49 protein-coding genes and 1 pseudogene are annotated in these 53,659 nt (G+C 59.5%); 16 read left to right on the top strand and 34 right to left on the bottom strand.

Annotated elements, in window-relative coordinates:
* The first annotated feature begins 157 nt into the window (after nucleotides 1-157).
* Together MHY08_RS08350 and MHY08_RS08345 are read left to right on the top strand one after the other, a co-directional pair.
* Complete coding sequence (locus MHY08_RS08350) at nucleotides 158-1,522, top strand: hypothetical protein (RefSeq protein ID WP_367398059.1); 1,365 nt, start codon at nucleotides 158-160, stop codon at nucleotides 1,520-1,522.
* Between the two features lie 21 nt (nucleotides 1,523-1,543).
* Nucleotides 1,544-2,167 (top strand): hypothetical protein, encoded by a 624-nt coding sequence (locus MHY08_RS08345; RefSeq protein ID WP_239230361.1) that lies wholly within the window; start codon nucleotides 1,544-1,546, stop codon nucleotides 2,165-2,167.
* A gap of 309 nt (nucleotides 2,168-2,476) precedes the next feature.
* Here the strand turns inward: MHY08_RS08345 and MHY08_RS08340 are convergent.
* Nucleotides 2,477-3,711 (bottom strand): IS3 family transposase gene (locus MHY08_RS08340; RefSeq protein WP_239230352.1). Its coding sequence is split into 2 segments (ribosomal slippage): nucleotides 2,477-3,423 and nucleotides 3,423-3,711, totalling 1,236 coding nucleotides; the frame shifts between segments, so codons are not numbered across the junction.
* A 1,098-nt stretch (nucleotides 3,712-4,809) separates the two neighbouring features.
* Between MHY08_RS08340 and MHY08_RS08335 the strand changes: the two genes are divergently transcribed.
* Both MHY08_RS08335 and MHY08_RS08330 read left to right on the top strand, forming a co-directional pair.
* Nucleotides 4,810-5,337, top strand: coding sequence for a hypothetical protein (locus MHY08_RS08335; protein ID WP_239230350.1), 528 nt, complete (start codon nucleotides 4,810-4,812; stop codon nucleotides 5,335-5,337).
* 173 nt (nucleotides 5,338-5,510) lie between these two features.
* A pseudogene (locus MHY08_RS08330) lies at nucleotides 5,511-6,191 on the top strand (HNH endonuclease signature motif containing protein); the annotation flags it as partial.
* A 92-nt stretch (nucleotides 6,192-6,283) separates the two neighbouring features.
* On the opposite strand, the gene lepA reads toward MHY08_RS08330, so the two are convergent.
* Entirely contained in the window at nucleotides 6,284-8,134 is a 1,851-nt protein-coding gene (gene lepA / locus MHY08_RS08325) for a translation elongation factor 4 (protein WP_239230348.1), read from the bottom strand.
* 18 nt (nucleotides 8,135-8,152) lie between these two features.
* On the opposite strand from lepA, the gene MHY08_RS08320 reads away from it, so the two are divergent.
* Both MHY08_RS08320 and rpsT read left to right on the top strand, forming a co-directional pair.
* The gene (locus tag MHY08_RS08320; RefSeq protein ID WP_204611198.1) at nucleotides 8,153-8,689 is read left to right on the top strand and encodes a type II toxin-antitoxin system PemK/MazF family toxin; all 537 of its coding nucleotides are present in this window, start codon (nucleotides 8,153-8,155) and stop codon (nucleotides 8,687-8,689) included.
* 271 nt (nucleotides 8,690-8,960) lie between these two features.
* On the top strand, nucleotides 8,961-9,224 hold the full coding sequence (rpsT, locus tag MHY08_RS08315; RefSeq protein WP_005324114.1) for a 30S ribosomal protein S20: 264 nt from the start codon (nucleotides 8,961-8,963) through the stop codon (nucleotides 9,222-9,224).
* Nucleotides 9,225-9,341: 117 nt separating this feature from the next.
* On the opposite strand, the gene MHY08_RS08310 is transcribed toward rpsT, so the two are convergent.
* Nucleotides 9,342-9,920 carry a TetR/AcrR family transcriptional regulator gene (locus tag MHY08_RS08310; protein WP_204611196.1) on the bottom strand — a complete coding sequence of 193 codons (579 nt, stop codon included), beginning with the start codon at nucleotides 9,918-9,920 and terminating at the stop codon, nucleotides 9,342-9,344.
* 333 nt (nucleotides 9,921-10,253) lie between these two features.
* Here MHY08_RS08310 and MHY08_RS08305 point away from each other — a divergent pair, with 333 nt between their 5' ends.
* Together MHY08_RS08305 and MHY08_RS08300 are read left to right on the top strand one after the other, a co-directional pair.
* On the top strand, nucleotides 10,254-11,096 hold the full coding sequence (locus tag MHY08_RS08305) for a DNA adenine methylase (RefSeq protein ID WP_239192421.1): 843 nt from the start codon (nucleotides 10,254-10,256) through the stop codon (nucleotides 11,094-11,096).
* On the top strand, nucleotides 11,089-12,420 hold the full coding sequence (locus MHY08_RS08300) for a hypothetical protein (protein ID WP_239230337.1): 1,332 nt from the start codon (nucleotides 11,089-11,091) through the stop codon (nucleotides 12,418-12,420). The genes MHY08_RS08305 and MHY08_RS08300 overlap by 8 nt, the downstream gene beginning before the upstream one ends.
* On the opposite strand, the gene MHY08_RS08295 is transcribed toward MHY08_RS08300, so the two are convergent.
* From MHY08_RS08295 to MHY08_RS08215, 17 genes are all read right to left on the bottom strand, one after another.
* A complete protein-coding gene (locus MHY08_RS08295) occupies nucleotides 12,417-13,064 on the bottom strand; it encodes a LysE family translocator (RefSeq protein WP_239230335.1) in 648 nt (215 codons plus the stop codon). The genes MHY08_RS08300 and MHY08_RS08295 overlap by 4 nt on opposite strands.
* A complete protein-coding gene (locus MHY08_RS08290) occupies nucleotides 13,061-13,450 on the bottom strand; it encodes an ankyrin repeat domain-containing protein (RefSeq protein WP_239230333.1) in 390 nt (129 codons plus the stop codon). Before MHY08_RS08290 ends, MHY08_RS08295 begins: the two co-directional genes overlap by 4 nt.
* 10 nt (nucleotides 13,451-13,460) lie before the next feature.
* Complete coding sequence (holA, locus tag MHY08_RS08285; protein ID WP_204611191.1) at nucleotides 13,461-14,438, bottom strand: DNA polymerase III subunit delta; 978 nt, start codon at nucleotides 14,436-14,438, stop codon at nucleotides 13,461-13,463.
* 1 nt (nucleotide 14,439) lies between these two features.
* Complete coding sequence (locus MHY08_RS08280) at nucleotides 14,440-15,852, bottom strand: ComEC/Rec2 family competence protein (RefSeq protein WP_239236239.1); 1,413 nt, start codon at nucleotides 15,850-15,852, stop codon at nucleotides 14,440-14,442.
* A gap of 18 nt (nucleotides 15,853-15,870) precedes the next feature.
* On the bottom strand, nucleotides 15,871-16,563 hold the full coding sequence (locus MHY08_RS08275) for a helix-hairpin-helix domain-containing protein (protein ID WP_239192389.1): 693 nt from the start codon (nucleotides 16,561-16,563) through the stop codon (nucleotides 15,871-15,873).
* Between the two features lie 99 nt (nucleotides 16,564-16,662).
* Nucleotides 16,663-17,538, bottom strand: coding sequence for a DegV family protein (locus MHY08_RS08270; protein WP_204611185.1), 876 nt, complete (start codon nucleotides 17,536-17,538; stop codon nucleotides 16,663-16,665).
* Nucleotides 17,538-18,236, bottom strand: coding sequence for a histidine phosphatase family protein (locus MHY08_RS08265; RefSeq protein WP_204611184.1), 699 nt, complete (start codon nucleotides 18,234-18,236; stop codon nucleotides 17,538-17,540). Before MHY08_RS08265 ends, MHY08_RS08270 begins: the two co-directional genes overlap by 1 nt.
* A gap of 6 nt (nucleotides 18,237-18,242) precedes the next feature.
* Complete coding sequence (rsfS, locus tag MHY08_RS08260) at nucleotides 18,243-18,686, bottom strand: ribosome silencing factor (RefSeq protein ID WP_179387589.1); 444 nt, start codon at nucleotides 18,684-18,686, stop codon at nucleotides 18,243-18,245.
* A gap of 146 nt (nucleotides 18,687-18,832) precedes the next feature.
* On the bottom strand, nucleotides 18,833-19,450 hold the full coding sequence (gene nadD / locus MHY08_RS08255; RefSeq protein WP_204611183.1) for a nicotinate-nucleotide adenylyltransferase: 618 nt from the start codon (nucleotides 19,448-19,450) through the stop codon (nucleotides 18,833-18,835).
* Nucleotides 19,451-19,473: 23 nt separating this feature from the next.
* Complete coding sequence (locus MHY08_RS08250; protein WP_239230327.1) at nucleotides 19,474-20,742, bottom strand: glutamate-5-semialdehyde dehydrogenase; 1,269 nt, start codon at nucleotides 20,740-20,742, stop codon at nucleotides 19,474-19,476.
* Between the two features lie 97 nt (nucleotides 20,743-20,839).
* A complete protein-coding gene (locus tag MHY08_RS08245) occupies nucleotides 20,840-21,745 on the bottom strand; it encodes a D-isomer specific 2-hydroxyacid dehydrogenase family protein (RefSeq protein ID WP_239230325.1) in 906 nt (301 codons plus the stop codon).
* Nucleotides 21,745-22,674, bottom strand: a complete 930-nt coding sequence (locus MHY08_RS08240) for a D-isomer specific 2-hydroxyacid dehydrogenase family protein (protein ID WP_239230323.1) — start codon at nucleotides 22,672-22,674, stop codon at nucleotides 21,745-21,747. Before MHY08_RS08240 ends, MHY08_RS08245 begins: the two co-directional genes overlap by 1 nt.
* Before the next feature lie 33 nt (nucleotides 22,675-22,707).
* Nucleotides 22,708-23,940: a glutamate 5-kinase gene (gene proB, locus MHY08_RS08235; protein ID WP_239230321.1), complete on the bottom strand. Its 1,233-nt coding sequence runs from the start codon at nucleotides 23,938-23,940 to the stop codon at nucleotides 22,708-22,710.
* A gap of 60 nt (nucleotides 23,941-24,000) precedes the next feature.
* Nucleotides 24,001-25,533 (bottom strand): GTPase ObgE, encoded by a 1,533-nt coding sequence (obgE, locus tag MHY08_RS08230; RefSeq protein ID WP_239236237.1) that lies wholly within the window; start codon nucleotides 25,531-25,533, stop codon nucleotides 24,001-24,003.
* A 237-nt stretch (nucleotides 25,534-25,770) separates the two neighbouring features.
* Nucleotides 25,771-26,049 (bottom strand): 50S ribosomal protein L27, encoded by a 279-nt coding sequence (rpmA, locus tag MHY08_RS08225; RefSeq protein WP_005324079.1) that lies wholly within the window; start codon nucleotides 26,047-26,049, stop codon nucleotides 25,771-25,773.
* Between the two features lie 42 nt (nucleotides 26,050-26,091).
* Nucleotides 26,092-26,397 carry a 50S ribosomal protein L21 gene (rplU, locus tag MHY08_RS08220; protein ID WP_005324077.1) on the bottom strand — a complete coding sequence of 102 codons (306 nt, stop codon included), beginning with the start codon at nucleotides 26,395-26,397 and terminating at the stop codon, nucleotides 26,092-26,094.
* Nucleotides 26,398-26,623: 226 nt separating this feature from the next.
* Nucleotides 26,624-30,490 carry a translation initiation factor IF-2 N-terminal domain-containing protein gene (locus MHY08_RS08215; RefSeq protein WP_239236235.1) on the bottom strand — a complete coding sequence of 1,289 codons (3,867 nt, stop codon included), beginning with the start codon at nucleotides 30,488-30,490 and terminating at the stop codon, nucleotides 26,624-26,626.
* A gap of 203 nt (nucleotides 30,491-30,693) precedes the next feature.
* Between MHY08_RS08215 and MHY08_RS08210 the strand changes: the two genes are divergently transcribed.
* Nucleotides 30,694-31,461, top strand: coding sequence for a hypothetical protein (locus tag MHY08_RS08210; RefSeq protein WP_239230315.1), 768 nt, complete (start codon nucleotides 30,694-30,696; stop codon nucleotides 31,459-31,461).
* Here the strand turns inward: MHY08_RS08210 and arsB are convergent.
* Nucleotides 31,458-32,522: an ACR3 family arsenite efflux transporter gene (arsB, locus tag MHY08_RS08205; protein WP_239230313.1), complete on the bottom strand. Its 1,065-nt coding sequence runs from the start codon at nucleotides 32,520-32,522 to the stop codon at nucleotides 31,458-31,460. The genes MHY08_RS08210 and arsB overlap by 4 nt on opposite strands.
* Before the next feature lie 108 nt (nucleotides 32,523-32,630).
* On the opposite strand from arsB, the gene MHY08_RS08200 reads away from it, so the two are divergent.
* Nucleotides 32,631-32,981, top strand: a complete 351-nt coding sequence (locus MHY08_RS08200; protein WP_239192360.1) for a metalloregulator ArsR/SmtB family transcription factor — start codon at nucleotides 32,631-32,633, stop codon at nucleotides 32,979-32,981.
* A gap of 269 nt (nucleotides 32,982-33,250) precedes the next feature.
* Here MHY08_RS08200 and ndk read toward each other — a convergent pair whose 3' ends face one another.
* From ndk to MHY08_RS08170, 6 genes are all read right to left on the bottom strand, one after another.
* The gene (gene ndk, locus MHY08_RS08195; protein ID WP_005324068.1) at nucleotides 33,251-33,661 is read right to left on the bottom strand and encodes a nucleoside-diphosphate kinase; all 411 of its coding nucleotides are present in this window, start codon (nucleotides 33,659-33,661) and stop codon (nucleotides 33,251-33,253) included.
* Between the two features lie 79 nt (nucleotides 33,662-33,740).
* Nucleotides 33,741-34,052 (bottom strand): hypothetical protein, encoded by a 312-nt coding sequence (locus MHY08_RS08190; protein WP_239230311.1) that lies wholly within the window; start codon nucleotides 34,050-34,052, stop codon nucleotides 33,741-33,743.
* A gap of 46 nt (nucleotides 34,053-34,098) precedes the next feature.
* Nucleotides 34,099-34,611, bottom strand: coding sequence for a DUF4233 domain-containing protein (locus MHY08_RS08185; protein ID WP_005324066.1), 513 nt, complete (start codon nucleotides 34,609-34,611; stop codon nucleotides 34,099-34,101).
* On the bottom strand, nucleotides 34,608-36,143 hold the full coding sequence (locus MHY08_RS08180; protein WP_239230309.1) for a folylpolyglutamate synthase/dihydrofolate synthase family protein: 1,536 nt from the start codon (nucleotides 36,141-36,143) through the stop codon (nucleotides 34,608-34,610). The genes MHY08_RS08185 and MHY08_RS08180 overlap by 4 nt, the downstream gene beginning before the upstream one ends.
* The gene (locus tag MHY08_RS08175; protein ID WP_239230307.1) at nucleotides 36,143-38,863 is read right to left on the bottom strand and encodes a valine--tRNA ligase; all 2,721 of its coding nucleotides are present in this window, start codon (nucleotides 38,861-38,863) and stop codon (nucleotides 36,143-36,145) included. The genes MHY08_RS08180 and MHY08_RS08175 overlap by 1 nt, the downstream gene beginning before the upstream one ends.
* An 80-nt stretch (nucleotides 38,864-38,943) precedes the next feature.
* Nucleotides 38,944-39,894, bottom strand: coding sequence for a malate dehydrogenase (locus tag MHY08_RS08170; RefSeq protein WP_239230297.1), 951 nt, complete (start codon nucleotides 39,892-39,894; stop codon nucleotides 38,944-38,946).
* A gap of 333 nt (nucleotides 39,895-40,227) precedes the next feature.
* On the opposite strand from MHY08_RS08170, the gene MHY08_RS08165 reads away from it, so the two are divergent.
* Entirely contained in the window at nucleotides 40,228-40,992 is a 765-nt protein-coding gene (locus MHY08_RS08165; protein ID WP_204611162.1) for a TetR/AcrR family transcriptional regulator, read from the top strand.
* Between the two features lie 10 nt (nucleotides 40,993-41,002).
* On the opposite strand, the gene clpX is transcribed toward MHY08_RS08165, so the two are convergent.
* A complete protein-coding gene (gene clpX / locus MHY08_RS08160) occupies nucleotides 41,003-42,298 on the bottom strand; it encodes an ATP-dependent Clp protease ATP-binding subunit ClpX (protein ID WP_204611160.1) in 1,296 nt (431 codons plus the stop codon).
* 227 nt (nucleotides 42,299-42,525) lie between these two features.
* Between clpX and fabG the strand changes: the two genes are divergently transcribed.
* Nucleotides 42,526-43,293, top strand: coding sequence for a 3-oxoacyl-ACP reductase FabG (gene fabG / locus MHY08_RS08155; protein WP_239192330.1), 768 nt, complete (start codon nucleotides 42,526-42,528; stop codon nucleotides 43,291-43,293).
* A 99-nt stretch (nucleotides 43,294-43,392) separates the two neighbouring features.
* Here the strand turns inward: fabG and MHY08_RS08150 are convergent, their stop codons facing one another.
* The 6 genes from MHY08_RS08150 to MHY08_RS08125 form a co-directional block, all read right to left on the bottom strand.
* The gene (locus MHY08_RS08150) at nucleotides 43,393-43,647 is read right to left on the bottom strand and encodes a hypothetical protein (protein ID WP_005324057.1); all 255 of its coding nucleotides are present in this window, start codon (nucleotides 43,645-43,647) and stop codon (nucleotides 43,393-43,395) included.
* Nucleotides 43,648-43,810: 163 nt separating this feature from the next.
* Nucleotides 43,811-44,101 (bottom strand): hypothetical protein, encoded by a 291-nt coding sequence (locus MHY08_RS08145; RefSeq protein WP_005324056.1) that lies wholly within the window; start codon nucleotides 44,099-44,101, stop codon nucleotides 43,811-43,813.
* A gap of 3 nt (nucleotides 44,102-44,104) precedes the next feature.
* Entirely contained in the window at nucleotides 44,105-45,403 is a 1,299-nt protein-coding gene (locus MHY08_RS08140; protein WP_239192327.1) for an inorganic phosphate transporter, read from the bottom strand.
* A 319-nt stretch (nucleotides 45,404-45,722) separates the two neighbouring features.
* Nucleotides 45,723-47,225 carry a peptide MFS transporter gene (locus MHY08_RS08135; protein ID WP_239236233.1) on the bottom strand — a complete coding sequence of 501 codons (1,503 nt, stop codon included), beginning with the start codon at nucleotides 47,223-47,225 and terminating at the stop codon, nucleotides 45,723-45,725.
* Nucleotides 47,226-47,461: 236 nt separating this feature from the next.
* The gene (locus tag MHY08_RS08130; RefSeq protein ID WP_005324052.1) at nucleotides 47,462-48,085 is read right to left on the bottom strand and encodes an ATP-dependent Clp protease proteolytic subunit; all 624 of its coding nucleotides are present in this window, start codon (nucleotides 48,083-48,085) and stop codon (nucleotides 47,462-47,464) included.
* A 20-nt stretch (nucleotides 48,086-48,105) separates the two neighbouring features.
* Entirely contained in the window at nucleotides 48,106-48,705 is a 600-nt protein-coding gene (locus MHY08_RS08125; RefSeq protein WP_005324051.1) for an ATP-dependent Clp protease proteolytic subunit, read from the bottom strand.
* Nucleotides 48,706-48,843: 138 nt separating this feature from the next.
* Here MHY08_RS08125 and MHY08_RS11705 point away from each other — a divergent pair, with 138 nt between their 5' ends.
* The 4 genes from MHY08_RS11705 (at nucleotide 48,844) to nrdF (ending at nucleotide 53,431) form a co-directional block, all read left to right on the top strand.
* Entirely contained in the window at nucleotides 48,844-49,524 is a 681-nt protein-coding gene (locus tag MHY08_RS11705; RefSeq protein WP_284596656.1) for a metal-dependent transcriptional regulator, read from the top strand.
* A 115-nt stretch (nucleotides 49,525-49,639) separates the two neighbouring features.
* Nucleotides 49,640-50,107, top strand: a complete 468-nt coding sequence (gene nrdI / locus MHY08_RS08105) for a class Ib ribonucleoside-diphosphate reductase assembly flavoprotein NrdI (RefSeq protein ID WP_239236232.1) — start codon at nucleotides 49,640-49,642, stop codon at nucleotides 50,105-50,107.
* Between the two features lie 50 nt (nucleotides 50,108-50,157).
* Entirely contained in the window at nucleotides 50,158-52,353 is a 2,196-nt protein-coding gene (gene nrdE, locus MHY08_RS08100) for a class 1b ribonucleoside-diphosphate reductase subunit alpha (protein WP_005324048.1), read from the top strand.
* A gap of 52 nt (nucleotides 52,354-52,405) precedes the next feature.
* On the top strand, nucleotides 52,406-53,431 hold the full coding sequence (gene nrdF, locus MHY08_RS08095; protein ID WP_023020918.1) for a class 1b ribonucleoside-diphosphate reductase subunit beta: 1,026 nt from the start codon (nucleotides 52,406-52,408) through the stop codon (nucleotides 53,429-53,431).
* The last annotated feature ends 228 nt before the right edge of the window (nucleotides 53,432-53,659 follow it).

Raw genomic sequence — 53,659 nt, 5'->3', positions numbered from 1 at the left:
AAACGAGTCTCAAGAACAGCCGGCAGACTCATGGAAGGAGCCCGAGTATCCGGCTGGAAACAAGCCATCAACCAAATGGCCGTGGCCTACCCCGACCGCTTCGACAAATACCTATAAACCCCGCCCCACACACAAACAACTTGACACGCTCAGCTCTATCCGCGCCGAGGCCCCCACCCGCCGAGTGGATACTACTCAAGATATTGCGCCTTTTGCTAACGGTGTCTACAACTACGACACCGGGGAGTTTAAGCCCTATATCCCAGACCAGACCCACCTGTTTAAGTTCGCTACTAAGTGGACCCCCGATGCCCCATTACCTGTCATTGACCAGGCAGACGACACTCAGTGGCGACCAGATGAGTGGCTTGGTTCCTTATTCAAGGATGATGCAGAGCTAGTGCTATCCATGTGGCAGGTTATAGGAGCACACATTCGCCCTTATAACAGCTTTGACCAATGGCCCACATTCTACAAGAATGAGACCATCCAAGAGCTTGGTACTACACGCCGCTGGTCCATCTCCACTAAGGACAAAATGCCCATTGATGTACCACACCTTATTACTACCGGTACGGTGCGCGGCGCGGCTATCCGGCAGGGCTACAACCAAGCATGTGTGGATTTAAACACATTAGTAGATAGCATCCCGCAGGCCGCTAACCACGCGTACTACCTCAACTCTATTGCTGACCGGGCCATCATTGTAGACATTGAAAAGACGTGCCCTAAAGATGTGGCCCCATCTCTGTTAGGCATGTTGCCGGACGCACTGTACTCGGAAACTTCTATGAGCGGCAAAGGCTACCACCTAGTTATGCCGCTACCAGAGACCTTTCATCAGTGGCCGGACGCGACAACCAGACCGGTACTCAAGCACCCTAAAGGCTGGTTCGCGCTTCTGCAGCGTCATTGGGTGACATTTACCCGCAACCCCATACCAGATGACATTGTCGCCGAATCTCGCGAGGCCGTGCGTGTGGACTGGGACACACTTTGGGCGTCATTAGCCGAAAAAGCACCCGCCCCAACTGTTGTTAACAGCTTCGATATCACCGAAGAGGACCTGTTGCCGGAGGACTACAGCGACGAAGACGCTGAAGTAGAAGACCAGATAACAGAGGTAGTCACCGCAAGTATGGAGTGGCTGGAAGAAGAGAGCCGACTACCGGACCGAGAGAACTACGGCGGAGACTGGAGTCGCTACGAGTTCGGGCGTATTGCCATCATTGTTCAGAAAGTTTTCAAAGATATTTTGTACCGCGTCATCGCGGAGAAGGGAGCTGACTATGTACAACGGGAAGACCACGGTGGGGTTCACCCAGGGACCGTCATCAGGATATCTACCCGGGTGGCCCGGGAGGTACTTGACCATCGTGACAAGCACGAGCAAGAGCGCGACGGAATGGACTTCATCGTGTGGCGCGTAACACAAAATCTAGAGTTGCAGGACCTAGACGAGCTGATAGATAAAGCACTCGCCATAGGAGATGCGACTACTACCCAAAGTGAGAACTACTAATCGAAAGGATATTCATACATCATGCCCATCCTTAACCAAAAGACCAAAGAGGCGAAAGTTACCTACCGTGAAGTTGATGGTGTCAAGGTAGATACCGAATCTAGTAACCCAGAATACAACGAGTTTATAAAAGACCTCGCTAAAACCACGCCGGACATTTTCCCGCACATTGTGGGGTGCAAAATGACTGCCCGTTATATTGCCCACCGTGTAGAAAATTTGGGAATTGTCGTAGCCACCGGCATCGAGTACGTCCATCCCTTTACGACGAACATAAACGTAGTCATGGCCCCCGTAGAAGATAACAGGGTATCTATCATCATCGCCCGAGGCTTGAACTGGGGCAACGAACTAGATGCTGAAACCGGTGAGTTATCCACCTACGACCACGCAGCTACCGTCACTATCAAAACATGGGATTGCACAGACCACTCAGCCGGCAAGACCTACTCGTCGGTTGTTCGCGAGGTGGGACACCAGCTTAACGAGGCGGTACGGACATCTAATCCGATAAGACTAAACGCGTACGGTCAGAGTGGTAGCGCCGACGTAAGAGCGGTCACCCTTGAACTGGACAATATTATCGCCAAGCTGGGTAACCGACTGCACAAGTTCTACGGCCACAAGCTAGAGCCCAAGAAGTAGCCACCAACCACCGAGGGGCGATTCCACCACCGTCGCCCTTTTATAAATCATAAATATTCATTTAGAAGTCGACCACCAAAACACTGGATTAGTCTACTCTGCAGAGTAGTTACCACAACACCGAAGACATGTAAGCGCAAGAAGAATACGAAGTCGGTATGGCAGGATACTTATACCGAGCTTGTCTTCGGGCTGCAGGGATTCACGTTCGAAGACTGGAAGGATATCTAGAGCTTTATGGCCAATATCGTATCAGTACGATAGTCCATAACCGTAGCGTCAGGAGTTGAAGTGCCCCGGGTTTTGTTCCTAGGCGTTTGCCTTGATTTCTATTATTGCTTGCGGCGGGTGCTGGTCCCAAAATTCGGTTTCCACTTCGACCGGGGTTCGGTATCCCAAGCTTTGGTGAAGCCTCGTCTCGTTCCACCATGACACCCACTCAAACGTCGCGATTTCCACCTCGACAACCTCATCCCACCTGCGAGTATGGATCAGCTCGTTTTTGTAGGAACCATTAACGTTTTCCGCCAGAGCATTGTCATAGGAATCCCCGACAGTTCCGGTGGAAGCGGCAATCCCGTGCTGGGCAAGACGCTCGTTGTAGACAACGCTGACATACTGCGCGCCGTGATCCGAATGATGAATGAGACCTGTTGTTTCCTCAGCACACACGAGCGCCTGGTTAAGAGCTTGCAGCGGCAACGCTTCGGTGCGCATGGAATCTGATAACGCCCACCCAACGATCCGTCGGGAGTAAACATCGGTGACAAACGCGGCATACACAAAGCCTTTCTTCGTGCGCACGTAGGTAATATCAGCCACCCACAGCTTGTTCGGGCCTTCGGCTTTGAATTCTCGCTCCATCAAGTCCGGGCGCAAATCCGGCCTTTGAGGTGTGCGAGTGGTCATAGGCGAGCGGCCTTTGCCTTTGCCAGAAACACCGGCCAGGCGCATTAAACGGGCAGTTTGTTCACGACCGATTTCAATTCCGTCACAATGAAGAGCATGCCACATTTTCCGCACACCGTAGATGCCGTAATTATCCCGATGGATAGCACTAATGCGTTCAACCAGCACAGCATCACGAAGGCGGCGAGCACTTACCCCACGGGCCTTGGACTGACGATACCCACGCGAGGTGATGAACCCACCAGCGCGGTTATTTTTCAACGTCTTACAGATAAACTCGACAGAGAAACGATTCCGGTATTCATCGATGAACCGGATCACTTCCGACGTTTTGGACCTGGTTCCGACGCGAAAAAAGCTGAGGCAGCCTTTAAAAGTTCATTGGTGTCGCGTAGCTCTTGATTTTCACGGCGAAGCCTCGCGTTTTTGGCGGCCAGATCTTCAGGCACGGGTTCTGGGATGTTTCCCGCACGGCGGGCCTGTTGGGTCCATTGACGGGCTGTGTGCCATGACACCCCCAGCTTTGGGGCTACTGCCTGGCACGCGGCTTGCATCGACATATTTTCCGCCAAGATGCGGTCCTCTACAAGACGGACCACACGATCCTTCGCATCCTGGTCAAATTTTCTTGGCATATTCCAGATTTTCCCATCTACTCAAACGGAACAAAACCTGGGACACTTCATATATTGATGCAATCCTTGAAGAGCAGCAACTGGATGTTGCTGCATAGATTTTAAGCCGACTAGGTCATCGAAGGCCTCGCCCCTCGGGCGGGGTCTTTTTATATGTGGGTATAAGAGAGGCGTCGGCTATGCCGACCACATGCAGGGGTTTTACCCCAAATGTGCCACTCTCTCTTATGCCCTTTATCCCCCTTGCGCCCTTAGACCGCCTACGGCGGTCCTTGGCGCGGTAAAAACGTCCGATGACGTGGGTAAATGGGTAATAAAGTACACTTTAAAAGTACCCATTTAAACGCGTCTTCGAGTATTTTAAAATTAAACCGCAGGTTTAAAACCCCTGGTCAGGGGATTTTTAAAGTATCCAATTTTTAAAATTGGAGTGCTATCGTGGCACACGATAAAAATTGGCCGGGTTGGAGCGATATCGCTGCAACCAATTTTAAAACTGCCCCTTTTGAAGGGGCTACTACCTCGTGGCTGGCACACCCCGGTGGCACTCTTGTCACCTCGCGGTGTGGCCCAAAAAATAGACCACCCGTAGGTGGCTTTGGGCTGCTAACCATGTATGGCTAGCGGGTGGTTGCTAGATGGTCGCTGTATGGTCGCTACCACACACGGACACTCTACGGTTAGTATCTGGTCAGTATCTGGTATGTACCATACACGAACCACACGTGGTCGGTATCTGGTCACTGTAAGGTCGCTACCACATACTAACCGTATATGGTCGGTACATGGTCGCTGTATGGTGAAAAAGGGTTAAGTAGCAGAATGCGTGTCCGTTCGGCGTGTCGCGGGGCGGGTACACGGTTGGTTACTTCATGGGGCCTTTTCGGACCTGCCCCCTGTTAGGTCCTAGCTACTGAAGGAGTAATTCTCCCTTCTGAAGAAACGGTAAGACAACATTAACCCAGTGTGTTAATGTAAGTATATCCTGTCAACGGGCTGCCATACGCCTGGCAATTTGGTCAGCAAAGCCCCCTTTTTCGATAAAGGGGTGAGGGACTAGCACTTAATATACGTGGATATTTTGATTGGAGAATGAGGATGCGTAAATCTCAAGCACTTGGAAGCCTTTTAGTAGCAGTGTCGTTGGTGGCAACAGGCTGCGGGGTTTCCGGAGGGCCAGAGAAAACTTTCAAAAAGGCAGCTAATGAACGCTGGGACAACCAGATGGATCTTTTTGAGATTGCTGACACGTATCAAGGCGGTGACAGCGAGAAAGCTGAAGAGTCTGCGAGGGAGTGGACAGATGACTTTAATAAATTCCAGTCAGAATACATCTGTAGAGAAGAACGCACTCCAACAGATTCAGATGAAATTTTCAAGCTCATCAAACAAATGAAGCCGAGTGAAGTTCCAAGCGAAGACGACAGAAAGGAATCTAAAGAAGCGTTCAAGGATGCACTTAAAGATTTAGAAAAGTTCGACGACTCAGACGACGAGGCTTACGTTAAGTCGGAGCATGAGGACTTCAAGGACTTTTTTGGAGTCAGCCGTGTCCATATGAAAAAAGAAGATGGGGACTGGAAAGCTTGCGATGACTCCCTGTTTCAAGGCTCTGGAATAATGTGAAAGCGACTATAATGTACCAGCTTATGGGCGTGGTCGAAATTTTGTTTTTCTAAAAGTCCGTTTTCTTCATTTACCCAGCACATACCGGGCATCGTGGTCTGTTCTTACTCACCCAGAAAGCACACCAACCCCCGACTACCACATGGGGGTGCCATTCCGATGGATTGAACACGAAAAGGGCGGCTATAAGCATCAAGACCATATATCCGCCCGATTTACCGGAAAAGGGCGTGCGGATGACGCGGCGCAAGGGAGGGCCGTCGACGCTTTCGATTACCGGTGATTCCGATTTCATTGCTGACCTGCACGCCAGCATCAATGAGGAGAAACCTCTCGATTCCGTGGAGAATATCTTCTTCCGCGGCGGAGCTACGGCACGGCCTGCCGCGACGACGAATATCATCATCCAACTCGATGAGTTGGATGAAATCTTAGGTGGTGGAGGCGAGGAGATCACGCTGCGTCTGACCAATGGTGCCGAAATCAGCGGCGCCAAGCTGGTGGAAAAGCGCCTGGCCGAAAGCGGGCTCGTCACGCTTGTCCATCCTTATGAGGGGCCGGTGAACCTGTATCGCACCTCGCGGCAGGCCTCGGATAAGCAACGGCTGATGGCGAGTGCGGAAAACCCCACCTGCCCGTGGGCCGAGTGCAATTATCCGGCGGATAAGTGCCAGATTCATCACCTGCAGGCGTGGAAGCACGGCGGCGAGACCAATATGGCAAACCTCAGCGTGGCGTGTCCGTATCACAACGGCGTGAACGACGACGATCCGCACGCGCCCCCGGTGCGCGGCCGCCTCGAGCGGCGGCAGGGCCGAATAGTCTGGGTCCCGCCCTGGGCCGGGTCGACCTAGTTACACGCTTTGGGCACTCAGGCCGCCGCTTCACCTGACCTCGCAACCACGCCGTGGCTGCGAGGCGGGTGCGGCATGCGTGAAGTGGTGTTTTAATCTTCGGCGTCGGTAGACAGCGCGGCCACAAAAGCCTCCTGCGGCACCGAGACGGAGCCCAGCGTCTTCATGCGCTTTTTGCCGGCCTTCTGCTTTTCCAGCAGCTTGCGCTTACGGGAGATATCGCCGCCGTAGCACTTGGCCAGCACGTCCTTGCGCATAGCGCGGATGTTTTCGCGGGCGATGATCTTCGAGCCGATGGCCGCCTGGACGGGCACCTCGAACTGCTGGCGCGGGATGAGTTCCTTGAGCTTTTTGGTCATCTTATTGCCGTACCACTGGGCGGAATCGCGGTGGACGATGGCAGAGAAGGCATCGACTGGGTCGCCATTGAGCAAGATGTCGACCTTTACCAGGTCCGCGAGCTGCTCGCCGGCCTCCTCATAGTTCAGCGAAGCGTAGCCCTTGGTGCGGGACTTGAGCATATCGAAGAAATCAAAGATGATTTCGCCGAGCGGCATGGTGTAGCGCAGCTCCACGCGGTCCTCGGAAAGGTAGTCCATGCCGCCCATCTGGCCGCGCTTGGACTGGCAGAGTTCCATGGTGGGGCCGACGAACTGCTCAGGCACGATGACGGTCATCTTCACCACGGGCTCATAGACCTCGTTGAGCTTTCCTTCCGGCCAGTCAGACGGGTTGTGGACCCACTTTTCCTCGCCGTCTTCGGCCACCACGCGGTAGGTTACCGATGGCGCGGTGGAAATCAGGTCGAGGCCGAACTCGCGCTCCAAGCGGTCGCGGGTAATTTCCATATGCAACAAACCCAAGAAGCCGCAGCGGAAACCAAAGCCGAGGGCGACGGAGGTTTCGGGCTCGAAGGTTAAGGAGGCGTCGTTAAGCTGCAGCTTTTCCAACGCATCGCGCAGGTCCGGGAAATCGGCCTGGGAAATGGGGAAAAGGCCGGAGTAGACCATCGGGTCCGGGTCCTTGTATCCCTTAAGTGGGGTTTCGGCGCCGCCGTTAGACCAGGTGACGGTATCGCCCACCTTGGTCTCGCGGACGTCCTTTACGCCGGTAATGAGGTAGCCCACCTCGCCAGGACCCAAGCCCTCACACTTTTGCATCGTGGGCGAAACGATGCCGATTTCCAGCAGCTCATGGTTGGCGTTGGTCGACATCATGGTGACCTTCTGGCGCGGGGTGAGCTTGCCGTCCACCATGCGGATATAGGTCACCACGCCGCGGTAGGTGTCATAGACGGAGTCAAAAATCATGGCGCGGGCCGGCGCATCGGCGTCGAATTCAGAAGATGGCGGCGGGACTAGCTCGCAGACCTTGTCCAGCAGCTCGACGACGCCCTCGCCGGTCTTGCCCGACACGCGCAGCACCTCTTCCGGCTCGCAGCCGATGATATTGGCGATTTCCAGCGCGTATTTTTCCGGGTCGGCGGCCGGCAGGTCGATTTTATTGAGGACCGGGATGATTTCCAGGTCGTTTTCCATCGCCAGGTAGAGGTTGGCGAGGGTTTGGGCTTCGATGCCCTGGGCGGCGTCGACAAGCAGGATAGCGCCCTCACACGCCTCGAGCGCGCGGGAGACCTCGTAGGTAAAGTCCACGTGGCCGGGGGTGTCGATCATCTGCATGACAATCTGCTCCCCCTGCGCGGTGCCGGACTGGGGCACCCACGGCAGGCGCACATTCTGCGCCTTAATGGTGATGCCGCGCTCGCGCTCGATGTCCATATTATCGAGGAACTGGTCACGCATATCGCGCTCCGCAACCACCTTGGATAGCTGCAGGATGCGGTCCGCCAGCGTCGACTTGCCGTGGTCGATGTGAGCAATAATGCAGAAGTTTCGGATTCGGGCGGGATCCGTAAACGTCGTGGCCGCAAAGTTTTCAGACATACGTCTACAATAGTCGACATGAAAAGCGCCATGCTCACCCGTCTGCGCCAAGCGCTGGGAATCAGCGAGCGCGAGCCAATAGACACCGGCCTGAGCCGCATTAATTCCCGGTTGGGGCTGGATAGGTCGGATGAGTTCCACGGGCCGCGCAAGGCCGCCGATATCCAGGTAGAGGCCACTGCCTCCCACCCCCGGTCCATATTTTTCACCCCCGATATGGACGGCCAGGCCGACTCCGGCGAGGTGGTCTGGGTGTGGGTACCGGCCGAAGGTAAGCAGGCACCACCGCGCGAGCGCGCCATTTTGGTCGTCGGCCGCACCCGCACCACGGTAATGGGCTTGCTTATCTCCCCCAACCCAAAGCATGCGCTTGACGACGCCTGGCTGGAAATCGGTTCCGGCGAATGGGACGAATCCGGGTGCGATTGCTGGGTGCGCCTCGACCGCCTGCTCGAGGTATCCGAGGAGCAGGTGCGCCGGCAAGGCACGCTTTTTCCGGAACGCAGATTCGAACGAATCGCGAATAGGTTGCGGGCGCGCTACCACTGGGCCTAGCCGCCGCGCGGCCGGTGGCTAGGGAGCCAGCGGGCCGGGAGCCAGAGACCTGGGAGACGGCTGTCGCGGGGAGGGTTTTGGCAGGTCGGGTTCGGTACTGCTATTGTGTGTTGGTTACTTACTTGCCGGGCGCGTTGGTCGGGGCGGGCAGGACCTTGGGTTCGCTCTTCGAATACCAGCGCCGAGCGCGCCAGTAATTGCTGGCCGCGGGAGTAGTCCGAGTAGGTCGGTTTCTACGTCAATCACTTTCGATTACTAAGAGGTATTTTTCATGGCAAATATCAAGTCCAAGCAGAAACGCGTTATCACCAACGAGAAGGCACGTCAGCGCAACAAGTCCGTTCGCTCCGCCGTCCGTACCGAGATCCGCAAGTTCCGCGAGACCGTTGCCGCTGGCGACAAGGCTGCTGCTGAGAAGCAGCTGCGCGTGGCATCCCGCGCCCTGGACAAGTCCGTGTCCAAGGGTGTCTTCCACCGCAACACCGCAGCCAACAAGAAGTCCGGCATGGCTTCCGCGTTCAACAAGATGGACTAAGAGCCATTGCACAGATCATCCCCCGGTCGCGCTCTACGGAGCGCGCCGGGGGATTTTCTTAGCTTATTTTGGCCGGCGGAACCGGCAGGTAGGGCCGGTAAGACTTAGGCGGGGCGCTTAGGCCAGTTCATCGTTGAAGTAGTCTTCGAAGATGGCGCCGGCGTTGTGGAAGGCGTCGGCAAGCGAAGTGCCGCCACGGGTTTCCACGAAGGTCTCAAAGGCGGTCAGGAACTGGGTGTGGATGATGTTGACGGTCGGCGTAAGACGCGGATCGGAGGACTTCCAACCTTCGCGAGCCTGCACCGCCTGGCGGACGCGCTGAATGATGCGGCTATTGCGCTGGCAGTACAGGGCGCGCAGCTTCGTATCCTTAGCCAACGCCTGGGCCGTGAGCTGGGAAATTTCGGGGAAGAACTCATCGCCTACGGCACGATTGAATACGGTCATGGCCATGATTTTGGAATCTTCGCGCAGGCTTCCGGTGGGCAATCCCGCGGCGAAATTTTGGAATTGGTTCTCCACTTCCTCCGACATTTCGGAGCCTAAAACTGCCGATTCTTTGTCTTTTATGTAATTAAAAAGCGTACGGCGGGAAACGCCCACTTTGTGAGCGAGCTCCTCCATGGTGAACCCGTCATAACCATTCTCGATGACGAGGTTGAGCGCAGCGACTCGGATTTTTGATATACGCGGCATGAATGCCCCTTTCTGTCCCGACGCTCTTCAAGCTTCAGTATCTTTTCTTTCTCCCTAAGAAATTGTGAGGAAATTCTATTTTGCCTACAAGCTAAGGGATTTTGAGGCGATTTTATTACCTTATATTCGGTCAGAGAAACTGCCATGCACACCAGGGGAATTCCCCGCCGACACGGCTGCGCATTTTCGCCCGTCATGGCACCATTAGGCGAAACTGTGACGTTGGACAACCAAGATGGCGCCGCCGCGCGGCCACGCATCCGATTTACCCGCTCGCACGTTCGAAAACCCGATGGTGCTTGTGTCCGGTGGGACGGCTAAGATGAGTCAACGATGAAAAACGTTAAGCCACTGGTGAAATGGGCGGGCGGGAAGCGCCAGCTCTTGCCGCATATCCACGCCGCCCTGCCGGCGGAGGCCCCGCGGCGTTATTACGAACCCTTCATCGGTGGCGGCGCGGTGCTTTTCTCTCTGGAGCCGGCCAGCGCACGGGTCAACGATCTCAATAGTGAGCTCATCAACCTCTATGAGGTGGTGCGTGGCGGCGTCGATGAGCTCATTGAGGAGCTCGCGGGCTACCCCAATGACGCAGAGTTTTTCTATGCGCTGCGCGCAGTGGACCGGGATGCCCACAAGTTTGCCGCCCTCTCCCCCGTCGAGCGCGCGGCACGAACGTTGTATCTCAACCGCACCTGCTATAACGGCCTGTACCGCGTGAACGCGGCCGGTCAATTTAATGCCCCGTTCGGGCGTTATAAGAATCCCACCATCTGCGATGAAGACACGCTGCGCGCGGTGCACCGCTATTTTGCGGATAATGATGTGGCCTTCTCGCAGGGTGATTTCGCCGCGGCGGTAGCACAGGCGCGCGAGGGGGACTTTGTGTACTTCGACCCGCCCTATGACCCGGTGAATGTGACGAGCTCGTTTACCGGCTACCAGAAGGGCGGCTTTGACCGTGCGGAACAAGAGCGTCTCAAAGAGGTCTGCGATGACTTGGATAGGCGCGGGGTGAAGTTCCTGTTGTCTAATTCGGCCACCGAGTTCATCCGCGAGCTCTATGCGGACTATGAAGTAGGCATCGTGGGGGCAACGCGGGCGATTAATTCCGTTGGTTCGAAGCGGGGCAAGGTCGACGAGGTCCTGGTGCGCAACTACGAGGTCCGCGGTGACTAGCGGGCCGGAAGCGCAGGAGCTGCGGGCGCGCTTTGGTGTGCCGGAAACGGTGAAGCTCGGCGTCAATGACTGGGGCTGGCTGCGCATCCTGGCGTCGGGATACGACGCGGAGCTGGAGCGGCGCGGGTATTTCTATATTGGCGCGCGGGAGCTAGAACGGCTCTCGGGCCGGCAGCCGCGGCTGATGGCCAAGCATGATTTTTCTACGTCGCGGCCCTGGATTTTTCAGCGTCTCCAGCTGGGAATCGTACCGGTCAGCCGCAGCGAATATCTGGTGGGGCGATTCAACCTCTACGAACGGTTTCCAGAAACCCAGCGCGGCGAGGTACGCACGCTGGAGTTGCCGGCGGGGCTGGACACCCTCTCGTTGGAGGGGGTGAGCTCGGAGGCGGTGGCGTTAAATGGGGCGTCGGCAAGCGGGATGCTAGAGGACTTCTTGGGCTGCGGGCCATTGCAGGCGACGGTGGCCGGGCGCATGTCCACGCGCGGGCTTAAGGTGCGGCTGCCGGACTTGGGCGTGGATGTGGCGGTGGACCGCGCGCAGATGGAGATCGACGGCGGCTTCGAATCGCTCGAGCACCTGGTGCTGGTGGAGGCGAAGAACCACCTTTCGGATGATTTCAATATCCGGCAGCTATATTTTCCGTATCGCCGGTTCCAGCAGCGCCTGGCCAAGGATGTCGTGCCGGTTTACCTGGTGTACTCCAATGGTATTTTCCACCTGTACCGCTATGAATTTCGGGACCCGGCGGATTTTCGCAGCATTGCGCTGGTCGATAGCGCCCGCTACGCGCTGTCCGCCTCGACTCTGGATGCGCAGGCGGCGCTCGATATTGTGCGGGCGGTAGAGCCCGAACCCGAGCCAGCCGTGCCGTTCCCGCAAGCTAATAGCTTCGAGCGGGTGGTCAACCTGCTGGAGCTCATCGCCCTGCAGCCGCTAAGCAAGGCGGAGATTACCCAGCGCTATGATTTCGACCCGCGGCAGGCGGATTATTATGCCAATGCCGCGCGCTACCTGGGCCTGGCGGAGCCGGTGAAGGAAGCGTGGGAGCCGACGGAGCACGGGCGGCGGGTTATCGAGCAACCGCAGCGTGACGCCCGGAATGCGGCGCTCATACGAGCGCTGGCGGCGCGGCGGGTTTTCCGCGAAGTCCTAGAGCTCAGCCTGGCCCGCGGCGCGGTGGCTAGCACCGCAGAGATTTGTGCGGCCATGGAGGGGCTGGGCCTGAGCTTGGCGACGTCCCGGCGGCGCGCATCCACCGTCGCCCGCTGGACCCAGTGGGTGCTGGACACGGTGGCAGAGGGCACGCCGCGCCTGTTTTAGGCCAGCAGGTTCTGCCCGCCGGAGATGATGAGGACGATGCCGGCGATGATAAAGAAGAGGCCAGAGCCGATGTCGATCCACGGGCCGGCGGCGATGAGCTTGCGGCGCACGGCATGGGTGGAAATTACCGTGGCGACGACGAGGAAGAAGAGGAAGGCCGACAGCGAGAGCGAAAGTGTCAGCGCAATGGCCAACCAGATGGGTGGGCTAGCCGGAAGCAGCGGGGCGATCATCGCGGCGAGGAAGAGCACGATTTTCGGGTTGGACATATTCGTGGCCAGGCCGACCTTGAAGGCGGTGCGCAGGCGGCCGAGCTGGGCGGCGGCGTCTTCCAGATCCACGGGCGGGTTGGCGCGCTGGGCGATGCCGCTGCGCAGCGCGCGGGTTCCCATAAACACTAAGAAGCAGCCGCCGATGGCCTGGACCGCGCCGAGGATTTCTGGAAAGGCGGTCAGCAGCGCGGCGGCGCCAAAGACGGTGGCGGCGCACCAGAAAAGCACACCGATCTGGATGCCGGCGGCCGCGGCAATGGCGTGGCGGCGCGAGCGGGTGGCGTAGCGGGTCACCAAAATGATGTCCGGCCCCGGCGAGGCGACGCCCACCAGGTTCATCAGCAAGAGGGTGAAAAAGGATGTCCAGGTCACTCCCCCGCCTCGCTTTCGAGGCGGGGGATAAGGTCCTCGCGGCCGAACAGCCGGGCAGAATCCAGCGCGGAAGGCTGGCCGGCGGTGGGGTCGGCGTGGGCGGCAAGGAGGGCGTCGATAACCGCGTCTTCCTTCTTGAAGATGGCACCGGCCAGCGGGGACTGGCCGCGGTCATTGAGTAGGTTGACGTCTGCGCCGGCGCGGGCAAGTGCGGTAACCAGCTCGGCGTGGCTGTGATAGGCGGCGAGCATGATAAAGGACTGGCCTTCGTGGTTGACGAGGTCGATATTCACGCCGTGGTCGATATAGGCGAGGAGGTCCAGGTTGCCCTCGCGCGCCATGTCAAAGAGTCGACCGGCGAATTCTTGCACTTGCGTTTCAGACATGGTTTCTAGCTTATCGCGCCAGTTCCGCGACGCGTTTGACGGCCGCCTCTAGGGCGAATTCGGGCTCACCGCCTTGGCCTTTGACGGCGGCATCGAGCTCGGAGACGAGGATGACGGCCTTGGTGACATTATCGGCGGACCAGCGGCGGGCCACCGGCTGGGTCATCTTGACCACGTAGGGTGCCAGGCCGGTTTGGCTCGCCAGCGAATATTGGTCCCCGCGCGCGGAGTAAAGGCGGGCGACGGCGCCGACCTTATTGGCCAGCGCGGCGGCAATCGCCACGGGGCTCGCGCCCAGCTGGAGGGCTCGGCGGCAGGTGGATACGGCGGCTTCGACGCGGCCGGCGACGGCGGCGTCGGCAATGTCCCAATTGGCCACCTCGGCCACGCCGACGTAGTAGTTTTGCACCGCTTCGCGGGTAACGTTGCCGCCGGTATCGGAGACCAGCTGAGAAATGGCCGAGGCCAGCTCGCGCAGGTCAGAGCCCACGCCTTCGAGCACGGCGTGGATAACGTCCGGGGTGGGTCGCACGCCGTGGCTGGAAAATTCGCGGGTGGCCCACTGGCCCAGCTCATTGGGGTAGAGCGAAAAGACCTCGTGGACCTCCGCAATCTTGCGCAGCTTGGCCACGAGCTCGGGCTGCTTCTTCTTTTTCTTCAGCGTCTTGGCCGTCACGGAGTAGATGATGACCATGGTCATGCCCGGCGCGGGGTTGGCACAGGCGCGCAGGAGGATATCGACTACTTCTTTGCCGGCACGCTCGCAGTCGCTGATGACGATTACGCGGTTATCGCCAAAGAGCGACGGGCTGGTGGCCTCGAGGAGCTCTCCCTCAGAGACCTCGGAGGCCTTGAGCTTGGTCAGCTCGGGCCGGGTGCCGGAAGATCCGCTCTCCTCGGCCGCGGCGCGCTGAATGTGCAGGCGGGCGCGTTCGGTGAGGAATTCATCGTCGCCGAGGATGAGGTGTACTGGAGGCATGCCCGCCATTCTAGCCTGCGGTCAGGCCGAGCCAGGCGATGCCCGCCAGCGTCAGCGCCAAGGTGAGCCACGGGCGGTGATAGAGGAGGCCGGCGATGATCCAGGCGTAGGCAAGCAGCGTAAAAAGCGGGTTGGCGGGGATGGTGACCACGGGCAGGTGTGCTACGCCGTGGGCGATGGTATTAATCCACCACGAAAACGGCTCAATGAGGCGCAGCAAGCCGGCGCCCAGCACATCGAGCGGGCCCAGCTGGGCAAAGATGGCGGCGATAAGCCCCACGATGGTAATCGGCACGGTGGCGGGCTCGACGAGGATATTGGCCAGCACGGAGACCACGGAGACCTCGCCGGACATGAGTGCCACCAGCGGGAGGGTGACGATATCGGCGGCGATGGCCACGGCAACCGCACGCAGGAAGATGGCGGGCCAGCCGGTCACGGCCAAGTGCTTATAGATGAGGGGGCTGAGCGCCACGATGCCGAGCGTCGCCGCGCAGGATAAGGCGAAGCCAAAGTGCACGGCGAGGTCGGAATCCACGAAGAGCAGCGCGATGATGCCGAGGCTTAAGGCATGGATGGGCTCCATGCGCGTGGAATTGAGCACGGCGAGCAGCCCCACTACCCCAGCGACGGCCGCGCGCTGAACGGAAGGTTCGAAGCCCACAAGCAGAACATAGGTGGCAAGGGCGCACAGGGAGGCGGCCACGCGGGCGCGGGGCCCGAGCGCGAAGGCGGCGCAGACCACGGCCGCGGCGGAGCAGACTATGGCCACATTGGCCCCAGATACAGCGCTCAAGTGTGAGAGCCCGGTGGCGATATACAGGTCGCGCTCGGCGGTATCTTGCAGCGCGGTATCGCCGAGCACCATGCCGGGAATCAGGCCTTGGCTGGAGGGCCCGACGGTATCGAGGACCAGCGCCCGGAAATTCTCGGCCACCTCGGCCGCCCAGCCGGCCAGGCCTTCGGGCTCGGCGGTTACCTGCACGTCGGTGGCATTGGCGCTGAGCTTTCCGACGCCCGCCCTATCCGACTCCCCTACCCTCACACTGATCGTAAGTTCGGCGCCAGCCGCCGCCGGGACCGGTTCCGGGCTAAAGACCGGCAGCTGGGTGGGGTATCCCGGAACCTTGAGCTTGAGCAGCCAGCCGCCCGTGCTGGTCTGCGTCGGTGCAGTGACAAGGCGCCCGGTGACTTCGCTGCCGAGGTCGAAGGCGGCGGCGCGAGCCTGGCGCACCGCGGCGACGAGCGCCGCACCCCCAGCGACCGCCCCGCAAAAGAGCGCTTGGCCCCATTGACGGGCAATGAGGCACAGCGCGACGATGACCGCGATGAGTGCGATGGCCCAACCGCGGCCGGCGAGCAGCACGGCGATGACGGCCAGCCAGGCGGTAGCCGCGCCGGGGACGAGCCGCAGTTCTCGCATCGCACGCTCAGGTACGGGCTAGAGCTGGACTTGGTCTTTAAGCTGTGCCAGCTTCGCCGGCCCGATGCCGGAGACCTCCAGGAGCTCTTCCACATCCTTGAAGCCGCCGTGCTCCTCGCGGTAGGCCACGATGGCCAGCGCGGTCACCTCGCCGACGCCCTTGAGTTCGGTGAGCTCCTCGGCGGTGGCGTTATTGAGGCTCACGCCGCTGCCGCTAGCGCTGCCGCCAGGGCTGCTGGAGTTGTCGCCGGCGGGGGCGGGTTCACCGGGTGCGGGAGGTGGAGCGGCGCCGGAGGGCAGAATGTGGAGCTGTTGGCCGTCGGAAAGCCGCTGCGCATGGTTGAGCGCCATGGTCTCGGCGCCTGGTAGCGGCTGGGCGGCGGCGAGGGCATCGGCGACGCGCGCACCGGGCTCGAGTGTCTTCAGGCCGGGCTCGGCAACTTCGCCGATGACCGAGACGATGATTTCGCTGGGTTCCTCGCTCGGGGCATCGCTTAATGCCGCGGGCTCGGGCATGCCGGAGGATTCTTCGGATCGCGCATTGATGCCGAGCCAGACCACTACGCCGATAACGAGAATGACCGCCACAGCGCAGGCCTGCCAGGGGCTGATGCGCAGTCGCGGGCGCGGGTAATCGATGGCGAGGAGTTCTTCCTCGCCGGTGGGTTGGGTAAATTCGCGGAGTCGTTCGCTGATCTTGGGTGCCGCCATGGCGCTGAGGCTAAGCGCGGGCGCACACCAGTGAAAGGTCGAGCGGAGGTGGGCTGTGGATAACTTGTTGTGGGCGTCAACGAACCCGGCGCGGTGGGCCTAGTTATCCACAGAACGGCGCGGCGAGAAGGCGCGGGGTCGACCACGTGTGTGAGGATGTGCTGGTTCGGCGGGAGGCTCGGAGCTAAACACAGCGGAGACGCCGATGGCGGAGGGGCCGGCGTGGACAGAGAGGACGTCGTTAAGCGGAGTGCAGATAAAGGACGAACCCTGCGGCAGCGCCGCTTCAAGGAGCGCCTCCAGCTTGGCAGCCGCGTCTTCGGCTTGGTTGTGCTGGATGGCAACGAAGGCCGGCTCGCCGTCCGCGCGGGAGGCGATGAGGTCCACCAGCTTGGTAAAAGCCTTGGTCTGGGTGCGGGTCTTGCCCACCAGCTCCAGCTTGCCCCGGGTAATCGACATAATCGGCTTGGTGGCCAACAGCGCCGTAGACAGCACGGCCGTGGCCGGGGAAAGGCGGCCAGAGCGGCGCAGGTCCTCCGTGGAATGCAGGTAGACCCAGGTAGCCGCGCGCTTGAGGGTATCGATGGCCGCGGCATAGCACTCGTCCAAGCTGGCGCCGCGGGAGGCGAGCTTGGCGGCGGACATGGCGGCCGCGCCCATGGCCATACCGGCCGAACCGGAGTCAATTACCCGCACCGTGTGCGGAAAGACGCCGGAGGCGGATACCGCGGCGGAATAGGTGGAAGATAGCTCTTTGGACAGGTGAATGGCCACCACGCCATCATCCTGGGCACGCTCCATTTCGCGGCCGTAGGCGGCGGCCAACTCCAGCGCGCTCAACCCCGAGGTGGAGCGCTCCAGGCCATCCTTGCCGTGGCTTTCCATAAGGTGCAGGTCAATGACGGTGATGGATAGCTGCTCCGCCAGCTCCGGCGGCAGGCCCGCGGAGGAGTCCGTAATGACGCGGACCGTCACTAGATATCCGCCCCGCCGTCCCCGGTGACCTCGCCGCCCATATTCCAGCCGTCGAAATACCACTGGGCGCTGCCCACATTATCTGGGGTGAACTCCAGGGAGGATAGCGGCGTTTCCGGGTTAAAGTCCGGGCGGGCGGTCAGCTGCGACCAATGGGTATTCTTCAGTCCGGAGAGGATGCCGTACTGCGCGTGGTCAAGGCCCAGCAGGTGGCAGGTCAGCGCCGAGATGGCACCCCCATGGGCCACGATGAGGACGGGGCCCTGATCCCAGCCGGCGAAGTCTGCCATGAGCTCATCGACGACGGGCCGGGCACGCTCGGCCACATCCACGCGGGATTCGCCCTCCGGCGGGGCCCAAGTGGGATCGTGGCGCCAGATGGCGCGCGCGCCTGGGAACTCTGCATCTACTTCGGCGGAGGTTCTGCCCTGCCACTGTCCTAGGTGTGTCTCGCGCAGGCGGGCATCCGTGGTGAAATCCATGCCGAGGGCCTCGGCGACCACGCGCGCGGTTTCGCGCGCGCGGATGAGGTCAGAGGCGACGATTTTAGACACGCCCTGATCCTGCAGCAGGCGCGCGGCGGCGCGGGCCTGCTCATAGCCTAGCTCGGACAGCTCAGTGTCCAGGTGGCCCTGCATACGGCCGGTGGCGTTATAGGCAGTTTGTCCGTGGCGGATCAGGATCAGGCGACGGCTCATGCGGGTTTAAAGCTCCTCGTCCTCACCAGGGACCTTATCGGCCAGCGGGAGCTCATCAATGGAATCGACCTCGCGCGGGTTGACGCCATTGGTCCATTCACCGGGGCGCTCTGGGGCCTCGATGCCCTCAATCTCCAGTGCTGGGCAATCGTGGTACAGGCGGTCCAAGCCGTAGAACTCGCGCTGGTCATTGCGCTGGACGTGGACGACGATATTGCCATAATCCAGCAGCACCCACCGGTTCTCGCGGTTGCCTTCGCGGCGCTGCGGCTCGAAGCCTTGCTTGGTCATTTCGTCTTCGACTTCATCCACGATGGAGCCGACCTGGCGCTCGTTATCTGCAGATGCGAGCACGAAGACCTCGGTAATAGCGAGGACATCGGAGACATCAATGGCCGCGATATTGGTGGCCAGCTTTTCTTGCGCGGCGTGTGCCGCGGTTTCTGCCATGCGGCGGGCGAGATCAGAAGTAGACAATGTGTAAAAATTCCCTTTTCGCGTCTGAGTATATTCGGTATGAACTATCTCTAGTGAGCATCTATTCTTGCACGTTTAGCAGGCCCGTGCCCAAAATCTGGGGAAGGCCGCGGAAGTTTCTATAGGGGCTTATCTGGGTTAGGCCCATAGAGATTGTTCTTGGTGATGTACTGCACCACCCCATCCGGAACGAGGTACCACACGGGTTGCCCCTGCCCGGCGCGTTCGCGGCACGCCGTGGAGGAAATGGCCATGGCGGGGATATCGATAAGATCGATAGCCTCCTGCGCATCGGCAGGTAGCATATCGGCGCTCAATTCATAGCCGGGGCGGGTCACGCCCACAAAGTGCGCCATCTCCAGCATCTCTTCCCAGTTATGCCAGCTCATGATGGAGGCCAGCGAATCGGCACCGGTAATGAAATAAAACTCCGCATCTGGGAAGAGTTCACGCAGGTCGCGCAGCGTATCGATTGTATAGGTGGGCCCCTCGCGGTCAATGTCTACGCGCGAGACGGTAAATCTCGGATTGGAGGCCGTGGCCACCATCGTCATCAAGTAGCGGTGCTCGGCCGCAGTGACGTCGCGGTGGGACTTTTGCCACGGCTGGCCGGTGGGAACAAAGATGACGGTATCGAGGGCAAAGCGGTGTGCGGCCTCACTGGCCGCTACCAAGTGGCCGTTGTGGATGGGATCAAAGGTGCCACCCATGATGCCGATGCGCTGTGGGCTAGTCATGGGTGGTGATTATAGCCGCACCACTAGGGGCGGGTCTGTCCGGTACCCTGCAGGATCCACTTAGAAGAGGTGAGCTCCGGCAGCGCCATCGGGCCGCGGGCGTGCAGCTTCTGGGTGGAAATGCCGATTTCGGCGCCCATGCCGTAGACCTCGCCATCGGTGAAAGCGGTAGAGGCGTTGAGCATGACCGCGGCGGCATCTACCTCGTTGCCGAACTTCACTAGGACGTCGGCATCCTGCGCGGCGATGGCCTCGGTGTGGCCAGTGGTGAACTCAGCGATGTGGGCAATGGCACCGTCGACGCCGTCGACCACCTTGGCGCAGATATCCATGGATAGCGACTCTTCGCGCCAGTCCTCATCGGTGGCCTGCACGGCATCCTTGACGCCGAAAGCCTCGAGCTCGGCGACGTCGCCGTGGATGGTCACGCCCGCCTCCTGCAGCGCGGTGATGATGCGGAGCTTGGCGGAGTCGTCCAAGGCGGCGTCGATAAGCACGCACTCCGTGGAGTTGCACACTGAGGTGCGGCGGGTCTTGCCGTTGATGACCATGTCGATGGCCTTGTTCAGGTCCGCAGAGGCGTCCACGTAAAAGTGGCAGTTGCCGGTGCCGGTCTCAATTGCTGGGACGGTGGCGCCGGTGACGACGGCCTCAATAAGCTTGGCGCCACCGCGCGGAATGACCAGGTCCACCAGGCCGCGAGCGGTGATGAGGTCCTGGACGGAGTCGTGGGTCTCGCACGGCAGAAGCTGCACGGCCTCGCGCGGGAGATCGAACTCGGCGAGGGTATCCTGCAAGATTTCTACCAGCTTGGCATTGGAGTTGCGGGCGGATTTGGAACCGCGCAGCAGCGGCACGTTGCCGGATTTGATGGCCAAGCCGAAGGCGTCCACGGTGACGTTCGGGCGGGCCTCATAAACCATGCCCATGACACCGAGCGGCACGCGCACCTGCTTCATGTGGATGCCGTTATCCATCGTGCGGCCCTGCAGGATCTCTCCTACCGGGTCCTGCAGGCCGGCTACCTGGCGCAGGCCCCCGGCAATGCCTTCGACGCGGGCGGCGTCAAGGGAGAGGCGGTCAATGAGGGACTCGGACATGCCGCGCTCGCGGCCGGTCTCGATGTCCTGCTTATTAGCGGCGAGGATACCTTCGGTGTGGGCGATAAGGTTTTCGGCTGCGCGCTGCAAGATTTCGTTCTTGCGCGGCGTGGACAGCTGCGCCACGACGGGCGCTACGTCCTTGGCAGCACGGGCTTTGGACAGAACTTCTTCGCGTTCAGTGTTGCTCATGTCATACCAGCCTAACGAAAGGCCACGCGCATTTCAGCGACCTCAGCCGCGGTGGGGTTGAGCTGGCCATCGTCAGCGCGGCTACCGGGGCTATCCATCAGTAGCCGGCTTCAGTATCTACTTCCGTAGGGATTGCCTCACCGGCGGCAAAGTGCTCCATGACCTTTGCTGCATGCGCACCGATGCGGCGCCGCACCGAATAAGGCGGATTGGCCAGGTGCGGGGTAATGACCACGTTGGGCATCTCCCATAGCGGGTGCCCATCGGGCAGCGGCTCGGGGTCGGTGACATCCAGGCCAGCGCCGGCGATGTGGCCGGCACGTAGGGCATTGACAAGCGCGTCGGTATCCACCAGCGGTCCACGGCCGACGTTGATAATCACAGCATGGCTGGGCATGGCGCGGAAAGCGGCGGCGTCGAATAGCTGGTGGGTCTGGTCCGTGAGCGGCGCAAGCGCCACAAAATAGTCGGCGGCCGGCCACACGCGCTCGATGTCGGCCGTGGCGAAGGTTTCATCGGCGCCCTCCACCGGATTGCCGGAGCGATTGACCGCAATGATGCGCGGGCCAAAGCCCTCTAGCATGCGGATAAGCCGCTTGCCGATGCCCCCGGCGCCCACCACCGCAACCGTCTTATCCTCAAAAAGGAAGCTGGTGTGCGCCTCCACCTCATCGCGATTATCCCAGCTAGTCCCCACGCGCTTATGCGCATGCAACTGGGCAAGCAGGAGTGCAATGGTGGATTCGGCCACGGTGGCGTCATATAGCCCTGCCGCGTTGGACCAGCGGGCGGAGGTATTTCGCATGACGTCGAGCAGGTGGTCCACACCAGCAAACGGGACTTGGACGAGGCCCACGCTTGGCGGCAGGGGCTGTGGGAAATCATCTGGACCGCCGTTGAAGATGAGCACCTCGGCCTCCTCCAGCGGGGCACGCTCGTGGCCGGCAGCATCGAGGGCCTGCAGGGTTTCCTCCCACGGGGTGGGTAGCATCGTGTACTTCATTAGTAGCCAGCCTCCGCATCGACGCGGGTGGGCATGGCCTCTCCCCTCTCCCACGCCGCGGCATTGGCGTTGAAGATAGCGCCCAGGTGGTACTGCGCCACCTGCGCGGAGGCGGCCATGTGCGGGGTCATGGTGCAATTGGGCAGGTCATAAAGCGGATGGCCATCGGGCAGCGGCTCGGGATCCATAACCTCCAAGCCGGCGCCGGCGATGTCGCCGCAGCGCAAGGCCTCCACAAGGTCATCAGTGACCACGGTGCTGCCGCGGCCGACGTTGATGAAGATGGAGGAGGGTTTCATGGCGCGGAAGGTGGCGGCATTGATAAGCCCCTCGGTGTCCTTGGTGGCCGGCAGGATGCAGAAAATGAAATCCGCCTCGCCCCACACGTGGTCGGCCTGCTCCATGGGCACGACCTCATCGGCGCCTTCCACCGCGCGGCCGGAACGATTGACTGCGGTAATGTGCACGCCAAAGGGCTTGAGGAGCTTGATGAGCTGCTTGCCGATGCCCCCAGCGCCAAAGATCGCTACCCTCTTCGGCCCTTGCTGGTCATAGAGCCAGGCCTGGGATTCATCCAGCTCCTTGGCCACCGACCAGGTAGCGGCTTGGGCGAAGGCCTTGTGGTGGTGCGCCTGGGAAAGGGCCAACCCGAGTGCGGACTCGGCCACAGGCTGGGCAAAGGCACCGGCGGAGTTGCACCATGGCACGCCGTCTGGGGTAATGACGCCTGCATCGATGAGCTGGTTGACGCCGGTATAACAATGCTGCACCCAGCCGATATTCGCCGGCATCTCCGGGATGCGGCGCGGGTTGGGCGCATTATTGATATAGACCTCGGCGTCCTCGATGCTGCTCACGCGTTGGTGCCCGGCAGCCTCGATGTCTTCTACCATCGGCTGCCAGGTTTCCGGTCCCATGAAATACTTCATGCCCCAACCATACGGGGAATCTCGGACTCGGGTTTAGATGCGGGAGGCGAAGTTGGACAGATAATCCGCGTGGACGACGGAACGGCGCTGCTCCTCGGGAAGCTCTTCCATCTTCTTGCCCTTGATGGCGTGGAGCTCCTCGGAGTCGAAGCGGACCTCGCCGCGGCCGATGACCTCACCGTTCGGGCCCAAGATGTCGATGATTTCGCCCTTGGTGAACTCGCCTTGCACATCGGTAATGCCGACGGCCAGCAAAGACGTTCCGCCCTTGGTCACGGCCTCCTTGGCGCCTTCATCGAGACGGACGGCTCCGCCGGTATCGGCGCAGTAGAGAGCCCAGAACTTCCAGGCGGACAGCTGGCGTTCCTCGCGGGTGTGGAAGACGGTGCCCACGGAGGCGTCGGCAAGCGCGGGACCAATATTGTCCGTGGAGGTCAGCAGCACTGGAATGCCGCCGCGGGTAGCCAGGCGGGCCGCGGAGACCTTGGTGGCCATGCCGCCGGTGCCGACCTTGCCGCCATCGCCAGCCACAACGCCCTTCAGATCCTTGCCGGTGCGCACCTCATCGATGAACTTGGCATCCGGCTCGGCCGGGTTCTTATCGTAAAGGCCATCCACGTCAGAGAAGAGGAAGAGCGCGTCAGCGCCCACCAGGTTGGCCACCAGCGCGGAAAGGCGGTCGTTATCGCCAAAGTGCATCTCGGACGTCGCCACCGCATCGTTCTCGTTCACGATCGGGATGGTGCGCAACTGGCGCAGGCGGTCGATGGTGCGCTGCGCATTGCGGGCACGGTCGCGGTGGCCGGTATCGGACGCGGTGAGGAGGACCTGGCCGATAGTGCGCTTATAACGCGCAAAGGACTGACCCCACACAGAGGCCAAGTGCACCTGGCCGACGGACGCGGAGGCCTGCTTGGTAGCCAAATCGGTGGGGCGCTGGTGCAGGCCGAGCGGGCCCATACCGGCGGCAACCGCACCGGAAGAGACAATAATGACATCGGAGCGGCCCATGCGCGCATGGACGGCATCGACGATGTGATCAATCTTTTCCTGGGAGACACGGAAGTTCTCATCCGTGAGAGAAGAGGAACCAATCTTTACCACGACGCGCTTAGCCTGAGCGATTTCGTGGCGGAGATCCGACTCAAACCCTGAAGCAGTGGGGTTTTCAACGCGAGGTTCCGGGAAAGGGGTATCAGCGGTAGGACCGGCAAAAGGTTCTACCGGAAGCGGAAGGATGGGTTCTTTCTGTTCATCAGAAGACATGCCAACCGAGTTTACAAAGCCCACCCTCCAGCACACCCCAAGAATAGGGGGATCTGGAAACTAGCCCTGCCACCTATCGCGGTTAGCGCCCTCGCGGGTGACCTCTTCATCATTGCCATAATCGTACTCATCAATAAGGCCACGGCGCGCCTGCGAGGCACGCTTGCGCTCGGCGGCGGAAACGCGGCCGGTGCCCTTCAGGCGGGCGTCCTCGCCACGGCTTGCCATCGTCGGATCACCGCCGGTCATCGGCTCCCACTCGAAGGTAATGCCGCCGATAGTCACCGGGCAGCCTTCCACAGCACCCTGCTCGCGCAGCTCATCCTCCACACCGGCCTTGGCCAAGCGGTCCGCCAAGAAGCCCACTGCCTCATCATTTTCAAAGTCAGTCTGAGTAATCCAGCGATCAATCTTCTTGCCCTCAACAATGAAGCCACCCTCGACCTCAGGATCGGCCTTCACGGTGAAATCAGCAAACGCGCCGGTATGTTTCTTATGGCCCTGCGCCTTGGGATGGATAACGGTGTGGTTCTTATCCTTCTTTGGCAACGGCTGGGCCTTACGGTGCTCAGTAACCATATCCATGAGCCGGAACTTCAGCGGATCCAGCCCCTTGCGAGCGACGGCCGAAATAATAAAGACAGGCCAGCCAAACTTCTCTTCCAGATCATCCTTGACAAATTCCGCCAGCTCTTCGGCCTCAGGCACATCTGCCTTATTCAAGATGATGACGCGGGGGCGCTCACGCAGATCCCCCAAACCAGTATCTTCCTGCAAAGCCTCCTGGTACTTAGCCAACTCATTTTCCATCGCCTCAATATCAGAGACCGGATCACGGCCGGGCTCAATAGTGGCGGTATCCACCACATGGGCCAGCACCGCCGTGCGTTCAATATGGCGCAAAAAGTCTAGACCGAGCCCCTTGCCATCGGCCGCGCCTGGGATAAGCCCCGGCACGTCCGCGATAGTAAAGGAGCTATCTCCCATATCCACCACGCCAAGGTTCGGCTGCAGCGTAGTAAAGGGATAATCACCGATCTTTGGCTTTGCAGCCGACAAGACCGAGATGAGCGAGGACTTGCCTGCCGATGGAAAGCCCACCAGCCCTACATCCGCCATGGATTTCAGCTCGAGGATCAGATCATGGGCCTGGCCCGGCTCACCTTGTAGAGCAAACCCCGGTGCCTTGCGGTTCTTTGAGGCCAATGCGGCATTGCCCAAACCGCCAAACCCGCCTTCCGCGGCAACGAACCGAGTGCCCGGGATGGTGAGATCCGCAAGGGTCTCCCCTTTTTCCGTGCGCACCACAGTGCCGGCGGGAACCTCGAGAATCAAATCCTCTCCGCGGGCGCCGTTGCGCATATCACCGGCACCATTGCCGCCGCGCTGGGCCTTAATGTGCGGTCGGTAGTGAAAATCCATCAGGGTATGGATCTGCTCGGAGACCTCGAGGACAATATCGCCGCCGTGGCCGCCATTGCCGCCATCTGGGCCGCCTAAGGGCTTAAACTTCTCGCGGTGGACAGACACACAGCCGTGTCCACCGTCGCCTGCTTGCAGGTGCAGGACGACGCGGTCAATAAAACGTGCCATGGTCAAACCCTCCGTTTGTTAAATCTTTGTCCCCGCCAGTGTAATGCGTGTCTTGGGCTGGACTCCAACCGCAGCTGACAGAGACGGCCTACCTCGTGGGCCATCCCATCGGTTGTGTACGCTAGCGTGGTGTATCTATTACCCGGGTGGAGCCTCGTTTCGGTATCCACAAAACCAGAAAATCCTCGAGCCGCCCTCACTGGAGCAGACTCGAGGATTAACCTCATCGGCCTGAAGTTAGGCAGTCGCTTCTGCAGCAACCTCTTCAGCCGGAACGATGTTGACCATACGACGGCCACGCTTGATACCGAACTCAACGGAGCCAGCTGCAAGCGCGAACAGGGTATCGTCGCCGCCGCGGCCTACGTTCTCACCTGGGTGGAACTTGGTACCGCGCTGACGCACGATGATCTCGCCGGCATTAACCTGCTGACCACCGAAGCGCTTGACACCGAGACGCTTGGACTCGGAATCGCGACCGTTGCTGGAGCTGGAAGCACCCTTCTTGTGTGCCATGTGGTTTTCCCTCCTTTAGGGATAATTACAGCCGGTTAAGGCTTACTTGATACCGGTGATCTTCAAGGTGGTCACAGGCTGGCGGTGGCCCTGACGCTTCTTGTAACCAGTCTTGTTCTTGTACTTCAGGATATCGACCTTAGGGCCCTTACCCTGCTCTACGATTTCTGCGGAGACAGAAACCTTCTCCAAGTCGGAAGCCTTGGACTTAACATCGGCGCCATCGACGAGCAGAACCGGGGTGAGAGCTACGGCAGAGCCTGGCTCACCCTCGATCTTCTCGACCTTGACGAGGTCACCTTCAGCAACCTTGTACTGCTTGCCGCCGGTCTTGACGATCGCGTACATAGAGGGTTACCCCTTATCTAAACTCGCTCGGAAGCAACCGGGGAGGCCGCGTTCCGAATGGACACTTACACATTGCGTTTAGTTCCCGCGCGAACATGCCCGCACAGCTCACTAAGTGAGTGTCGGACTGATCCAGCGCCGTGAGTACTAAACAGCGACTGTCAAAGACTACCCCGTAGCGGGCACAAAATACAAACCACGCTTTTTGTGCCCGCGTGGCGTAGCCCTAAGACGTGCTTCGCCGTGCTACGCGGCGTCGGCCGCGCCCAGACTTAGCGCGCGACATTTCCTTGTGCGCACCGCTCGCGGAAGACTGCTTCTGGGCCGGATTATCCTGCACCTTTGGGGCCTTGGCGCTTGCCGACGTCCCCTTCTTGCGCACCGCCCTCTTCTTTCCGCGGCGCAGCACCTTGGTATCGCCCGTGGTCGCCCGCTGGCCAGCATCGGAACGATCCGGCGAGCCGCCCTGCTGCGTCGAACGGCCTTGGGCGGTCTTCGCTGCCTTCGGATTCTCTGCTACCGCCTTTTTAGGAGCGGCCTGGCGCACGGCACGGCGACGCCCACGGCCCTTGCCACCGGCGCGCCCCGCACGCGCGGTGCCAGCGGCCTTTTCATGGCGCTGCTCGGCGGACCCGCCCGCCTGCTTGTGCTCGTGCTCCTGCGCCTTTTCCTTGACCTCGTGCGGCACGCGCGAGGTGGTCCGACGCTTGGCCTGCTGGGTGCGCACCGCACGACGGCGGCCACGCCCGCGAGCCTTGCGCTCTTCGCGCGAGCTCTTCTCTCCGCGCTGGGCTTCAGCCCCGCTAGCGTTACCGCCGGTGTCGGCGGAGTCCTGCTCACCAGAGACCGCGAAATCCTGCGGCTGCGGGCGCCGATCGGAGCGCGAATTTCCGCGGGTGCGGCGCTTGCGGCGTGGGGAAGCCTCAAACTCAGCTACTGCCTCGTCATAGGTCTTTTCAGTTGCCGTCTCCGTAGCCGTTGCCTTCTCGGTAATCTTCTGCTCGCCGCCCGCAGCCGTACGCGTGGCCTTAGACCGGCGCGTCGCCCGGCGCGGCTTCTTGCCACGCTTGGAGCCCGCCCCGGCACCTGGGTGTACCTGCGCAATAGCACCCGAGTCAGCGTCCGTATCCGCATCGGGGACGTAGGAATTAAATTCCTGCGCCTCGTCACTCTCAGCAGCATTATCCGCCGCGGCGTACGCGATGGCCTCGATATCGGATACCTCAGTCTGGGTGTGCTTGCGCGCGCGGCGGCGACCGCGTCCACGTCCGCGCTCCTTGTTGCGGTCATGCTCCCCGCTGTCCTCTTCCGATCCAGCGTGCGACTGAGCCGGACCACGCTCATCCACAACGACGTTTGCTACCAGGTCTTCCAACGACGTCTTCGCAGATTCTCGCGCGGCCTCTTCGCTCTCGGTACCGTAGACCGGCGCCTGGGTTTTCTTAAAGCGCTTAGGCTTGGAGGAGCTCTCGGGGGCGTCGTCAAGCTCGTGCTTATGCATCGCCACCGCAGTCGGGTGCTGCTGCGGATCGTGGTGCTGCTTCTTGTGTGCCTTGGACTTGCGGCCAGAATGCTTGGAGCGCTGATCGTCCTCGGCCTCGTCCACCGGATACTGGTGAATGATGATGCCACGGCCGTTGCAGCACTCGCACTCGGTAGAGAAGGTCTCCACCAAGCCGGTGCCCAGGCGCTTACGGGTCATCTGCACCAAGCCCAGCGAGGTAACCTCGGATACTTGGTGGCGGGTGCGATCGCGGCCCAAGGCTTCCTTCAGGCGGCGCAGCACCAGATCCTGGTTTTCTGGCAGGACCATATCGATAAAGTCCACGACGATCATGCCGCCGAGATCGCGCAGGCGCATCTGGCGCACGATTTCTTCGGCCGCCTCGAGGTTATTGCGGGTAACGGTTTCTTCCAGATTGCCGCCGGAACCGGTGAACTTGCCGGTATTGACATCGATGACGGTCATGGCCTCGGTGCGGTCGATGACCAACGTGCCGCCGGAAGGCAACCATACCTTGCGCGAGAGCGCCTTATGCAGCTGCTCATCAATGCGGTAAGCCTCGAAGGCATCCTGCCCGCCGTGGTCCTTGGCGCGGTAGCGCACCACACGGTCCGCAAGGTCCGGCGCCATGGAATCTACATAGGCGCGGACGGTATTGAAGGAACGCTTGCCATCGACGATGAGCTCGGTGAAGTCCTCGTTGAAGAGATCGCGCACCACCTTGATGAGCATATTGGGCTCTTCATACATGGTCACCGGCTTAGCGCCCTTGGAGGACTTTTCCTTCTTAGCGTGTGCCACGATGTCCTCCCACCGGCTGTGCAGGCGGTTGACGTCGGTGGCGATTGCCTCTTCTGGGACGTTTTCGGCGGCGGTGCGGATAATCGCGCCGCCATCGCCTGGAACCACGCGGCCGAGGATATCCTTTAAGCGCTTGCGCTCCGGAGCGGGCAGCTTGCGGGAAATGCCGGCGCTGCGCCCACCTGGTACGTAGACCAGGTAGCGACCAGCAAGGGAAATCTGGGTGGTAAGCCGCGCGCCCTTGTGACCGATGGGATCCTTGGCCACCTGCACCAGCACCTGGTCACCAGACTTCAGGGCGTTTTCTACCTTGCGGGCGCGCCCGTGCAGCTTGGTCTTGCGCCAGTCGATTTCACCGGCGTAGAGCACGCCGTTTCGGCCCTGTCCAATGTCCACGAAAGTCGCCTCCATGGACGGCAGCACGTTTTGGACGCGGCCCAAGTAGATATTGCCAATGAGCGAGGCCTGGGATTCGGTGGTCACGAAGTGCTCGACCAACAGGTCATCCTCTAACACGCCCACCTGGGTGATAATGCCGGCGCCGTCCTCGCGCTCCTTATCGCGCACCACCATGGTGCGCTCCACAGCTTCGCGGCGGGCAAGGAACTCCGCTTGGGAGACGATGTGCTGGCGGGTGCGGCCCTTTTCGCGCAGCTCGGCACGGCGGCGCTTCTGAGCCTCGATGCGCGTGGAGCCGCGGATGGCTTTCGGCTCTTCAATGTGCTCGGGCTCGTCTGCCTGCTCTTCACGCTTCGCACCGGCGCCGCGTCCGCGGGATGCGCCGCGGCGCCCGCGGCGGCGGCCCTCAGGCTTTCCGGAACCGCGGTCGGAGCCGGAGTGCTCGCGGCTTTCTGCGGCGGAGTCTGCAGCATCCTCGTTGTCGTCGCTTGCGGAGTCGTCGGCTGAGGAGTCCTCCTCCGCTGCATCTAGAGCCGGTGCGAATGCCGCAGCCTCGTCCAGCTGCGGGGCCATGAAGATGGGCGCAAAGTCATAGTGCCCGGAGTCTTCCTCGGATTCGGCCCGTGGGACGATGTGCGGCGCGTAGTAGTCATCCTCGAAGTCCTCGCCGGCTTCTGCCAGCGCCTCGTGCAGCTTTGCCGCATCAACCGTTCCGGTATCAAAGCCGCTCGCAGATGCTTTTTCGGCCTCCTCCGTGGCTTCTGCTGCTTCGGGTACTTCTGCTTCAGCGTGCTCGGAGTCCTCGGTGGCTGCGCCAGTTTCGGCCGCAGCCTGAGCAAGCGATGCCTCTACCTTGTCTTCGATCTGGGAGATTTCATTATCCACGTTCTTGCGCACGCGGTGGCGCAGGGGTTCTTCGTCTTCCGTGGACTGCCCCCCTTCCTCTGACTCGGCGGTATCTGCCGGCTCTTCGGGCGCTGGTGCGGCGGACTTACGGGTGGCCTTGCGGGCGCGCTTGGCGCGCTTCTTCGCTGGCTTCTTTTCCGGTTTCTCGTCCGGGTTTTCTTCCGGTTGCGCAGCAGGCTTGTCCTCGGGATCTTCAGCCGACGCTTCAGTGGTATCGCCCGCGGGGGCGTCGGCAACCGCAGCGGCATTCGCCACAGCATCGAGCACCTGGCCTGCTTCCTCGCGGGAAAGGGAGCTTTGCGCGCTCTTTTTCAAGCCCATGTCTTTAAGCTGTGCCACCAACTCGCGCGAGGAAAGCCCCAGCTGCTTGGCTAGGGAATACACGCGGGTCTTGTCCTTGAGTTGGCTGCGCTCCAGGTTCTGGGCCAAAAGCGCCGCTGCCTTGAGGCTTTCAGTTGTTTCTTGAGAGTTCTGTGCCACCATGTTCGGGCTTACTCCTGTATATCGTCTCTATGGGGCGCGGCCTCGGGCGCAGGCACGGCCGAAGACCGTACCGCCGCCGCACGAGGCATAGTGCGCGCTAAAAAAGTTTGTGGGATATGAAGTTATGCCGCGTCTCGTACGCGCTATCCCCCATTGTGTCACAGAACCGCGGGCAAGCTGGCAGGCGGTGTTATGTTGGCGGGGTGGCAGAACTAGCACGAATCCCCGCGCGCGAACTCGCGCAGTACCGACAGCGCAATGAAGTCCCGGTGCGCTCCGCACTTTACTTTGGCGTACCGGCCGGCTTTGCCATTGGCTTCGCCAACACAGGCGTGGACTATATGTTGATGGGAGCCGGTGTTTTTGCCGTCTTTGCGGTGCTGGGGTTGGTGCACCTCATCCGCAATTACCCGCGCGGCATCAACGCTGCGCAAGAGGAATTCCGCGATGGCGACTATCCCACGATTGCTTATATCGCACCGTTTATCCCGATCGCTGCGCCATTGGTCATGGCGCCACTGAGCGCAGCCGGCCTGCTCCCAGAGGTAGAGCTGGCCCCGCCCGTTGCCGGGATGCTGTCCGGCGCGTGGTGGGCCTTTGGCTTGCCGTTGGGCATCTGGAGCATGTTTTCCCAGTCCTTCCGGATCGGCCGGCGCCGCATTAACAAGATCCTGGAAAAAGACCCGCTCGACGGGGTTACGGAGGCTCGCTTGGAGCTTGCCGACGCCCACTCGGACATCCTCACCGCCCTCGTCGCCGCCGGCGCGGTGCAGGGAAACACGATTAATTCCACTGCCCTCTCGAAGTTCATGAAGGTAGACCTCGACCCACTATCCGAGCACCTCGATGCTTTGGCAAAGGCGGACCTGGTGAAGCTAAGCCGCATGGGCCTGCGCACCGCGCCCGCAAAGTGGACCATCACCATCACGCCGACTGGGGTTCGCTGCCTATATCAGGTGGGCCGGCGTTAACTTGGCAAGCTTTTGTCTCCTGAGAAGAGCTTCGGGCCTATCCAGAGCATTATATAAACGAGGCCCACGAGCACTGGGATTTCAATCAGTGGCCCGATGGTGCCGGCGAGGGCCTGTGCTGACGCGGCGCCAAAGGTGCCGATGGAAACTGCAATGGCTAGCTCGAAGTTATTTCCGGCTGCGGTAAAAGCCACGGAAGCAGACTGTGCGTAGTTCATTCCCCCGGCTTTTGCTACGCCCAAGGCAAGGAAAAACATTCCAACGAAGTAAATAACCAGTGGAATCGCCACTCTAACCACCGCAGTAGGCTGCGCTACCAACTGTTCTCCCTGCAGGGAGAACAGCAACACAATGGTATAGAGCAAGCCGATCATCGCCAAGGGAGAAACTACCGGAAGGAAGCGGTTTTCAAACCATTCGCGGCCTTTGACTTTCTCACCCCAGACCCGTGAGAGCACTCCAAGCAGCAGGGGGACTCCCAAAAATACGAGAACCGCGGTGACGATAGACCAGAAAGAGAAATCAGCAGAGGTGGTATCTAGCCCCAACCACCCTGGCAAAATCTGCAAATAGAACCATCCCAGCACACCGAACATGGCTACCTGGAATACAGAGTTTATGGCGACAAGAACGGCGGTGGCCTCCCGATCGGCGCAGGAGAGATCGGACCATACTAGGACCATTGCGATACAACGGGCTAGCCCAACGATAATCAGGCCGGTTCGCAGCTCTGGCTGATCGGCAAGAAATATCCACGCCAGGGTGAACATCACTGCAGGCCCCACCAACCAGTTCAACACAATCGATACCACCATCAACCGGCCATCGGCAGCAATATCTCGGGTCTTTTCATAGCGGACTTTAGCCAGGGGCGGATACATCATAACTAGCAGGCCCAGCGCGATTGGAAGAGAAATACCGCCAACCTCTAGAGCAGACAGTGCTTCTCCAATGCCTGGCAGGAAGTGGCCTATCAATAGCCCCACAGCCATGGCCATGATGATCCAAACGGGAAGGAATCTATCGAGAAATGACAACTTTGGGCGTTGCGTAACGGCCATGGCTCTCCTTGTGCGACGAGTAATTCAACTTTCGAGCAGTACTTTAGTCACCCATATTGATACTCGTCAATATAACGGAGTGGGAGGCAGACTCCTTATACTGTGTACATGGACTCCTCCCCTAGCAATGCCGATAACACCCCGGATGCACAGTGCTGTTCCCTGAGCAGTGGCCCGCTCAGCCAGGGCGACTCCCTCCGCTTTTCCCAGCAATTTAAGGTACTTGCCGACCCAGCCCGCCTGCGCCTGCTATCCGTATTGTGCGACGAGGGCTGCGGCCCAATGAGTGTTACGGAGTTAACCGCGCTTTCCGGCCTTAGCCAACCGACGGTTTCTCATCACCTCGGCAAGTTGAGGGAATCCGGTCTTTTAATCAAGCAACAATCGGGCCGTACCGTTACCCATCGAGTGCAAAAGGAAGCCTTCCGCACACTGCGCCAGTTACTCTCCTTCGATTAGGAGAACTCCAGTCCTAGTCTGCGAAGTAAATGACTTCGCGTGCTATATCCTCAGCAATGATCTGCCGCGTTAAGCACCTTCAGCCCCGAAACAAAACCCCTGCTCCAGTTCTGCTTCTCTACGTATTTGCGGCTTTGCCGTTTCAATACTTATTCAGGGTAGGGCCGGATTCTCGGCATGTGGCTCTCCGCCTAGGCTTATGAGTCAAGCAATAAATAAAGCCCGAGCCTACAGGCTCGGGCTGAATGATGCGCTAAGTGCGCAGAAGTTTAGAGGTTCGGGAACCAGATAGCGATTTCGCGCTCTGCGGACTCTGGGGAGTCAGAGCCGTGCACGATGTTCTCGCCAACGGTCAGGGCGAAGTCACCGCGGATGGTGCCCGGGGTGGCCTTGGAGACTGGGTCGGTGCCGCCAGCCAGCTGGCGCCATGCCTCGATGGCGCGCTCGCCCTCAACAACACCAGCGATAAGCGGTGCGGAGGTGATGAACTCGACGAGGTCGCCGAAGAATGGCTTGTCCTTGTGCTCCTCGTAGTGCTTCTCCGCGGTCTCGCGGTCAGCAACGCGCAGGTCGAGCTCGGCCAGCTTCAGGCCCTTGCGCTCGATGCGGGAGATGATTTCGCCTACGTGGCCGTTCTTTACGCCGTCCGGCTTGATGAGAATCAGTGTACGTTCAGTCATGCCCCACACTGTACCGAAACCGCACGCATGCGTCGCGCGCTGGGGTATTCCTTTGGGGTAAAAGCGTGGGGGTCCAGGGCTATGCGAGTTGTTTGACTATCTCTTCGGCGCGCTCCTGCGAAGTCCCCCTGAACCACAGGCGCACCTGACCTACTGCTGCGCCGAATTGGCCGTTGGCCAGCAGTCGTTGCAGCTCCGCGAGCTGCTCCTTATCCAAATCCTCAAAGGTGGCTTCTTTGGCCGGCTCGAAGTTGCTCCGCAGGGCCAAAACTAGAAAAACGCCGCCAATAATGAGGGCGACTAGAGGTAGCCACGGCGTTCCCGTTGCGGCGCGGGCTACCACCGCGGCAATGCAGGCGAGTGCGGCAAGGACGAGATAGAGATTGCGCATGGGCGCTAGTCTATCGCGTCTGCCCCACCCGCCGGCGGTATCGAGCCTATTTCTCGTTGAGGTGCTGCGTGGTGAGGTATCCGCGCTTCATGCGGGCAATGAGGTTGCTGCGCAGGTAGACGGCCAGCAGCCACTCCATGCCAAAGATGATGAAGATGGCGGCCACAGCCCAGTGGACCATAAAGCCCACAATGACGCACAACAGCTGCGCCCATACGATGACGGACAGCGCCCACTTCTTATTCATGAACGCGATCATCACGAGGTGGAATACCACTGCGGCGATGACAAAGCCGTAGTTGAAGGGGGTCCACAACGTACCGTCATAGAGCTTGTAGAGCATCGGCAGCGCGAAAGATAGGGCGAGCGCCTCCATGGTCAGAGAGCTGGCAATGACCATCCCGTTGAAGCTTTTGAGTGGGTCCTTGACTGGGGCTTGGCCCATGCCAAGCGGGCCGATCTCGCTTTCCGGGATCTGTTCTTCGCGGCCACGGCCGCGGGTGCGGCGGGGCGGGCGAGGCTGGTGTTCCCCGCGCGGGTGGTGATTATCGCGGCTCATGCAGGTTCCTTTCCAAACATCGCGCGGGCATCACCAGCGGTGACGACCGAACCAGTGATGATGATGCCGGAGCCGGACTGGACCTCGGCGTCCTCGGCAAGCTCCACGGCCTGGGCATAGGCGCCCGGCAGGTTATCGGCTACGTGCACGCGTTCCTCGCCAAAGATATCGCGGGCGGTCTCTGCCAAGTCGTAGGCATCGAGGGCGCGCGGCGAGGAGTTTTGGGTGATGACGACCTCGGTGAGGTAAGGCTCTAGTGCGGTGAGGATGCCGGTGGCGTCCTTATCCGCAAAAATAGAGAGCACACCGATGAGGCGGGCGAAATCGAAATCGCGGTCCAGCGCAGACCCGAGGGCCTTGGCGCCATGTGGATTATGGGCGGCGTCAATAAACGTCGTTGGTGAGGTGCGCACGCGCTCCAGGCGGCCGGGTGAAATCGCTTGGGCAAAACCATTGCGCACGGTCGCAACATCCAGCGGGTGGCCGGCCGAGGCGCCGAAGAACGCCTCCACCGCAGCAAGAGCCACGGCGGAATTCTTGGCTTGGTGCTCGCCGTGCAGGGGCAGGAAAATATCCTCGTACAGGCCGCCAAGGCCCTGGATGTTGACCTGCTGACCACCGACGGCGATGCGGGACTCGAGGGCAGCAAATTCGGAGCCGGAGCGGGCGACGCCCGCCTCCACGTCCACGGCCTGCTGCAGGATAACCCGCATTGCCTCAGGGTCCTGTTCCGCGATAACCACGATGTTTTCATTGGGAGTCAGCGGATCATCGGCATCCTCGCGCGGCTTGATAATGCCGGCCTTTTCACCAGCAATCGCTGCGAGGGTATCGCCCAGGTAATCCGTGTGGTCCAAGCCCACCGGAGTAATGACGGAGACGTCCGCGTTGACCACGTTGGTGGCATCCCACCGGCCGCCGAGGCCGACTTCAACAACGGCGACGTCCACGGGAGCGTCGGCAAACGCGGCATAGGACAAGCCGACAAGGACCTCGAACTTGGACATGGGAACGTCCGACTGGGCATCGACCATCTCCACAAAAGGCTTGATCTCGTGCCAGATGCGCACATAATCGCGCGGGTGGATAGGCTGGCCATCGATGCCGATGCGCTCCGTGACGCGCTGCAGGTGCGGGCTGGTGACAAGGCCGACACGGCGGTGGAAGGCGCGCAGGAGCGAATCCACCATGCGTGCGGTAGAGGACTTGCCGTTGGTGCCGGCAATGTGGATGACATCGAAAGAACGCTCAGGGTGGCCAAGCAGATCCATGAGCATCTCGATGCGGTCGAGGGAAGGCTCAATCTTGGTTTCCGGCCAGCGCTCATTGAGCTCTTCTTCTACCTCCGCTAGGGCGCGCAGCTCTTCGGCCGACACCTCTTGCGGTGCGGCCTCGTTGTACTCGTCCTCGCTGCCCATGCCCAAGTTGAGAGTCAGGCCGGACTCGGTGATTTCCACCGGGCCACCATCGGTGCCTTCTTTGAGGGCATCGACGATTTCGAAGTCCTCAGTCTCCTTGTCCTTGTCCGCCACTACTTCAGGCCCTCCAAACGGCTGGTGATGCGCTCGACCTCTTCGCGGGCAACCTGCTGGCGCTCCTTGATCTTATTGACCACTTCTTCCGGCGCCTTAGACAAGAAGTTCTCGTTGCCCAGCTTCTTGCCCGTCTGCTCCAGTTCCTTATTCGCCTTGGCCAGATCCTTCTCCAGGCGCTTGCGCTCGGCTTCTACATCCACGGCGCCGTGGGTATCCAGGGTGACCTCCACGGTGGCCTGGGAAAGACGCACCTCGATGGAGGCGGAAGGATCGAAATCCTCGCCCGGGGCGGTGGTATTGGCCAGGTTGCGCACCAGTTCCTCTTGGCCGGCGAGATCCGCTGCGGCGAAGTCGAGGCGGCCCGGCACCTTCTGGGAAGGCTTTACGCCCTGGTCGGAGCGGAAGCGGCGCAGCTCGGTGATGAGCTTATCGGCGTCCTCGATGCGGCGGGCGGCTACCTCATCCTTGGTAGCGCCACCATTGGTATCGGCAACGGTAGGCCACGGCGCAACGACGATGGACTCGCCGCCGGTCAGCGCCTTCCACAGCACCTCGGTAACGAATGGCATGGTCGGGTGCAGCAGGCGCAGGACGACGTCGAGCACGCGGCCCAACACGATTTGGGTATTGCGGCCCTGCTCGCTTACGCCATCGCGCGGGATCTGGGTCTTGGCAATCTCCAGGTACCAGTCACACAGCTCGTCCCAGGTGAAGTGGTAGAGCAGCTCGTTGGCCTTAGCAAACTGGTAGTCATCCAGGTAGGCATCCACCTTGGCGCGGACTTCTTCGGCGCGGTCGAGGATCCACCGGTCGGCGTCGCTAAGCTCCGTGCGGTTCGGCAGCGTGGCCACTCCAGCGCCGTTCATGAGCGCGAACTTGGTGGCGTTAAAAAGCTTGGTAGCAAAGTTGCGGGCGGCCGCGGCGGCGTCGGAGCCAAGCGGCAGGTCCACGCCGGGGTTGGCGCCGCGGGCAAGGGTAAAGCGCAGCGCATCCGCACCGTAATCGCGCACCCAATCCATCGGGTCAATGCCGTTGCCCAAGGACTTGGACATCTTGCGGCCCTGCTCATCGCGGACCAGGCCGTGCAGGTACAGATCCTTGAACGGAACCTGCGGGCGGCCATCGGTGCCCTCACCCAAAAGCTCCGGGGTGTGGCTGCCGGCAAAGGTGCCAAACATCATCATGCGGGCCACCCAGAAGAACAAAATGTCGTAGGCGGTGACCAGCACGTTGGTGGGATAGAACTTCTCCAGATCTGGGGTCTTTTCTGGCCAGCCCAGGGTGGAAAATGGCCACAGCGCGGAGGAGAACCAGGTATCCAGCACGTCCGGATCCTGCTCGTATCCTGCCGGTGGCTCCTCGTCTGGGCCGACACAGACGATGTCTCGCTGGCCGTCCTCGCCTTCTGGCCCGTACCAGATAGGAATGCGGTGGCCCCACCACAACTGGCGGGAGATGCACCAATCGTGCATGTCATCGACCCACTCGAAGTAGCGCGGCTCGAGCGACTGCGGGTGCAAGGTGGTATCGCCCTCGCGCACGGCGTCGCCAGAGGCCTTGGCCATCTTGGCCACGTCCACGAACCACTGCAGGGACAGGCGCGGCTCGATGGGCTCGCCGGAGCGCTCCGAGTGGCCCACGGAGTGGACGTATGGGCGGATTTCCTTAACAATGCGGCCCTGCTCGCGCAGCGCTTCCCGGATCTCCACGCGTGCTTCCTCGCGGGTCAGGCCGTCGAAGCGGGTACCGGTATTGGCAATGTGGCCGGTGGTATCGATGACCGTGGGCATATCCAAGTCATGGCGGGTGCCCATCGCGTAGTCATTCGGGTCGTGCGCCGGGGTGATCTTCACCGCGCCGGTACCGAATTCCATGTCCACGTAATCATCGGCGATGATCTTGAGCGTCAGGTCATCGCGGAACGGGTGCGACAGCTCCTTGCCCACCAAGTCGGCATAGCGCTCATCGTCGGGGTGGACGGCAATGGCGACGTCACCCAGCATGGTCTCCACACGGGTGGTGGCCACGATGAGGTGCGGTTCATCGTCATTGAGCGAGCCATAGCGGATGGACACCAGCTCGCCCTCGACGTCCTTGTACACCACCTCGATATCGGAGACGGCGGTCTCAAGCACCGGCGACCAGTTCACCAGGCGGTTGGCCTGGTAGATCATGCCCTCATCGTAGAGGTTCTTAAAGATGGTCTGGACGGCGCGGGAGAGGCCATCATCCAAGGTGAACCGCTCGCGGGTCCAGTCCACGGAGTCACCGATGGCGCGCATCTGGTTCTGGATGGTGCCGCCGTACTGCTCCTTCCACTCCCAGACCTTGCCAATGAATTCTTCGCGCTCATAGTCCCAGCGCTTTTTGCCCTCGGTCTCCTTGAGCTTGGCCTCGACCTTGGTCTGGGTGGCAATGCCGGCGTGATCGGCACCGGGCAGCCACAGGGTGGCGTAGCCCTGCATGCGCTTGCGGCGGATAATGGAATCAATCAGCGTGTGGTCCAGGGCGTGGCCCATGTGCAGCTGGCCGGTCACATTTGGCGGCGGCAGCACGATGGAATAAGGCTCGGCCTCCGAATTCGCATCCGGGGTGAAGTAGCCCTTTTCTACCCAGCCCTCATAGAGGTCCTTCTCTACGGCCTGCGGCTCCCACGACTTGGGCAGCGCATCGGCGCGGTTGGTACCAACTAATTGCTCATTATTTTGCTCAGTCACCTGGCCGATTCTACCTTGCACGTCAACCGGCTCAGCCAGGCAGGGTGCGCACCGAGTATGAGGTGCGCACCAAGCGGGTTTTAGAGCAGGTCCGCCACGGCCTTGCGCTCCTCGCGCAGCTCGGCCACAGAGGCCTCGATGCGCTCTTTTTGGAACTCGCTAAGCTCCAGTCCCTGCACGATCTCCCACTGGCCGTTGCGGCTGACCGTGGGGAATCCGCAAATAAGGCCCTTGTCGACGCCGTAGGATCCGTCCGATGGCACCGCCGCGGTGCGCCAGTCCTCGGTGCCATGAATCCAGTCATGCATGTGCTCCACGGCTGCCGACGCCGCCGATGCGGCCGAGGAGCTGCCGCGTACCTCAATAATCTCCGCACCGCGCTTGGCCACCTTGGGGACCATTTCCTCGCGGTACCAGTCCTGGTCCACCTCAGCGTTGGAGTAGGTGATATCCGGGAACTGGCTGGCGGAGTGGTTGCCCCAGACCGCCACTTTGGTGAAATCGGTGGTGGACTTGCCCGTCTTTAGCGCGAGCTGGCTCAGGGTGCGGTTGTGGTCCAGGCGCATGAGGGCAGTGAACTGGGAATCATCCAAATCGGGAGCATTATTCGCCGCGATGAGGGCATTGGTATTAGCCGGGTTGCCCACCACGAGCACACGGACATCGCGCGCGGCGTAGTCATTGATGGCCTTGCCTTGCTTGGTGAAGATGGCGCCATTAGCCTCCAGCAGGTCGGCGCGCTCCATTCCCTTACTGCGCGGGCGAGCGCCGACAAGGAAGGCGGCCGAGGTGTTTTCAAAGGCTTCCTTAAGACCATCAGTAACCGTAATGGAGTTAACCAACGGCAGGGCGGAGTCGTTGAGCTCCATGGCTACGCCTTGGGCCTTATCCACCGCAGCGGGAATTTCCAGCAATGCTAGGTCTACCGGGGTGTCTTTTCCGTACACATCGCCGGCAGCGATGCGCCACAGCAGCGAATACGCGATGTTGCCGGCGGCGCCGGTGACAGTGATCTTGACGGGCTGAGTCATGATGTAAAAGCCTCCTCAATCAGGGCTGCGACAATGTAATTCATCCCCGAGCTTAGCCCCACCGCCAGCCTCCGCGCTGTGAATCTGGCCCCCTCTTTTGGAGGGAAAATCTAGGGCACTTGCGTTAAATTACCCCCATTCACCTCCAAATTAGCGCCCCCAATGGGCCAGATACTCCCGCACGGGGTGATTAATCGGGCATGATAGGAAAAGGAAATGCGGGACACTCCCCCACGCTGCACACCCAGAATGCAGAGGGATTGCCAACTCCCGCACTATTAGACATCAGTTCACCGCGCCACCGCCGCGCCGCAAGGATTAAGGACTTACGCAATGAGCACTGAGAATACTGACCCACTGCAGGCTGCAGACCAGGCGGATTCTCCTCACGCTGCCCACGCGGAATCCGTCAGCATTGACTCCGTGGTGGACGTTGCGATCAAGCAGTTCTCCCGTTTTGGCTTTACAGAAACCAAGCTAGAGACCATCGCCCAAGAATCCGGCATGTCCAAGCGCATGATTCATTACCACTTTGGCGATAAGAAGGGCTTGTACCTGCGTGCGCTGAGCACCGCCGCGCAGCGCCTTAATCCACCTGAGGATGCCCTGGAAATCGATACCGCAGTTCCGGTCGAAGGCGTGCGCAAGTTGGTGGATTGGCTCTTCCGCGAGCGCGTAGCCAACCCGGAGGCCATTCGCATGCTGGTATGGGAAACTAACCAGCAGATTGTGGACCCGGCACAGCAGGCTATTGCCGACGTCGCCGGGGTAGCCCTCCACCTTGACCGCCTGCTGCTCTTGGGCCAAGACGCCGGCGCCTTCCGCCCCGGCATTTCCGCCAATGACATCTTCACCCTGATTTCCTCGTTGACGGTTTACCGCGTGACAAACCAGGTGATGGTGGAAAACATGCTGGGCGTGAACTTCAATACCCAAGAAAATATCGACGGCATGCATAGGCTCACCGTCGATGCTGTGCTGGCGTTTTTGACCGCCAATATTCCGGACTCAGGCCACGAGTCCTACCTCACCTCGTCCTCGTTCGATACCAAGGAAGGCGACGAGGCCTCCCCGCAGGATATCTACAACGAGGAGTAATAGCGCCGGCTTAAGCGGATTCCTTTGCCTCATCCTTATAGCTAAACTGCGGCTCCGCTCCCTCGGTCACGCACTCCGACGTGATGTGTACCGTGGCAATATCCTCGCGGTCTGGCAGGTCGTACATGACTGGGACCAAAAGCTCTTCCATGATGGCGCGCAGGCCACGCGCACCCGTCTTGCGCTCCAAGGCGAGCTCCGCGATGGCATCCAATGCCGCTGGCTCGATGTCCAATTCGCAGTCATCCATCTCAAAGAGGCGGCTGTACTGCTTAACCAGGGAGTTCTTGGGCTCGGTGAGCACCTTGACCAAAGATTCACGGTCCAGGTTATCCACCGTGGCCACGACCGGCAGGCGGCCGATGAACTCTGGAATAAGACCGAACTTCACTAGGTCCTCAGGCCGTACCTGGGAGAAGAGATCGACCTTTTCGCGCTCGTCCTTGGTATCCAGGTTGGCTCCAAAACCCACGCCCTTCTTGCCCACGCGATCCGCAATGACCTGATCCAGGCCCGCGAATGCGCCGGCCACGATGAACAAAATATTGGAGGTATCCAGCTGGATAAACTCCTGATTCGGGTGCTTGCGGCCGCCTTGCGGCGGGATGGCCGCCACGGTGCCTTCCAGGATCTTCAGCAGCGCCTGCTGCACGCCCTCACCGGAGACGTCGCGGGTAATGGACGGGTTCTCCGACTTACGGGAAATCTTGTCCACCTCATCGACGTAGATGATGCCGCGCTGGGCACGCTCCACGTCAAAGTCCGCGGCCTGCAGCAGCTTCAGGAGGATATTTTCCACGTCTTCGCCTACGTAGCCGGCCTCGGTGAGGCTGGTGGCATCGGCAATGGCAAAGGGGACATCGAGAAGCCGGGCCAAGGTCTGCGCCAGGTAGGTCTTACCGGAACCGGTGGGGCCCAGCATCAAGATATTGGACTTAGAGATCTCCACCTCATCGCCCTCGGCCTTCTTGCGGCGGGCCTCCAACGCGGCCGACTCTTCGGCCTTGATGCGCTTGTAGTGGTTATAGACCGCCACAGACAGCACACGCTTGGCCTTGTCTTGGCCAATGACATATTTGTCTAGGAAGGCGGAAATCTGCGAGGGTCGAGGCAGGCGCACCTCTGCATCAGAGGATTCTTGCGCCTGCTCTTGGCCCAGTTCCTCTTCGATGATCTCATTGCATAGCTCGATGCACTCGTCGCAGATGTAGACACCGCCGCCGGCGATGAGCTTTTTCACCTGCTTCTGACTCTTGCCACAAAAGGAACACTTGAGCAGGTCAGCGCTTTCTTGCATACGTGCCATTAAGTTCTTTCACACTCGCTTTTCGTACCGCTATTCACAGTTGGAAGGATGATTCTACCCTTCCGAGCGGCTTAATCTTCATCTGTTTCTACCTTAGTAAATCAACCCGACAGGCCCTTCATTCATTCCCTCCCGCGTGGCGAATTTCCCAGGCCTTTCCTGCTCTTGCGGCCTAAACTAGAAGGTGAAATCACCCTCATCCCACCCCTTTTAGGAACAGGAGCATCATGTTCGATCTCACAGGCCGGGTAGCCGTTGTCACCGGCGGCGCCTCCGGCATTGGCCGCGGCATTGTCGCCGCGCTGCGAGAGGCCGGCGCCACCGTTGTCATCGCCGATATCGACCTAGACCACGCCACCGCTACCGCTAAGGAGTTGGGTGCCAGCGCCATTCGCGTGGACGTCACCGACCGCACTTCGGTTAAGGACATGTACCGCCAGGTCACTGCCGAGCACGGCGGCTTCGACATTGTGTGCTCCAATGCTGGCGTCTTTCCCAACTGCCCGCTGGCAGAGATGACCGATGATAAGTGGGAGGCGATGTTTGCCATCAACACCCACGGCACTTTCAAGGTGGTCCAAGAGGCGCTCCCCTACCTCAAGCAACGCCGCTATGGACGAATCGTCATCACCACATCTATCACCGGCTCGCACACGGGCTTTCCCGGTTGGGCCCACTACGGCGCTTCCAAGGCCGCGCAACAAGGCTTTATGCGTTCGGCCGCGCTCGAAGTGGCCCGCGATGGCATCACCATCAACGGCGTTCTCCCAGGCAATATCCTCACCGAGGGCCTCGAGGCCCAAGGCCAGGAGTACCTCGATCAAATGACGCGCTCGGTACCGCTGCACCGCCTGGGCACCCCACGCGATATTGGCAACGCAGCGGCCTTCCTGGCTTCGGAAGAGGCAGGCTATATCACCGGCCAAACCCTTATTATCGATGGCGGCCAGCTCCTGCCCGAAACCCCTGAGGCCATCCTGCCGCCGCGCGATTAGCCGCGCTTGCCGACGCCCCCGTGTGCCCCACGCAGCACAAAGCCCCCTGCTACACAGTGTGCGGCAAGGGGCCTCGTGGGGATTTCATTCAGGTGCTGCTTACTGCAGCCAATCGAAGTCGAGCAGGAAAAGTTCTGCATCGAGCATCTCGTGTTCATCCGGAGCATGACCGGTGACGGTTTCTAGTGCCTCTGCTACGTCCTTGGTAGTAGCAGGGGTCTTATCAGCGTCAAGCAGGGTTTCTGCCACCAAAGCGCGAACCGGAGCTTCTGAAACGGTGTCCAGGCCGGTTCCAGTGGTGGAGCCCTTGAACGCATCAGCGATGCCGTCCATCAAAGTACGCATCTTGTTCATTTCTCACACCTCCATGTGGCTTTCTCTCTGTTTGATAGAGAAGAATATACGCGGCACACTTCCACTAAGCAACCCCTAGGTCGCTTAAAGTTAACCTTTTGTTAACTTTAGAAAAGTGTGCCGCGCATCACACGGAAGGTTTACCCTCGGGCAGGAGGATTCTTTATAGGTCACCGAACGGCGTAAAGCCGAAGTAGTGGTCCAGCGTATCGCGAGCAATCCACATGATGGCCACGAGAATGACTACGGCCAACACCGCATAGACGGTCCAGCCCAGTACCTTCATCTGCGTACTTGCCGGAGTATCGCCCACGACAACGCCGTTGTCGTCACGAATTGGGTCACCGGTCATGCACCGCATGCCCAGAGAGAACAGGAGCGGAATGCCAGCGCCGAAGACCAGCGCCAAGCCTGCAACGTGAATGAGGGACTGGAAGATTTCTGCAGCAGTCATGGTTTAGCGCTCCTCTTGAGCAGTAGACGGCGCGGAGGCATCCTCCGCCTTGGTTGCGGACACTGGTGCGGCGCCGGCAGCAACTGGCTCCTTGCGGTCAGAGCCCGCACCCATGGAGGAATCCACGGACTCGGAGTTTGGATCCCAGTCGTTGTTGACGTTGGAAGCATCCACCGGGTTCATGCGGGAGCGGATAACGATGAGTGCGGCCATTGCCAGCAGCAAGACGAAGTCCACGATGGCGCCGGTTGCTACGTTGGTAAAGGAGGAGACGCCGTGTGCCAACCACCAGGTAGCAAAGCCCACGAACGCAGCGCACGGCAAGGTGATGAGCCATGCGGACACCATGCGCATGGCCACACCCCAGCGAACCTCAGCACCGCGACGGCCCAGGCCGGTACCCAAAATGGAACCGGTGGACACGTGGGTAGTGGACAGCGCCATACCACCGGTAGCAGAAGTCAAGATGATCGCTGCGGAGGTAGCTTCAGCAGCCATGCCCTGCGGGGACTCAATCTCCACCAGACCCTTGCCCAGAGTGCGGATAACGCGCCAGCCGCCGGACAGAGTGCCGGCCGCGATGGCCACAGCACAAGAAACGATAACCCAGGTAGGAATGCGGGCGTCGGCAACTGCATGCCCAGAGGCAACTAGCGCCAGGAAAATAACGCCCATGGTCTTCTGCGCATCGCCAGCGCCGTGCGCCAGGGACACCAGGCAGGCGGTGACGATCTGACCGTGGCGGAAGTGCTCGTTCTTCGCCTTGTTGGGAATGGTGTTGGTTACCCAGTAGATAAGGAACGTGGCACACGCCGAAACCAGCGCCGCGATAATAGGCGAGGCAACGGCTGGGATAATGATCTTGCCGGCAATGGAAGACCACTCCACGCCAGTCGAGCCCATCGCAGCGAAGGCGGCACCGATGAGGCCACCGAACAAGGCGTGGGAGGAACTGGACGGCATACCCAGCAACCAGGTGAACAGGTTCCAGATGATGCCGCCGATAAGGCCGGTGAAGACGACCATCAAAAGCGCCTGGCCATCGGTGTCAGCGGCGGCGCCAGACAGGTCGTAGGAATCAAGGTTAACGATGCCCTTTGCCACGGTCGCAGCAACGTTGACCGAAAGGAAAGCACCGACAAGGTTGAGGACTGCGGAGATTGCCACCGCAGTAAAAGGCTTCAAAGCACCGGTGGCAATGGACGTAGCCATCGCGTTGGCAGTGTCATGAAATCCGTTCGTAAAGTCAAAGGCAAGGGCGGTTACCACCACAATACCGAGGATAATCAGAGTCGCTGTCACAGCGTTGGCCCCTTGGAAAGAAAACAGATGAACACGGTACGCATCTACGGCGCCTTCACGCGTCGCGGACGAAATGCAGATTACTCCTGCGCGAAACTACAGACAATTGCTTTTCTTTAATGTTTTCTTTGGTCAACCTTTAATTAACCTACCCGAGGGCAGAATTGTCGCCTTGAAAGCTCAGAATAGATAGATTTTCCCAGCTCATACCGAGCAATCCCCTCAGCCCGACCGGTCAGCCCAAGTGATGAAAACCACTAAGGGAGGTATACCACCATGGAGCCGGTATACCTCCCATTCAAGGGCGCTTTTGAACCTCCTAACGGAAGGTGGAAAATTTCTTTACCACCCAGCGGCTGAGAACAAGCAGAATGCCGCCCAGCACGATGGACGCAACGCCAAGGGAGATAAAGAAGGTGTTTTCCGCGCCCGCATCGTCTGGGGTATAAAAGCCAGCCAAGGAACCAGCCAGCGACGTACCCATAGCGACCGCCATCATCCATACCGCCATCATACGGGACGGGAACGCTACCGGCGCCACCTTGGTAGCTAGGGCATTGCCCACCGGCGATAGGAGAAGCTCCGCCATGGTGAAAAGGAAGAGGATGAAGATGATGGCATACATCGGAGTGGAGTTCGCTTCCCCGCCCGAGAAAGGAAGGAAGAAGAACAGGGAGATGCCGATGACGATATTGGCGACACCAAACTTCACCGGGGTGGACCACTGCCTATCTCCTAGCTTCGTCCACATCGTCGCAAAGACTGCAGAGAAAATAACAATAAAAATCGGATTAATGGACTGCACCAGTGATGGAGGGATTTCCCAACCAAACATGTGACGGTCCAAGCGCACATCCGAATAAATCGTCATCACGGTGAACTGCTGCTGGAAGATGCCGAAGAACAACACGCCGGAAACGAACATCGGGATAAAGCCGAGCAGGCGGTTCTTTTCCTCGCGGGTCACCAGCTTCGAGGCATACATCTGAACCCACAGATAAATTGCAGCTACAAGAGCCACCGCGGTAACAATATTGGACAACCAATCAACCTGAATGGCTCCGATAGCCAATGCTCCCACCATGACCACGACAACGGCAGCAACTGCCACCACGCCCATAAGTAGCTGCTTGGGGCTAGCCGGGTTTGGTACCTCGTGTCCCGCGTCCTTAATTGTGGTCTTGCGCATTACGGAGTACTGAATCAGGCCGAGCGCCATGCCAATCGCCGCGATACCGAAGCCCCAGTGGAAACCCTGCCAGCCCCACAGGGCAGTGGTGAGCAGTGGACCAACGAGAGCGCCGATATTAACGCCCATATAAAAGATGGAGAAGCCACCATCGCGGCGCGGATCATCGCGACTGTACATGGCACCAAGCACGACCTGCGCGGTGGTCTTAACACCGCCGGAGCCGATGGCGATAAGGACGAGGCCAATGGCCAAACCAGTTATTGCGGGAATAAACGCCAAAGCAATGTGGCCAAGCATCACCATGCTGGCCGAGTAGAACAGTGTGCGTTCTGCACCCAAGACTCGGTCAGCAACAAGAGAAGCCAACAAGCAGGCCATGTAGACCAAGCCACCGTAGGCTCCCACGATAGACGTTGCGTCCGCCCGGTCTAGGCCGAGGCCACCATCGGTAGTGGCGTAATACATGTACAGCAAGACAAGGGCTTGCATGCCATAGAAGCTAAAGCGCTCCCACATTTCCACGCCGAAGAGGTTGGCCAATCCCCAAGGGTGCCCAAAGAATGTGCGTTCGCCGCTCTGCGGCGTGGGCGCAGCGGCCTGAGCTGCCGCGTCGGATGTGTGTTTCTCCATAAGAATATATGACCACTTAGAGGTCTAAATCACAAATCGACCATTATAGGTTTAGTGTCGCACGATAGAAATTAACCTAACGACCTGCAGATATTGCGCAGAGAGACTTACCCCATTCGGGTGCAGCAAGAATTACCGGGCATTGCCCCTTCCCTGCCCCACAATGCTGAAAGCCCCTGCCTCACAACCGGAACTCGGTTGAGCGGCAGGGGCTACCTAGAATGAGTTATTCCAAATTAAGCGTTGAGCTTGCGGTAATCAAAGACCGTATCGATGATGCCGTATTCAACGGCTTCCTGAGCGGTCAGAATCTTATCGCGATCCGTATCAATGCGGATCTGCTCAGCGGTACGACCGGTGTGCTCAGACAGGGTGGTTTCCATCAGCTTGCGCATGCGCTCAATCTCGGCGGCCTGGATCTCTAGATCAGAAACCTGACCCTGAGTACCCTGAGTTGCCGGCTGGTGAATGAGCACGCGGGAGTTCGGCAAAGCTGCACGCTTGCCCGGCGCACCGGCGGCAAGCAGCACAGCTGCCGCCGAAGCGGCCTGGCCCAAGCACACGGTCTGCACGTCCGGGCGGACGTAGCGCATGGTGTCATAGATGGCCATCAGCGCGGTAAAGGAGCCGCCCGGGGAGTTGATGTACATCGTGATATCGCGGTCTGGGTCCTGGGACTCCAGGACCAGCAGCTGCGCCATGATGTCGTTAGCGGAGGTGTCATCGACCTGGGTACCCAGGAAGATGATGCGCTCCTCAAACAGCTTGGAGTACGGGTTGGTTTCCTTAGTGCCCTGTGCGGACTGCTCAATGAAGGACGGCAGAACGTAGCGGGAACTTGGCATCTGGGACTGATTCATAGTGATTTTCTCCTTATTCCCTAGTTGCTCAGCGGGCCGTTAACGGACTCAATGACGTGGTCAACAATGCCGTAGTCCTTGGCCTGTTGGGCGGTCATCCAACGGTCACGGTCGGAGTCCTTGGTGATCTGCTCAAAGGTCTGGCCGGTGTGCTCGGCAATGAGCTCCGCCATCTCCCGCTTGGTCTGAGCAAATTGCTCAGCCTGGATGGCGATGTCCGCAGCGGTACCACCGACACCAGCGGAAGGCTGGTGCATCATAATGCGCGCGTGCGGCAGAGCGTAGCGCTTGCCCTTGGTGCCGCCGGAAAGCAGGAACTGACCCATGGAGGCAGCCAGGCCCATGCCGTACGTGGCAATATCGCACGGCGAGTACTTCATGGTGTCATAAATAGCCATGCCCGCAGTGACAGAGCCACCCGGGGAGTTGATGTAGAGCGAAATGTCGCGAGTGGGGTCCTCGGCGGACAGCAGGAGGATCTGGGCGCACAGCTTGTTCGCAATCTCATCATCGACCTGGGTTCCCAGGAAGATAATGCGCTCGCGCAACAGGCGCTCGTACACGCTATCGCTCAGATTCATACCCGTAGACGACGAGTTCATTGAAATCTTCTCAGACATTAGTGGTTCTCCTTCAAGTGAAGAATGCTTTAACTGGCCCCACCTTACCGGCATTCCTCTCAAACTTGGCCTCTGTTCGCTATGAGCGTTGGGCCACAGCGCCAAAGGCGCACACGGAAGCTGGGTTAACATTTACTCATGTCTGTTTCCGAGCTGTCCACCAGTACCCAGAACTATTTGAAAGCTATCTGGGGGCTAAAGGAATGGTCATCCGAGCCCGTTACCGCCACACTTATAGCGAAACAGCTGGGACTCAAGCTCTCCTCGGTTTCCGATGCAGTGCGCAAAATGGCGAAGCAAGGGCTCGTGTCACACACGCCCTATGGCTCTGTGGAGTTAACCGAACTTGGCAGGCAGTACGCATTGGCCATGGTGCGCCGTCACCGATTGCTTGAGTCTTTTTTGGTTCAAGCATTGGGCTACACTTGGGACGAAGTCCATAATGAAGCCGAAAATCTCGAACACGCGGTGTCTGACATGCTCATAGAACGTGTGGATAAGTTCCTTGATTACCCCACTAGGGATCCGCACGGCGATCCTATCCCTACGGTTGATGGACAGATCACCATCCCCAGTGCGCATCGCCTCACCGACAGCGGTGCACAATCGCAGGTGACCGTGGAACGCATTTCTGATTCCGACCCACAACTGCTGAAGTTCCTTGAAGAGCGCGGCATTGTCACTGGGGCTGTTCTTAGCACGCGCGAGGGAGCGCCCTTTTCAGATTCTCTCGAAATACAGGTGGCCGGCGGCACTCAGTGGGTAGTACTTGGACGCCCAGCTACCGACGCAGTGTTTGTAGCACACCACAACCTTTAGACATCCCCCTTTGCATTAATCCTGCTCTCACCTGCCCTTTTCAAAACTACGTTAGACCGTAGTTGCAACTACGGCATTGCGTAGTTAGTCTTTTCGAATATCACCTACCCCACTTATGGCTAAGGCCAGGATGAGCAGGATTGCCATGTCAGACTCACCAGATTTGGTGTACTTTTCCAGCGTTTCAGAGAACACGAAAAGATTCGTCGAACGCTTAGATAGACCCGCGGTGCGCATTCCACTGCGCCCCAAGAAAACCGGGATGATCCAGGTTTCACACCCGTACGTACTCATCGTTCCCACCTACGGCGGCGGCTCGCTCAAACGCGCAGTCCCCAAACAGGTCATCGACTTCCTCAATGAACCAATCAACCGCTCCTTTATCCGGGGCGTTATTACCTCAGGGAATACCAACTTCGGAAGTGCTTACTGCGTCGCCGGACGCATCATTTCCGCCAAGTGCCACGTACCGGAGCTGTATCACTTCGAGCTTCTCGGCACCCAGAAGGACATCGCCGCCGTAAAGCAGGGCCTTCAGAAGTTTTGGGAGCAGCAAAAGCAGCTAACGATGACACCCCATTAATCCCCCACAAGATGAAGAACACATCCGCATCACACAGATTGGAAAACACAATGTGGCCTCTTGATGCCACCCCCACACAGACTATTGGCGCTACGCCCCGCACCGCTTCAGCAGACAATGCCGGCGGTGTCGGCAAGCGCAAGAGCTACCACGCACTCAACGCGCAGCTGAACTTGTTCGACGCTTCTGGAAAAATCCAGTTTGACAAGGACATTCAGGCAGCACAAGACTATGTCACGCACCATGTCGCTCCCCGCATGCATCAGTTCGATTCCACCAAGCAACGCTTGGAATGGTTGGTTGATAACGAGTACTACGAGCGGGATTTCCTTGAGCTTTATGATGACGCCTTTCTGTGCGCCATGTACGACAGAGCACATCGAGTTAAGCATCAGTTCCGCACCTTCCTCGGCGCATTTAAGTTCTTCACTTCATATGCACTGAAAACCTTTGATGGCTCCCGATTCCTAGAAGGCTACGAAGAACGCGTCGCCACCACAGCTTTATACCTTGCACAGGGCGACGAAGAGCTCGCAGAAAAGCTGGTGGATGACATCATGACCGGACGCTTCCAGCCCGCCACCCCTACTTTTCTCAACGCAGGCAAAGCCCAGCGCGGCGAAATGGTCTCCTGCTTCCTCCTGCGAATCGAAGACAATTTGGAGAGCATTGGCCGCTGCGTGAACTCTGCACTGCAACTATCAAAGCGCGGTGGTGGAGTGGCCCTGTTGCTAAGCAATCTGCGCGAATCCGGAGCCCCGATCAAAAAGATTGAGAACCAGGCTTCCGGCGTAGTCCCAGTCATGAAGATTCTCGAAGATAGCTTCAGCTATGCCAACCAATTGGGCTCCCGGCAGGGCGCTGGAGCCGTCTACCTGCATGCGCACCATCCAGATATTCTTCGCTTCCTGGATACCAAGCGGGAAAATGCCGATGAGAAAGTCCGCATCAAGACTCTTTCGCTGGGGGTTGTTATTCCAGATATAACCTTCCGTCTGGCCAAAGAGAACAAGGATATGCATCTTTTTAGCCCGTATGACATCGCTCGCGAGTACGGCGTAGCCATGTCTGACATGTCCATCACCGAGTACTACGACGAGCTGGTTGCCAATCCGCGAATCTCTCACACGACCATTAAGGCCCGCGAGTTTTTCACCACGCTGGCTGAGCTTCAGTTTGAATCCGGATACCCCTACATCCTCTTTGAGGATACGGTCAACCGCGCTAATCCCCTCAAAGGACATATCAATATGTCCAACCTGTGTAGCGAAATCCTCCAGGTCAACACGCCATCGACCTACGGAGCTTCGGGTGACTACACCACCGTTGGCCAGGATATTTCCTGCAATCTAGGTTCGCTCAACATTGCGAAGGCTTTTGAATCGCCGGACTTCGGGGAGACCGTCGAAACCGCAGTGCGTGCCCTCACGAAGGTTTCAGACCTGACGAATATCGAAGCTGTTCCCTCCATCGCTCACGGAAATGCTTCCATGCATGCCATTGGTCTGGGCCAAATGAATCTCCACGGCTTCCTTGCTTCACAGCGTATTCCTTATGGCTGCGCCGAGGCACTGGACTTTACAAATATCTATTTCCTCACGGTGACCTACCATGCGCTCCGCGCATCCCATGCACTCGCGGTTGAAAAAGGTCAACGATTCACAGGCTTCGAAGAATCCACCTATGCCACTGGCGCCTACTTTGACAAATACATCGACCAAGACTGGGCGCCAGCCACTGAACACGTAAAACAGCTCTTCCACGAAGCAGGCGTGCAGATCCCTCAACGCGAGGATTGGCTACGGCTCAAGAATCAAGTGATGCAAGACGGCATCTACAACGCCTACTTGCAGGCAGTTCCACCCACTGGATCAATTTCCTACATCAATGACTCCACCGCGTCCATCCACCCAATTGCCTCCAAAATTGAAATACGCAAGGAAGGCCGCTTGGGGCGCGTGTACTACCCCGCGCCGGAAATGACCAACGACAACCTGGAGTATTTCGATGACTCCTACGCCGTGGGATACGAAAAAATCATCGACACCTACGCCATGGCCACCCAACACGTGGACCAAGGGCTTTCCCTGACCTTGTTCTTTACCGCTGATACCACCACGCGGGACATCAACAAGGCACAAATCTATGCCTGGAAAGCCGGAATCAAGACCCTCTACTACATCCGTTTACGCCAATCCGCGCTCCAAGGAACCGAGGTCGAAGGCTGCGTCTCCTGTGCTTTGTAGGAGCACGGTCCTCCCCCTTGTCCACAACCATTCACTCAGAAAGAAAGAAGCTATGTCGTCAACATCGAATAGTGCTGAACTAACCAGCATTTCCGTTACTCCGCCGAGCTACCGGCATGATCCTTCAGCCCGCATCCGCGCCATCAATTGGAACCGGGTGAGCGATGACAAGGATCTTGAAGTGTGGAACCGTCTAACCGCCAACTTTTGGTTGCCAGAGAAGGTCCCGCTTTCTAATGATCTCCCGGCGTGGCAGAAGATGACACCCGAGGAACGCAACCTCACCATGCGGGTGTTCACGGGACTCACCACCCTGGATACTGTCCAGGCCACCGTGGGTGAAATCTGTCAGATTCAAGATGCCCGCACCGAACACGAGGAGGCCGTGTATACCAACATCGCCTTCATGCAGTCAGTCCATGCCCGTTCATACTCTTCAGTGTTTTCTACCCTGAGCAGTACAAAGGAAATTGATGAAGCATACCGCTGGGCGGTGAATAACGACCTTCTCCAGGCACGCGCCAAGAAAGTTCTCGCGCACTATTTTGGGCCGGATCCACTCAAACGCAAGGTGTCATCGACGTTGCTTTCCTCGCTGCTTCTCTACGCGGGTTTCTATCTTCCCTTGCACTTTTCTGTCCACGCCACCCTGACAAATACGGCAGACATGATCCGCCTCATTCTGCGTGACAAGGCAGTGCACGGCTACTACTCGGGTTACAAATATCAGCGCGGTCTGGAATCCACGACCCCGCTACGGCAGAAGGAGATGCATGATTTCACCATTTCTTTGCTCGAAGAGCTTTATGCACTAGAGCTGGACTATTCCGGCGAGCTATATGAGCCTTTGGGACTCATGGATGATGTAGCCGTGTTCGTTCGCTATAACGCCAATAAGGCACTCATGAATTTGGGCTACCCGGATTATTTCCCGCCCGAAGAAACGGAAGTGAACCCAGAAATCCTCGCGGCCCTAGCCCCCGGAGCAGATGAGAACCATGACTTCTTCTCCGGATCTGGTTCCTCCTATGTCATTGGTACTGCTGAAGAAACGAGTGATGATGACTGGGATTTCTAAACCTTTTCCGCGACCGGACCAAGGAAGCTGGCTTGAGACCATCGCGCTGTTTGAAGCCATCCGCGAAGGAAACCAACCCGCAGCCATGCGGCTGTTGAATGCATCCGCCGCACGAGAGGCCGTCCTCGGGGGCTTCTAGGACTCATCGAACTGTACTTCCGCCATGAAGAAGGAGACAAAGTAGATGGCTTCCTCACCGCCGCCCACGCTGCCGGCCCACCACCGGCC

It is taken from the genome of Corynebacterium sp. ACRPJ, assembly GCF_022347345.1.
Classification (GTDB): domain Bacteria; phylum Actinomycetota; class Actinomycetes; order Mycobacteriales; family Mycobacteriaceae; genus Corynebacterium; species Corynebacterium tuberculostearicum_D.
Note: the sequence above shows the minus strand (reverse complement) of the source record. Positions and strands in the feature narration are given on the sequence as shown.

Excerpts from the sequence above, each read along its gene's own strand:
- MHY08_RS08345 (WP_239230361.1), top strand. The coding sequence starts at position 1,544 with ATGCCCATCCTTAACCAAAAGACCAAAGAGGCGAAAGTTACCTACCGT.
- fabG (WP_239192330.1), top strand. The coding sequence starts at position 42,526 with ATGTTCGATCTCACAGGCCGGGTAGCCGTTGTCACCGGCGGCGCCTCC.
- MHY08_RS08145 (WP_005324056.1), bottom strand. The coding sequence starts at position 44,101 with ATGACTGCTGCAGAAATCTTCCAGTCCCTCATTCACGTTGCAGGCTTG.
- MHY08_RS08240 (WP_239230323.1), bottom strand. The coding sequence starts at position 22,674 with ATGAAGTATTTCATGGGACCGGAAACCTGGCAGCCGATGGTAGAAGAC.
- MHY08_RS08190 (WP_239230311.1), bottom strand. The coding sequence starts at position 34,052 with ATGCGCAATCTCTATCTCGTCCTTGCCGCACTCGCCTGCATTGCCGCG.
- MHY08_RS08170 (WP_239230297.1), bottom strand. The coding sequence starts at position 39,894 with ATGACTCAGCCCGTCAAGATCACTGTCACCGGCGCCGCCGGCAACATC.
- MHY08_RS08135 (WP_239236233.1), bottom strand. The coding sequence starts at position 47,225 with ATGGAGAAACACACATCCGACGCGGCAGCTCAGGCCGCTGCGCCCACG.
- proB (WP_239230321.1), bottom strand. The coding sequence starts at position 23,940 with ATGTCTTCTGATGAACAGAAAGAACCCATCCTTCCGCTTCCGGTAGAA.
- nadD (WP_204611183.1), bottom strand. The coding sequence starts at position 19,450 with ATGACTAGCCCACAGCGCATCGGCATCATGGGTGGCACCTTTGATCCC.
- MHY08_RS08305 (WP_239192421.1), top strand. The coding sequence starts at position 10,254 with ATGAAAAACGTTAAGCCACTGGTGAAATGGGCGGGCGGGAAGCGCCAG.
- MHY08_RS08245 (WP_239230325.1), bottom strand. The coding sequence starts at position 21,745 with ATGAAGTACACGATGCTACCCACCCCGTGGGAGGAAACCCTGCAGGCC.
- MHY08_RS08165 (WP_204611162.1), top strand. The coding sequence starts at position 40,228 with ATGAGCACTGAGAATACTGACCCACTGCAGGCTGCAGACCAGGCGGAT.
- rpmA (WP_005324079.1), bottom strand. The coding sequence starts at position 26,049 with ATGGCACACAAGAAGGGTGCTTCCAGCTCCAGCAACGGTCGCGATTCC.
- MHY08_RS08130 (WP_005324052.1), bottom strand. The coding sequence starts at position 48,085 with ATGAATCAGTCCCAGATGCCAAGTTCCCGCTACGTTCTGCCGTCCTTC.
- MHY08_RS08215 (WP_239236235.1), bottom strand. The coding sequence starts at position 30,490 with ATGGTGGCACAGAACTCTCAAGAAACAACTGAAAGCCTCAAGGCAGCG.
- MHY08_RS08335 (WP_239230350.1), top strand. The coding sequence starts at position 4,810 with ATGCGTAAATCTCAAGCACTTGGAAGCCTTTTAGTAGCAGTGTCGTTG.
- MHY08_RS08310 (WP_204611196.1), bottom strand. The coding sequence starts at position 9,920 with ATGCCGCGTATATCAAAAATCCGAGTCGCTGCGCTCAACCTCGTCATC.
- ndk (WP_005324068.1), bottom strand. The coding sequence starts at position 33,661 with ATGACTGAACGTACACTGATTCTCATCAAGCCGGACGGCGTAAAGAAC.
- lepA (WP_239230348.1), bottom strand. The coding sequence starts at position 8,134 with ATGTCTGAAAACTTTGCGGCCACGACGTTTACGGATCCCGCCCGAATC.
- rsfS (WP_179387589.1), bottom strand. The coding sequence starts at position 18,686 with ATGGCAGAAACCGCGGCACACGCCGCGCAAGAAAAGCTGGCCACCAAT.
- nrdF (WP_023020918.1), top strand. The coding sequence starts at position 52,406 with ATGTCGTCAACATCGAATAGTGCTGAACTAACCAGCATTTCCGTTACT.
- MHY08_RS08275 (WP_239192389.1), bottom strand. The coding sequence starts at position 16,563 with ATGGCGGCACCCAAGATCAGCGAACGACTCCGCGAATTTACCCAACCC.
- holA (WP_204611191.1), bottom strand. The coding sequence starts at position 14,438 with ATGGCGGGCATGCCTCCAGTACACCTCATCCTCGGCGACGATGAATTC.
- rplU (WP_005324077.1), bottom strand. The coding sequence starts at position 26,397 with ATGTACGCGATCGTCAAGACCGGCGGCAAGCAGTACAAGGTTGCTGAA.
- MHY08_RS08320 (WP_204611198.1), top strand. The coding sequence starts at position 8,153 with ATGAAAAGCGCCATGCTCACCCGTCTGCGCCAAGCGCTGGGAATCAGC.
- rpsT (WP_005324114.1), top strand. The coding sequence starts at position 8,961 with ATGGCAAATATCAAGTCCAAGCAGAAACGCGTTATCACCAACGAGAAG.
- clpX (WP_204611160.1), bottom strand. The coding sequence starts at position 42,298 with ATGGCACGTATGCAAGAAAGCGCTGACCTGCTCAAGTGTTCCTTTTGT.
- MHY08_RS08150 (WP_005324057.1), bottom strand. The coding sequence starts at position 43,647 with ATGAACAAGATGCGTACTTTGATGGACGGCATCGCTGATGCGTTCAAG.
- MHY08_RS08250 (WP_239230327.1), bottom strand. The coding sequence starts at position 20,742 with ATGAGCAACACTGAACGCGAAGAAGTTCTGTCCAAAGCCCGTGCTGCC.
- MHY08_RS08185 (WP_005324066.1), bottom strand. The coding sequence starts at position 34,611 with ATGAGCCGCGATAATCACCACCCGCGCGGGGAACACCAGCCTCGCCCG.
- nrdI (WP_239236232.1), top strand. The coding sequence starts at position 49,640 with ATGGCTAAGGCCAGGATGAGCAGGATTGCCATGTCAGACTCACCAGAT.
- MHY08_RS08280 (WP_239236239.1), bottom strand. The coding sequence starts at position 15,852 with ATGCGAGAACTGCGGCTCGTCCCCGGCGCGGCTACCGCCTGGCTGGCC.
- MHY08_RS08125 (WP_005324051.1), bottom strand. The coding sequence starts at position 48,705 with ATGTCTGAGAAGATTTCAATGAACTCGTCGTCTACGGGTATGAATCTG.
- arsB (WP_239230313.1), bottom strand. The coding sequence starts at position 32,522 with ATGGCCGTTACGCAACGCCCAAAGTTGTCATTTCTCGATAGATTCCTT.
- MHY08_RS08200 (WP_239192360.1), top strand. The coding sequence starts at position 32,631 with ATGGACTCCTCCCCTAGCAATGCCGATAACACCCCGGATGCACAGTGC.
- MHY08_RS11705 (WP_284596656.1), top strand. The coding sequence starts at position 48,844 with ATGTCTGTTTCCGAGCTGTCCACCAGTACCCAGAACTATTTGAAAGCT.
- MHY08_RS08265 (WP_204611184.1), bottom strand. The coding sequence starts at position 18,236 with ATGAGCCGTCGCCTGATCCTGATCCGCCACGGACAAACTGCCTATAAC.
- nrdE (WP_005324048.1), top strand. The coding sequence starts at position 50,158 with ATGTGGCCTCTTGATGCCACCCCCACACAGACTATTGGCGCTACGCCC.
- MHY08_RS08290 (WP_239230333.1), bottom strand. The coding sequence starts at position 13,450 with ATGTCTGAAACGCAAGTGCAAGAATTCGCCGGTCGACTCTTTGACATG.
- obgE (WP_239236237.1), bottom strand. The coding sequence starts at position 25,533 with ATGGCACGTTTTATTGACCGCGTCGTCCTGCACCTGCAAGCAGGCGAC.